At 57.1% G+C, this 57,671-nt stretch carries 38 protein-coding genes, 1 tRNA gene and 1 other RNA gene (1 of these 40 running past the window's edge); 28 read left to right on the top strand and 12 right to left on the bottom strand.

From position 1 onward, the window contains the following. Positions 1–11: the beginning of an ADP-forming succinate--CoA ligase subunit beta gene (sucC, locus tag J3U88_RS27100; protein ID WP_207862142.1), read on the bottom strand. Its footprint begins 1,156 nt before the window's first position; only the first 11 of its 1,167 coding nucleotides appear in the window; the start codon lies at positions 9–11; its stop codon lies beyond the left edge, outside the window. A 789-nt stretch (positions 12–800) separates the two neighbouring features. Here sucC and J3U88_RS27095 point away from each other — a divergent pair. Continuing rightward, positions 801–1,517: a hypothetical protein gene (locus J3U88_RS27095; protein ID WP_207862141.1), complete on the top strand. Its 717-nt coding sequence runs from the start codon at positions 801–803 to the stop codon at positions 1,515–1,517. 155 nt (positions 1,518–1,672) lie between these two features. Here the strand turns inward: J3U88_RS27095 and J3U88_RS27090 are convergent, their stop codons facing one another. Further along, positions 1,673–4,462, bottom strand: coding sequence for a serine/threonine-protein kinase (locus tag J3U88_RS27090; protein ID WP_207862140.1), 2,790 nt, complete (start codon positions 4,460–4,462; stop codon positions 1,673–1,675). Between the two features lie 449 nt (positions 4,463–4,911). Here J3U88_RS27090 and rsmA point away from each other — a divergent pair, with 449 nt between their 5' ends. From rsmA to J3U88_RS27060, 6 genes are all read left to right on the top strand, one after another. After that, positions 4,912–5,829 (top strand): 16S rRNA (adenine(1518)-N(6)/adenine(1519)-N(6))-dimethyltransferase RsmA, encoded by a 918-nt coding sequence (gene rsmA / locus J3U88_RS27085; RefSeq protein ID WP_207862139.1) that lies wholly within the window; start codon positions 4,912–4,914, stop codon positions 5,827–5,829. Continuing rightward, on the top strand, positions 5,819–7,474 hold the full coding sequence (locus J3U88_RS27080) for a ribonuclease J (RefSeq protein ID WP_207862138.1): 1,656 nt from the start codon (positions 5,819–5,821) through the stop codon (positions 7,472–7,474). Before rsmA ends, J3U88_RS27080 begins: the two co-directional genes overlap by 11 nt. Before the next feature lie 54 nt (positions 7,475–7,528). Then, positions 7,529–8,491: an AAA family ATPase gene (locus J3U88_RS27075; RefSeq protein ID WP_207862137.1), complete on the top strand. Its 963-nt coding sequence runs from the start codon at positions 7,529–7,531 to the stop codon at positions 8,489–8,491. A 391-nt stretch (positions 8,492–8,882) separates the two neighbouring features. Next, entirely contained in the window at positions 8,883–9,674 is a 792-nt protein-coding gene (uppS, locus tag J3U88_RS27070; RefSeq protein WP_207862136.1) for a polyprenyl diphosphate synthase, read from the top strand. Beyond that, entirely contained in the window at positions 9,674–10,516 is an 843-nt protein-coding gene (locus J3U88_RS27065) for a phosphatidate cytidylyltransferase (protein ID WP_207862135.1), read from the top strand. Before uppS ends, J3U88_RS27065 begins: the two co-directional genes overlap by 1 nt. A 178-nt stretch (positions 10,517–10,694) precedes the next feature. After that, positions 10,695–10,940, top strand: a complete 246-nt coding sequence (locus J3U88_RS27060; protein ID WP_207862134.1) for a type B 50S ribosomal protein L31 — start codon at positions 10,695–10,697, stop codon at positions 10,938–10,940. Between the two features lie 139 nt (positions 10,941–11,079). Here the strand turns inward: J3U88_RS27060 and J3U88_RS27055 are convergent, their stop codons facing one another. Then, entirely contained in the window at positions 11,080–12,498 is a 1,419-nt protein-coding gene (locus J3U88_RS27055) for a hypothetical protein (RefSeq protein WP_207862133.1), read from the bottom strand. Next, positions 12,495–13,961 (bottom strand): VCBS repeat-containing protein, encoded by a 1,467-nt coding sequence (locus tag J3U88_RS27050; RefSeq protein WP_207862132.1) that lies wholly within the window; start codon positions 13,959–13,961, stop codon positions 12,495–12,497. The genes J3U88_RS27055 and J3U88_RS27050 overlap by 4 nt, the downstream gene beginning before the upstream one ends. A gap of 321 nt (positions 13,962–14,282) precedes the next feature. On the opposite strand from J3U88_RS27050, the gene J3U88_RS27045 reads away from it, so the two are divergent. From J3U88_RS27045 to J3U88_RS27015, 7 genes are all read left to right on the top strand, one after another. After that, a complete protein-coding gene (locus J3U88_RS27045; protein ID WP_207862131.1) occupies positions 14,283–16,388 on the top strand; it encodes a RecQ family ATP-dependent DNA helicase in 2,106 nt (701 codons plus the stop codon). Beyond that, complete coding sequence (locus J3U88_RS27040; RefSeq protein ID WP_207862130.1) at positions 16,385–17,383, top strand: DNA-processing protein DprA; 999 nt, start codon at positions 16,385–16,387, stop codon at positions 17,381–17,383. Before J3U88_RS27045 ends, J3U88_RS27040 begins: the two co-directional genes overlap by 4 nt. A gap of 146 nt (positions 17,384–17,529) precedes the next feature. Next, positions 17,530–17,876, top strand: a transfer-messenger RNA (tmRNA) gene (ssrA, locus tag J3U88_RS27035). A 115-nt stretch (positions 17,877–17,991) separates the two neighbouring features. Beyond that, complete coding sequence (locus J3U88_RS27030; RefSeq protein WP_207862129.1) at positions 17,992–20,856, top strand: Eco57I restriction-modification methylase domain-containing protein; 2,865 nt, start codon at positions 17,992–17,994, stop codon at positions 20,854–20,856. 56 nt (positions 20,857–20,912) lie between these two features. Then, positions 20,913–21,185, top strand: coding sequence for a MoaD/ThiS family protein (locus J3U88_RS27025; protein WP_207862128.1), 273 nt, complete (start codon positions 20,913–20,915; stop codon positions 21,183–21,185). Between the two features lie 18 nt (positions 21,186–21,203). Continuing rightward, positions 21,204–22,292: a WD40/YVTN/BNR-like repeat-containing protein gene (locus tag J3U88_RS27020; RefSeq protein WP_207862127.1), complete on the top strand. Its 1,089-nt coding sequence runs from the start codon at positions 21,204–21,206 to the stop codon at positions 22,290–22,292. An 8-nt stretch (positions 22,293–22,300) separates the two neighbouring features. Continuing rightward, positions 22,301–23,458, top strand: coding sequence for a BtrH N-terminal domain-containing protein (locus J3U88_RS27015; protein WP_207862126.1), 1,158 nt, complete (start codon positions 22,301–22,303; stop codon positions 23,456–23,458). 15 nt (positions 23,459–23,473) lie between these two features. Here the strand turns inward: J3U88_RS27015 and J3U88_RS27010 are convergent, their stop codons facing one another. Genes J3U88_RS27010 through J3U88_RS27000 form a run of 3 tightly spaced genes read right to left on the bottom strand, consistent with a single transcriptional unit; the run spans position 23,474 to position 26,660 of the window. Next, complete coding sequence (locus J3U88_RS27010; RefSeq protein WP_207862125.1) at positions 23,474–24,316, bottom strand: DUF4198 domain-containing protein; 843 nt, start codon at positions 24,314–24,316, stop codon at positions 23,474–23,476. Positions 24,317–24,371: 55 nt separating this feature from the next. Continuing rightward, positions 24,372–25,136 carry a hypothetical protein gene (locus J3U88_RS27005; RefSeq protein WP_207862124.1) on the bottom strand — a complete coding sequence of 255 codons (765 nt, stop codon included), beginning with the start codon at positions 25,134–25,136 and terminating at the stop codon, positions 24,372–24,374. A gap of 9 nt (positions 25,137–25,145) precedes the next feature. Beyond that, positions 25,146–26,660: a DUF4331 domain-containing protein gene (locus tag J3U88_RS27000; protein ID WP_207862123.1), complete on the bottom strand. Its 1,515-nt coding sequence runs from the start codon at positions 26,658–26,660 to the stop codon at positions 25,146–25,148. A 475-nt stretch (positions 26,661–27,135) separates the two neighbouring features. On the opposite strand from J3U88_RS27000, the gene J3U88_RS26995 reads away from it, so the two are divergent. The 3 genes from J3U88_RS26995 to J3U88_RS26985 all read left to right on the top strand — a co-directional run bounded on the left by J3U88_RS26995 (position 27,136) and on the right by J3U88_RS26985 (position 32,476). Next, a tRNA-Met gene (locus J3U88_RS26995) sits at positions 27,136–27,209 on the top strand. A 581-nt stretch (positions 27,210–27,790) separates the two neighbouring features. Next, a complete protein-coding gene (locus J3U88_RS26990; protein ID WP_207862122.1) occupies positions 27,791–28,927 on the top strand; it encodes a Glu/Leu/Phe/Val dehydrogenase in 1,137 nt (378 codons plus the stop codon). Between the two features lie 297 nt (positions 28,928–29,224). Next, positions 29,225–32,476 (top strand): helix-turn-helix domain-containing protein, encoded by a 3,252-nt coding sequence (locus tag J3U88_RS26985; RefSeq protein WP_207862121.1) that lies wholly within the window; start codon positions 29,225–29,227, stop codon positions 32,474–32,476. A 735-nt stretch (positions 32,477–33,211) separates the two neighbouring features. On the opposite strand, the gene J3U88_RS26980 is transcribed toward J3U88_RS26985, so the two are convergent. The 5 genes from J3U88_RS26980 to J3U88_RS26960 all read right to left on the bottom strand — a co-directional run bounded on the left by J3U88_RS26980 (position 33,212) and on the right by J3U88_RS26960 (position 46,151). Further along, positions 33,212–36,517 carry a ligand-binding sensor domain-containing protein gene (locus J3U88_RS26980; protein WP_207862120.1) on the bottom strand — a complete coding sequence of 1,102 codons (3,306 nt, stop codon included), beginning with the start codon at positions 36,515–36,517 and terminating at the stop codon, positions 33,212–33,214. A 97-nt stretch (positions 36,518–36,614) separates the two neighbouring features. Beyond that, positions 36,615–37,925 (bottom strand): transporter, encoded by a 1,311-nt coding sequence (locus J3U88_RS26975; protein ID WP_207862119.1) that lies wholly within the window; start codon positions 37,923–37,925, stop codon positions 36,615–36,617. A 148-nt stretch (positions 37,926–38,073) separates the two neighbouring features. Beyond that, positions 38,074–40,749, bottom strand: a complete 2,676-nt coding sequence (locus J3U88_RS26970; protein WP_207862118.1) for a serine/threonine-protein kinase — start codon at positions 40,747–40,749, stop codon at positions 38,074–38,076. Positions 40,750–41,513: 764 nt separating this feature from the next. Continuing rightward, positions 41,514–44,888: a sensor histidine kinase gene (locus tag J3U88_RS26965; RefSeq protein WP_207862117.1), complete on the bottom strand. Its 3,375-nt coding sequence runs from the start codon at positions 44,886–44,888 to the stop codon at positions 41,514–41,516. A gap of 249 nt (positions 44,889–45,137) precedes the next feature. Continuing rightward, complete coding sequence (locus tag J3U88_RS26960; RefSeq protein WP_207862116.1) at positions 45,138–46,151, bottom strand: hypothetical protein; 1,014 nt, start codon at positions 46,149–46,151, stop codon at positions 45,138–45,140. 524 nt (positions 46,152–46,675) lie between these two features. Between J3U88_RS26960 and J3U88_RS26955 the strand changes: the two genes are divergently transcribed. From J3U88_RS26955 to fmt, 11 genes are all read left to right on the top strand, one after another. Next, positions 46,676–47,284 carry a cytochrome c maturation protein CcmE gene (locus tag J3U88_RS26955; protein WP_207862115.1) on the top strand — a complete coding sequence of 203 codons (609 nt, stop codon included), beginning with the start codon at positions 46,676–46,678 and terminating at the stop codon, positions 47,282–47,284. A 112-nt stretch (positions 47,285–47,396) separates the two neighbouring features. Then, positions 47,397–49,499: a heme lyase CcmF/NrfE family subunit gene (locus J3U88_RS26950; protein WP_207862114.1), complete on the top strand. Its 2,103-nt coding sequence runs from the start codon at positions 47,397–47,399 to the stop codon at positions 49,497–49,499. Then, positions 49,499–49,897: a hypothetical protein gene (locus tag J3U88_RS26945; protein ID WP_207862113.1), complete on the top strand. Its 399-nt coding sequence runs from the start codon at positions 49,499–49,501 to the stop codon at positions 49,895–49,897. The genes J3U88_RS26950 and J3U88_RS26945 overlap by 1 nt, the downstream gene beginning before the upstream one ends. After that, complete coding sequence (locus J3U88_RS26940) at positions 49,894–50,604, top strand: ATP-binding cassette domain-containing protein (protein ID WP_207862112.1); 711 nt, start codon at positions 49,894–49,896, stop codon at positions 50,602–50,604. The genes J3U88_RS26945 and J3U88_RS26940 overlap by 4 nt, the downstream gene beginning before the upstream one ends. Beyond that, entirely contained in the window at positions 50,601–51,275 is a 675-nt protein-coding gene (locus J3U88_RS26935) for a heme exporter protein CcmB (protein WP_207862111.1), read from the top strand. Before J3U88_RS26940 ends, J3U88_RS26935 begins: the two co-directional genes overlap by 4 nt. Before the next feature lie 3 nt (positions 51,276–51,278). Further along, complete coding sequence (gene ccsA / locus J3U88_RS26930) at positions 51,279–51,971, top strand: cytochrome c biogenesis protein CcsA (RefSeq protein WP_207862110.1); 693 nt, start codon at positions 51,279–51,281, stop codon at positions 51,969–51,971. Between the two features lie 28 nt (positions 51,972–51,999). Beyond that, positions 52,000–52,170, top strand: coding sequence for a CcmD family protein (locus J3U88_RS26925; RefSeq protein WP_207862109.1), 171 nt, complete (start codon positions 52,000–52,002; stop codon positions 52,168–52,170). Between the two features lie 371 nt (positions 52,171–52,541). Continuing rightward, entirely contained in the window at positions 52,542–53,318 is a 777-nt protein-coding gene (locus J3U88_RS26920; RefSeq protein WP_207862108.1) for an alpha/beta fold hydrolase, read from the top strand. A 480-nt stretch (positions 53,319–53,798) separates the two neighbouring features. After that, positions 53,799–55,682, top strand: a complete 1,884-nt coding sequence (locus J3U88_RS35095; RefSeq protein ID WP_207862107.1) for a cyclic nucleotide-binding domain-containing protein — start codon at positions 53,799–53,801, stop codon at positions 55,680–55,682. 15 nt (positions 55,683–55,697) lie between these two features. Continuing rightward, on the top strand, positions 55,698–56,210 hold the full coding sequence (def, locus tag J3U88_RS26910) for a peptide deformylase (protein ID WP_207862106.1): 513 nt from the start codon (positions 55,698–55,700) through the stop codon (positions 56,208–56,210). After that, on the top strand, positions 56,207–57,148 hold the full coding sequence (gene fmt / locus J3U88_RS26905) for a methionyl-tRNA formyltransferase (RefSeq protein WP_207862105.1): 942 nt from the start codon (positions 56,207–56,209) through the stop codon (positions 57,146–57,148). Before def ends, fmt begins: the two co-directional genes overlap by 4 nt. Positions 57,149–57,671: the final 523 nt, after the last annotated feature.

The raw sequence follows: 57,671 nt of genomic DNA, 5'->3' as shown, positions 1-57,671 counted from the left end.
TGTACTTTCAAAATTGCCCTCCGGAACAATTTGGTGAGACAGGTGCCGATACGCCTCGCCGCGACGGAGCGGCCATGGAGCCATGGTCATCATGGTCCGAGTTGAACGCGCGTGCTCGTGACGGGGTGCGACGATGGGTGTCGCATGAGCGTGCGCTCCGAGACGGTGGGCGTAGTGCGGCATTAAGTGCTGACGCTCCCGTTCGCCGACCGGCGGCGCGGGAATGCAGCGGATCGAAAACCAGCGGGGTTGGGATTCCGAGCCTGCTTGGTTGGGTTTGCGAAGGGGTTGGAAGACGTGGACGCGGGGCTTCCCGCCGAATCCGTTGCCAAGTGCTTTCCCTCGCGATCAACCATAAAGTTCGAATCCTCGATTCGTGCGTATTTGTGTCAGCCCAAAACGCGCTAAGTCTACCATGTCTTCTCCGCGAGGGTGGACGCAAAAGCTTGTTGCACGGGCATTTTTCCAAGGAGCGGCGAGGGGTACCCGCGCGCTTGGCGCGCCCCGGGTTTTCACGCCCGGAAAACAGGTGCGCGCTCGCCGGCGCGGTGACGGCGTGCGCCGCCCGCGTTCCTTGCCCTACTGATCGGCCACGAAGGCCGCCGACCCTTGGGTTTCGGCCAAAATCACGCCTTCGAGAATTTTTTTTTCGCAAAAAGCCCCGGATTGACGGTTAGACAGACAGTGAGTCACTCGCGACCGGCGGAACCGCCGGCCAATCTGGGGGCACGTCTCTTCTTTGAAGGGATTCGGCCGGGTTGTCCCCAGATTAACAACTCTTCTTAATGTAGGAGTTCGACATGAAAACGAACTGTACATGCTTTTATCTCATCCTTTGCTTGTTGTTCTTGGTTGGGCCGATCCTGGTACAAGCAGGTCCCGGTCGCCCTGGGCAGGCAAAGACATCAGGGAGCCGCGGGATCGCTTCGAGCGGCCCGATACTAACCGTGCAAGGCTCGCTCGTGCGGGCTTTTGAATTCGAAATGGGTGACGCTGTAGGAACGCTTTATCTCTTTGAAGGTCTCCTGGAAATTGACGGTCATGAATACCAATCCATGGCCGGCATGGGCGCTGTTTTGGTGGCCTCCCGTGGTGACTTTATTACGGGTCATCAACTGGTGACGGCGGGCGCGGATCAGCTTGTGGCCGTCAGAAGGAGACATGACGCCGTTGAGATCTTGGTTCGCAAACAAGGTCTTCTCCCATTCGACAATCCCCGAAATTGGGCGGTCTACGCTTACAACCGTGAAACCCTCTGGTTTCTAGACGAAAAACCCGCCACGGCCGCTGATCATGATGCTTTTTTTTGCGCCTTGCAGAACCTACTCTTTGGGGAACCTGTGGGGTCTGACGACGGGTGGCGACCTTTGATGCAGGGTTATGTGGCAGGGAGTTTTGGGTCTGTACCCTTTTTCGCCCCATTCTCCTCTGATGTTAAATCCTTGGCCGATACCGACCCGCCACCTGCTAATTCCGGTGGAAGTGGCAGCTCTGGGACAGACGGTTCGGGCAAGTAAACAACCCGTGGTTTCTTTGAATGAGGGCGCTTGCCGAAGGGTGGGCGCCTTTTCTTTTTGGATGTTGTGTTGGACGCCCTAGGAAGCACACGCACACCTTCCCGGAATCGGCATGGCATCTGCCGTGTTAGGATGAGAGCCTGTTTACACTAGTTTTAGCGCAGGGTTTCTAGCCGCTTTAGAAAAACCTCCGCCTGACCAGGACGACCCAGACGGTCTCTCATGGTAGAGGCGCTTTTTTTCAGGACTTTTTCAGCCTCGTCGTAGTTTCCCGCATCGGTTAATGCATTCCCTAAATACGCCCCAAACAGAGCGGTGTTAACCTCGTTACCGGGTAAGCTCTGCGAAACTTTATAAATGTCTCGGAACAGCACCAGCGCGGCGGCGAGTTCGTCCGATTGTTGCAACGCCTCGGCGAGGGTGCAGCGAACGATAAGCGTTTTGTTGTGCTTGGCGCCGAAGGTCGCCAGGCGTTTTTCTAGCGCTGTTTCAAGCAGAGGAATTGCCTCGCGCGGGCGACCGCTTTGGATCATCATATCCGCGGTGTTGTTGAGAATCGTTTGATAACCCGGGTGCTCGGTCCAGCCCCCGATTTCAAAAGCCGTTTTGTTTTCAAGGGCTATGGTGACCGCTTCTTTGGTTTTTGCTTGGGCGGCAAGAACGGCGATCAAATTATTTTTGGCAAGAATGGTATAGAGGCCGTAGGGGTTTCGATCCTGACCATGGCCCTGGATGACTTGGCGAAGTAGTTTTTCTGCTTCCTCAAAGCGATGGGTTCGGCGATAAGTTTCGGCAATCAGCGTGGTGATTGTGCGAACCCTAAGATGGTTTTCTCCCAAAACGCCGGTCAGCATAGCTTGGGTTGTTTCTAATACACTTAAGGCCTCTTTGTATTTTGCTCGGTACAGCAGTGTTTCGCCCAGGCGGTAAGCGGCCTCTAAGGTATCAGGATGTTTGATGCCGAGGTTGTTGCTGCGCCAATCGACCACCTCGCGGAACGCGGTTTCGGCGTTTTGATAATCGCCGAGGGGTAAAACCGCGACCGCGTGTTTAAAGGTGGCGTGGGCTTGGAGGGATGGGTAGGGCGCCTGGTGGGTAGGGGTGTCGGCGAGTACCGCCAGCGCCGATTCGGCTAAGGTTTTTGCCGGGGTGTATTGGCCGAGGGTTTGAAGGGTGTCCACCATGGCGAGATCCAAGCGCAGGCGAATGGGATGGTTGCGCGGGAGTTTTTGCGCTTGTTGCCGACAGCCCTCCAGCCAAACCCGCGCCTTTTTGGTTTCTCCCAAACCCAAAAGCGCCAGTGCTTTGTCAAATGCGGCGGCCAGCGTGCTTGGATCGGCGGGGCCGAGCAGGGTTTTGCGTAGCTGGTGGGCTGATGTGAATTGAGCTAGCGCGCGCTCGTAGCGGCCCAGGCCGTGAAACGCGCGCCCGAGTTTGATGCGGATGCCGGCTTCCAAGATGGGCGGCGGCGGTGTGGCGTCCAATGAGGTTGCCGCCTGTTCGAGCATGTTGGGAAGCTGGGGGTAGGCGCCCAAGGTTTCCGGGTGCGCGCCGCTGAGGAGTTCTTCGATGAGAAAAACCAGGTTCTCCAGTTGGTGTTGTGTTGCTGCCGTTTGGTTTTTTGCCTGGTGGAAGTCCGTTACCGATTGTTTTCTCCGTTTCTCGGTGTGAAGCCAACCGAAGCCGAGAAAACCGAGCAATAGCAGTATGGCAAAGCACACCATCGAAGCCTGTTGATGCCGTCTGAAAAAGGCTTGAATGATATAAAAAAAACCGCGCGGACCCCGTGAAATGGGGCGTTTCTCCAGCAGGCGGGAAATATCCTCTTCGCATTCCTTTATCGTTGCATAGCCGCCTGCTTCGAGGGGGAGGGCGGTGTGGCAAATAATACGATCTATATCGCCTAATAGAAAACGGGCCAATTTCTTTGGTGTCGTTGCGCGATGTGCCGCACTTTCTTTCGAAGGTATGTAGTTCATTGGGAAAGAAGATAAAAGCGGTTTGCTATCCGTTGTTGCGTCTAGTGGAAATTCCGGCGTGTGGCGCTGCTTTGGCGTTAAGCCACTGGTAAGCTCAAATAGTATGGTTCCCGCTGCATAAATATCATGGCGTGTATCGCGGATATTCCGCCATTGTGCCGGCGGTGCATAACTGGGCGTCCCTCGCGACGGCCGCCGCGCTTGTTCTTCGAGCTCCCAGGGTGCCAAACTGCTCAGTGAGGTGGCGATACCGAAGTCGATAATTTTGACCCTTGGCTCGCCGTCTTCTTCAATGACCATGACATTGCTGGGTTTGAGATCCTGGTGCACCAATGCTTTTCGGTGCGCATAAGCGACGCCGCGGCACAACTGTCGGAACAAATTCAAGCGCGCGTTGACGGGTAACCCAGCCTTATCGCAATAGGCAAGAATCGACCGCCCATTCAAATAAGGCATGACGTAAAAAGGGGTTCCGTCTTCCGCCGTCCCAGCATCATAAATGGGGACAATGTTGGGATGATCGAGATGGGCGAGTGCCTGGACTTCCCATTGAAACTGCTGGATGTTTTCATCGGGGTGCTTTTGGCCCATTGGCAATATTTTGACGGCGCCCTCGCGAAAGAAAGGAGTGATTTGGAAGCATCGGTAGACCTCGCCCATGCCGCCCTTGCCGATGGGGGCCAAAATTTCCCAGCGACCGATACGGGATTGCGGTGATTGACGCGTTTCCGATAACAACCAGGAACAAAGCAGCTCCAGCAGTTGGGAGTCAATGGTTTGTACGGTTGATGCTCGGAGGCTTTCGACCAAGGTGTGCCATGTTTCCTGTTGCGCTGAATTAAGGGTTTCCGGGCTGGTTATGCTTCCGTTTTCGGTGGTTAAAATTTGCGCAAAGAGTTCGGCAACCAAATCGCGTGATTTGACCGGGCTTGATTCTGTCTGATCTTCTGATTCCTGATGAGCCAAAACGGTGGTCCTTTTGAGTTAAACCTTGCCCTAAAAGCCAAGCTGCCATTCACCCTGTTCATAGCCAAAATGATTGGGCTTTTAATCGAGCCGTGAGTTATCCACTTTTTGTTCGTTGATTGTAGCCATTAATATCAGGTACGGTCAACTTAAGATACAGCGTTTTCTTAATAACAAAAGACGCCGTGAGGGGGCCTTCCTCGCGGCGGGCGCGGGACTGTTGCCGTCTCGACATTTTGCCTTCGGTCGCCGCGCTCCCATGACGGGGAAACGCCGGCGCGTGACGGAGGTTCATGGCATGATTCAGTGGTGGCCGCGGCCTCAAAAACCGCGGTGGTCATCGAAAAACGAATCGTGCTAGAGTGCGGTGAAGTCGTGGGAATTTGGCTCAAGCCGGCCCGCGGCCCATGCATAGATGTGGTGAACGTCCCCGCGTTGGTGAGGTTTTTATGTCGCGTCCTTCTTCACGTGGTGCCGCCGCCCGGCCCCACGCCAAAAAACGGTTTGGCCAGCACTTTCTCACCGACGCCAACCTGATCCGCAAGATTCTCGACCTACTCGAGGCCGATGCGGCCGATGCCTTTGTTGAAATCGGCCCTGGGCCCGCCACCCTCACCATGCCTTTTTCGCAACGGGGTTTTCCGCTTACCGTGGTGGAAACAGACGCCGATATGGTGACCTATCTGCAAGAACAGGACTTCCCCCATCCCGTCGCCATTCGCCATGAGGATTTTCTTCAAACCGATGTCGGCGCCTTGTTGCAAGACCGTTCCACCAAGGTTTTTTCCAACCTGCCCTACAACGTGAGCGTGCCGATCACCGCCCGCCTTTTGTTCCACTACCAACAGATTCCGCTGATGGTGTTTATGTATCAAAAGGAAGTGGCCGAACGGATTCGCGCCAAATCCGGCACCCGCGATTACGGACCGATTTCCGTGACCACCCAACTGCTGTACGCCTGCGATGCTCATTTTAATGTGCCGCCCGGTGCTTTTCGTCCGCCGCCCAAGGTGCAAAGCCAGGTGATTCGCTTGCGGCGCTTGGCCGAACCGCGGCTGGGTGTGGCGGATTTGGAAGGGCTCACCCTGCTGCTGCGCTTTTTGTTCGAGCGGCGCCGCAAAATGGTGAGCGGCCTGTTGCGCAAGAGCGGCGATTTGGCAGACCGGATCGGGCGGTTGTTGCCCCGTGGGAAGACGGATGGACCTTCTGTGCGCCCCGACACCTCCGACGCGCCCTTGAACGGGGCCGCTTCTCTGTTAGAATCCTATCTGTCCCTTGGTTTTGATCCCAAATTGCGCCCGGAGAACCTAACGCCGATGGATTACGCGGTTTGGTTTCGCCACATAAAGGAAAGCTATGAGCCCTGATCCTGAACCCGAGTCAGCCGCTTTGCGCGTGATTCCGCTCGGCGGTGTCGGCGAATTCGGCGCCAACGCCACCATTCTCCAAAGTGAAACCACCACCATTTTGGTGGATTTCGGGTTGATGTTTCCGCCCGACCGTCGCCAACCGGGGGTGGACTATTACGTTCACGATCCCGAACTGATTTTTGAGCAGTTCCCCGAGCTCAGCGCGGTTTTCATTACCCACGGCCACGAGGACCACATCGGTGGTTTGTCGTTTTTGCTCGGCTACCGGCAATTGCCCGTGTACGCCATGCCCTATACCCTTGGGCTCATTCGCCACGCCTTGCCCGGACCCGAGTTGGCGTCTAATTTGCGCGAGGTGGCCCTCAACGAACCGGTGCGCCACGGCGACCTTGAGGTTGAGTTTATCGGGGTGACCCACAGCATCATGCAAGCCTGCGCCTTGTTTGTGCGCGGCCCGGGTGGGACCCTGATCCACAGCGGTGATTTTAAGGTCGATCCGCTGCCGAAAGATGATTACCCCTTTCAATCCCAGCGTTTGCGGGAATTGGGTCAAGCGGGCGTTGATCTGCTGATCATGGATTCCACCAATGCCACCAAGCAGGGATTTTGCGCGGGCGAAGCCGAGATAATGCCCGGCCTCGCCGCGTTGATGACCAAGGCGCCCGGTCGCGTGTTCCTGACCACCTTTTCCTCGCACATGCCGCGCGTGCGCCATTTGGCCGCATTGGCCGAGGCCCACGGCCGTCGCATCGCCTTTTTGGGCAACAGCTTTAACAAACATTTCCGCATCGCCGGCGAACTCGATTACTTCAATGATCGCGATTGCTTCGTCTCCAACAACCAGGCGCAACGGTTGCCCGACGATGAAGTGCTTTACGTGGTCACCGGTTCCCAAGCCGAAGCACGCAGTGCTTTGATGCGCGTCGCAAGCGGCGGGTTCCTCGGCGTTTCGCTGCGCAGCACGGATACCGTGGTTTTTTCTTCCCGTGCCATTCCCGGTAACGAACGGGCCTTGGCCCTGTTGGTTTCCGACCTTGAGCGCAAAGGCGTGGTGGTGCATACCCCGCGCGACCACCACATCCACACCTCGGGCCACGCCTTTCGCGAGGATTTGGCCTATATGTTGATGTTGACCCAGCCCAAAAATGCGGCGCCGATTCACGGCGAATACCACCAATTGCTCAACCACCATCACTGGCTGCGCGACATGCTGCCGGAAGGTGAGGTGTTGTTGATTGAAGACGGCAACGAGGTGGTCATTCAAAACGGGACGGTACGGGTGATGGGTCAGTACGATTGCCGTTTGTTGCCCATTGACGGCAACCAGGAGTGGGCGCTGTCGCGAAAGGTGCTCAAAGATCGCAAAGACATGATGTACAGCGGTTTGCTGTTGGTGAACGGCAGCATCTCGGATGCCGGTGTCGCCCGTTTTGAAGTACAGGGCCACGGGGTGGCGGAGCCGGCGGTGGGCGAGATTACCGACATTTTGGAAGAAGACCTCAACCAAATGGTGTTTGATCCGAAAATGTCCCATAGTGAGTGGAGTTTGCTGGTGTACCAGCGACTCACCGCCTCGCTGAAGCCGCGTTTTAGCGGGCGACCGTTGACCAAAATCGTCATTAACGGGCGTGTTACCCGTTAGGCGGCTTGTCCGCCCATCCACCTTGGTGTCCCATTTTCCTTTATTGAGGTTTCCATGAATGATTCGCGTCCCGTGCCGGCCACGCCTTATCAACATGTGCAGCACTTGATCAGCCGCCTGGAGCAGAGTCTGCTGGGCAAACGGCGCAAGCTCGAGTTTGCCGTCGCCTGCATCCTAGCCCAGGGTCATCTGCTGATTGAAGATGTACCCGGCGTTGGCAAAACCACCTTGGCCAAAAGTTTGGCTTACGGCTTGGGCGCGGAATTTAAGCGCGTTCAGTTCACCAGTGATTTGCTGCCGTCCGATTTGATCGGCGTGACCGTGTTCCAGCAGGGGAGTGGTGACTTTGAATTCAAACGCGGCCCGATTTTTACCCACATCCTGTTGGCCGATGAAATTAACCGTGCCAACCCGAAAACCCAAAGTGCGCTGTTGGAAGCCATGCACGACGGGCAGGTCAGCCACGACGGGCAAACGATCCTTTTGCCACAGCCTTTCTTCGTGTTGGCGACCCAGAACAGCAAAGACAATTATGGGACCTTCCCCCTACCGGAATCCCAACTCGACCGCTTTCTGATGAAAATCAGCCTGGGTTATCCCACCGCGGCCCTGGAGAAACGGGTGTTAAAGGGTGACTACATTCAGCCGGAAGTTCAGAAGGCAGAGCTGAGCCTTTCGGAATTGAGCCGGATCCAGGGTTTTGTGCGCAATGTTCACGTGGCCGACGAGGTGATGGACTTTATTTACAACGTGGTGGCCGCCAGCCGCGAGCATCCCGCGGTGCAGGTCGGCGTTTCGCCCCGTGGCGGACAGGCCTTGTACCGTGCCTGCCAAGGCTTGGCCGTGGTGCGGCAGCGGGATTACGCGACCCCCGACGACGTGCGCGAACTGGCGCCTTTGGTTTGCGGTCACCGGGTAACTTTGAACCACGCCCAAGTTCTGACCAACGTGGATCCCGATGAAAATGCCCGCCAAATTTTCCGGGACATCATCATGGAAGTGGACGCCCCCCTCTAGGTAGCGCGATTTGTCGTGTTTCCTGGCCGGCCAAGGGCGAAAACCGTTCGCTAACTTCGGTGTTTTCAGGTTAGAATTTGGCGCGCGCCTCTCACGTTGGATTCCCTTTCCTTTCACCTAAGAGGCGCTGAAGCGAGGGATTTTGGCTAAAGATCTGGAGTGAAATGGCTTGGAAAAAGCGGACCGGGGTCGTGCACGACGCGCACCCGCCGGCCCGGATTATTTTTACAGGCCGTTGCAGCCCAGAGGTTTAGCTAAAATCACCACGTCAGCGCATCTTAGGTTTCACCCCGAGCGACACGGGGGAAGGGCGTGGCACATGGGTTTTGCCGCGCTTAAGGTGCCGGCCCGTCGCTTTTGCTGTGATTCATTTCATTGAAGGTAACGCATTTTGTCCCAATCGCTTGATTCAGGTTCACCCACCGACGCCCCTTACCGACCGTCTCAACTGAAGCTCACGCGCGAAGAACAGCTTCTGCACGAACGCATCGATTTCTCGCGGCTGCCCAAACACATTGCCATCATTATGGACGGCAACGGACGCTGGGCCAAAAGCCGCAATTTTTCACGGATTAAGGGGCACAAGGCCGCCATTCCCAGCGTGCGCCAAACGGTGGAGGGGTGTGTCGACCTTGGTATCCAACACCTCACCCTCTATGCTTTTAGCACCGAGAATTGGAAGCGGCCCGCCGAGGAGACCGGCACCTTGATGGCGCTGTTGCGCCAGTTTTTGCGCGTCGAACTCAAAACCGTGCGCAAACACAACCTACGGGTCAACGTGATCGGCGCGCTGCACGAATTGTCGCCGGGTATTCAGCGCGATATTGAAACCGTGTTTCGCGATTGTCGGGATCACCAGGGCATGTGTTTCAACATCGCGGTCAACTATTCCGGTCGCAATGATATTTTGGCCGCGTTTCAAGCCGCGGTTGCCGACGGGGTCGATCCCGCCGACTTAAACGAAGCACGTTTCCACAACTACCTTTCCACCAGCGGTCAACCCGATCCCGATTTGGTGATTCGCACCAGCGGCGAGATGCGCATTTCCAATTTCTTGTTGTGGCAGATCGCCTATTCGGAAATTTATGTCACCCCGACCTTGTGGCCCGATTTCGGCAGGGCTGACCTGTACCGCGCGGTTTTGGAATACCAGACGCGGCACCGCCGCTTTGGGGGCATTTAATGGCGTTGAACATGCAAACGCTTGGGCGTCGGGCCGCAACCGCGTTTGTGGCGATTGCCGTCCTGGTGGTGTTTGTTTTCTACCTGCCCAAGGTTTTTTTTCACGTGCTCTTGGTGGGGATGGCGATTCTCGGTGTGCAGGAATTTGAGCGCATCGCCGAGGGCTTCGGCTTTCGCCTGTTCAAGTTACCTGTTTTCTTCGCCGTGTTTGCCGGCATTGCCAACATCTACTTCCCATTTTTTATGTTGGAATGGATCCCTTACGCGGTCGTGGCCATGGCCACGCTCACCTCATTGATCCCGCCGCGCGACATGAAGGCCACCCTCCCGCAAGTCGGCATCTGCTTGATGGGTGCCGCCTATTTGGGGCTGGCCCTGGTTTCTATGGCCCACATCTTCCAAATCAGCAATGCCGAGGGCGGTTGGATCGGCCGCATGCTGTTGGTCTTTTTCATCATGCAGGTTTGGTTCGGCGATTCCTTTGCCTACATCGGCGGCTCCTTGTTTGGCAAAAACAAAGTTGCGCCGGTTATCTCGCCAGGAAAAACGATCGAGGGCACCGCGGCCAACCTGATCGGCTGTTTTGTGGCGGGTTTGATCGGCATGCACTGGTTTTTACCCGAGCTTTCTTACAAGGATGTTACCTACCTGACCTTAATCGTGGGCGGCCTGGGTTTCTTTGGTGATTTGATTGAATCCACCTGGAAACGCGGCAGTGAAATCAAAGACTCCGGCAGTCTGTTTCCCGGTCACGGCGGTATTTTGGACCGTGTTGATTCCGTGTTTCTGACCGCACCGGTCTACTTCTACTACATGCGTTACGTGGTGTTGCACCTGGACTGATGGGGACGCGCGTAACGCCGCGGCGGCGAGGTTGGCTAAATCACCAAAAAATCATTTTTTTGATGACTTTTGGATTTGATGTTGGCATAATCGAGCGGTTCGCGTCTCGGTAGGCCCAGCCTACAACCCCTGACAATCGGTTTACGCGAGAACACTACACCTTACATTGGGGTTTTTGATGAAACCAGACGTTCATCCTGAGTACCATCCCGTCGTTTTCGTCGATTCTAGTACTGGTGCCGAATTCATCACCGGTTCTACCATGAAATCAGACATTGAGCGGGACATTGACGGCGTGAAGCACTACGAAATCCGCCTTGAGATTACCTCCGACAGCCATCCTTTCTGGACTGGTAACCAGAAACTGGTTGATACCGAGGGTCGCGTTGAGCGCTTCCGTCGTAAGTACGGCCGCAAGAAATAAGTTTCTTTTTTCAGGCAGTACCACATACCGCGCCGCCACGTTTTGTGAGGCGCCGAAAAAAAAGACCCGGTTTTACCCGGGTCTTTTTTTCGTTAATGGTAAGGGCGATCTCGCGGGGGAGATCGCCGACGATTGCTGTTTATTGGCGGTAACCCTTGAGAAGCCAAGGGCCTTGCTCACTACGCTGAAGCCGCCACAACCATAAATCACCCGCTGAATCGCCCATATAAGCCGGTTTGAGCCGGGTAATGGACAAGGGGGAGCCGAGCCCACCCGCGGCTGAGCGTTCCTCGAATTCCGCCTCAATCGTCACCCCAACATCAACCCGCCCGCGGCTGGGCTGGTTGGCTAAGGTACGGCGTTGGTCTTTGTTAAAAGGTTTGGCACCGCTCTGGCGGAAAAAGACATGAACGCCTTCCTCGTCCTGGAGCAGGAGGTCGGGGCGGCCGTCCTTGTTGAGGTCGTAGTCGAGTTTGATGAAACTTCGGTCGGCGTCGGGAAGGGTGAAGCGGGTGACCACCGGCTTGGGTTCGATGTAACCGGCCTCGTTCCAACGGTAGGTGTCCGCGCGGAAGATCGAGCGCAGGATGCCCTTGTAGTAGTAAAGGCGTAGGCCGTCGCGGTCCATTTCTATCGGGCCCGTTTGCCAAAAGTTCTGTTTGCTTTTGAATTGCTGGGAGGCGTTGCGTTCCCAGCCGCCCTCGCCGTCGCCGAGGTAGATCAGAATCGAGAGTTCGCCGAACAGCGACATTTTTTTGGACGGCATCGCCAGAATGACCAGGTCCACCGCGCCGTCGCCGTTGAGGTCGCCGACTTTGTGGCGCATCGGCTTGAGATCGTTGGGGAACAGCAGGTGTTGGTGATCGGTGCGCCAGGATGTGCCCGCTTTAACCGCGTTCCAGGTGCGGATTTCGCCTGACTGGGCCAAGGCGATGGGGCGCGCCGTAAGGCGGTCGGCGTCCGCGGTGGCTTGCGGTACCGGGTAGGTGAGCGTCATGGTTTTTTGGCTGATGTCGACCGTGGGCGGCGCCTCCAGTTCGTGGCGCACGCAGCCGTTGTTGAGGACCAGGTACCCGTTACCCGTGGGCAGCAACCAATCGCCGCCGAGCGCGACCAGTCCGATCCCTGGCCGCACCATATCGGTCTGGTTAAAATCGTGGCCGACCTGCCAGCCGTTTTCTCGCTGGTAGGACCAAAGGACGCCGTGGTGGTAGGCGGCGGCGGTCAAGCGGCCGTCGATCCAGCGTGGGAAGATTTGGGCGGGAAAGGGTTCAAAGCGAAGTTCGTGCAGCCGGTCGGGTTGGCCGGCAAGCATCGCCCACAAACGGTTCTTTTCGGCGCGACGGTGGTGGTCGACGACCCACAAGTCCAACTGTCCGTCGCCGTCGAGGTCTTGCCAAGTGGCGTGGGGATCGAGAATTTCAGCCTGCAAGGTAATCGTGCGTTCTGAGACGGCGTCGACCGCCGCCGCGGGCTGCGCGGTCAAAAGCACCAAAAACAGGCCGGTTAGGAGGGTGACCATACGAGCGGCCGCGGCTGGGTGGTTTGCGGAAATCATGGTTGGTGCTCCCAGGTATTGAGGATGGTGTGGTTGCGGCCGAGTTTCAGGACCACGATGTCGTCGCGTTGGTCGTTGTCGAGGTCGCGGGCGAAGATTTGATCCGGTTCGTGCATGTTCTTGGGGAGTTTGACCTTCCAGGTTCGGGCGAGATCGATGGCGCCGTTGTGGATCGGGGTAACCGCGATGTGGTCTTTTTTGGGAACCATCAGATCCGTCCAGCCGTTGCCGTCTAGATCACCCGTGACCTGGGCAAAATCGGGCAACCGCAGTTTGCGGATGTTGATGCGCCAGGAGAATTCGAAGGGGCTGCCGCTGAGTTCGCGAAAGCTGCCGTCTTCCTGTTGGGTCGAGAGGTGGAGCAGAAACTTGATGCGAATGCGGCCCAAGGTGGCGACCTTGGCGAGTTGCCAGAAATTGAGGCGCATGGCGATGCCCGCCATGTCGAGGCGGCCGTCGTGATTGAGATCGATAAAGGGTTCCGGGAGGATAATGCCCTCGTCGTCCTGGGAAATGACCCAGCCCGGCGTCCACTGATCGGCGATGGGTTCGTCGCCGAACTGCAGGTGATCGGTGCCGGGTTTAATTTGCACGCGGCTCTGTACTTTTTTGAGGTCCTTGAGGCCGTCCACATCGGTTTCTTCGATGACCTCGAGCTTGTCAATCAGGCCGTCGTTGTTGAAATCGGCGAACTTGCCGTCGCCGACGTAGGTCCAGACCGTTGCCGTGTCGTCGATGGGGAAGGCGGCGGCGCCCTGTTCGCTTTCAAACAAAAGTTCGGGGACGTCGTCGCCGTTGATGTCGGCAAAGCGGGGCAGGGCGATTTTAACGTGGTGTTGGTTGCCGCCCTGAAGACGGCTGCGGCGGGAGACGCCGGGGTATTCGAGGAAATCGTGGTGAAAGTTGTTGTCGGCGTTGAGCAGGTGCAGGCCGTTGAGGTCGGGCACGATCCAAAACGAACCGCGCGGGGTGGGGTGCCAAAAGTCGAAACTGCTGCCGGCGATGAGTTGCTCGGCGAGGAAACCGGGCGTGGCCTGCTCCGTGTCTTTTTGCCAGGATGCGTTTTCCCAGTGGTAGAGCTGCAGGATTTTTTGGCGCCAGAGCACGAGGCGGGGTTGGGCGCGGGCTTCAACCGCGATACCCAGCACCGTCTCTTTGCCGAGTTCGATCTTCTCGCCGGCTTGAAACCCGTTGTCGGTATTGAGGTAGGTGGCCAGGAATTTTTCTTTGGAGGTTTCCTCCTGGTAGAAGCCGCGGATGCCGCCCGCCTCGTAACTGGTATCGAAGGTGCCTTCGACCTGGGTGCGAATCATCAGCGCGACCAGGTCGAGCCGTTGATCGCCGTTGAGATCGAGCCATTCAATCTGGAGGGGCAGGCCCTCGAGGCGCAGGGGATCGGCGTGGAGTCCGCCGGCGAGGGCGAGACAAACCACAAGTGAGGAACGCAAAAAGGCGCGGTGCATGATGGGGAAACTCCTGAAGGGGGGTAAAGGTGTCCGCTGGTCCAACGTCCAGGGTGTGGCTGGGGTTTAGCCTTTTGTTTTGGGGGAGATCGTTTCTTGAGGATGGACGAAGTTCGCGAACACCCGTGTGTGGGGTGGGGCCCAATAAAACCTTCGGAGGCAATCCTTGATTGCGGCTAAAGCGTCCGAAACCAGGCTCTGTGAAAAATTAGTCGTGCCTCGTTTACTCGGGTGATTCTCGGTTTCTAAGCTTCCATTTTCTAGTTCAAGTAGAATACAAGTGGAAGTGCACATGATGAATGGTGAAAGCGGGATTTTTCGATGAACGAAAGGGAGCAAGCAGAATCTTATTTGAAAATGGCGTTGGGTGATCCGGCTGCATCTTTTCGTGACGGACAGTGGGAAAGCATCGAACAACTCCTGTTGCGCAACCGCGTACTTGTGGTTCAGAGAACCGGCTGGGGCAAAAGTATGGTGTATTTCCTCGCCACAAAGCTTTTGCGTATGCAAGGCGCCGGTCCGACACTCCTTGTCTCGCCTTTGCTGTCCCTTATGCGGAACCAGTTAGAGGCCGCACGACGGATCGGTGTGTTCGCGCGAATGATGAACAGTGCGAACGATGAAGAATGGAACGCCATTCAAGAAGAGCTGGTCGAAAATCAGGTTGATGTGCTGTTGATCTCACCAGAACGCTTGGGCAATGACCATTTTCGGCAGAATGTCTTGGCGAAAATTGCAGGGAAGATTGGCCTGTTTGTGGTGGATGAGGCCCATTGTATTTCAGACTGGGGTCATGATTTCCGGCCTGATTACCGTCGAATCGTGCGTGTGCTGCAGGCAATGCCCGAAAATGTTCCGGTTTTGGCCACGACTGCCACGGCGAACAATCGCGTTGTTGCGGATGTTCAGGCTCAAATTGGTCAAACCATGAGGGTTCAACGAGGTTCGCTGGTCCGACGAAGTCTCAAACTACAAAACATGATCATGCCGAACCCCGCGGTTCGTTTGGCTTGGTTGGCAAAAACGATTCCCGAGCTTCTGGGAAGTGGCATTGTGTATACCTTGACACAACGCGACGCGGAACGGGTAACACAATGGCTTCGACTCAGGGGCATTCAGGCCGAGGCCTATCATGCTGGCCTTTCCGATGCTTCAGCTAGAGAAGAATTGGAGCGAAAGCTCATTCGAAATGAACTCAAGGTTTTGGTAGCGACCGTTGCACTTGGAATGGGGTTTGACAAACCCGATCTGGGGTTTGTTATTCACTATCAGCGGCCGGCTTCCGTGGTTCATTACTACCAGCAAGTTGGGCGCGCGGGGCGATCTGTCGACGACGCATTCGGCGTTTTGCTTTGGGGCGAAGAGGACGATCCCATTGCCGCGTTTTTCATAAAAAATGCTTTTCCACCGCAACAGCACATTGCCAAGATTTTAGAAGTGCTGGATCTTTCGGACGAGGGGTTGTCGGTTCCAGAGCTGCAAAGAGCGTTGAACCTAAGCAAAATCGAAATCGAGAAAACGCTGAAGTTCCTGAGCCTTGATTCACCTTCGCCTATTACCAAGGTGAAATCCAAATGGTTGATTACCCCCGCTGCCGTGCATTATCAGGTTGACCAGGAAAAAATTGCTTTCATTACGCGTATTCGTAGGGAAGAGCAGCTGCAAATGCAAGCCTACATGGCGCATTCTGGTTGTTTGATGGCGTTTTTGCAGGCGGCATTAGACGATCCAAATCCCTCGGATTGTGGCCGCTGTTGTGCTTGTAATCCCACGCCGCTGCTCGACGAAGCGGTTGGCGACGATTTGGTAAACCATGCCACCCTATTTTTACGACGAAGTTACCAACGTATTCTGCCGCGAAAGCAATGGCCCGCAAAAGATATGTTTGTTCATTCCCCTTTGGGTGGGTTTCGAATTCCCGATGAGTGGCGGGCGGAAGAAGGACGTGCTTTATGTCTTTGGCGGGATGCAGGTTGGGGCCGACTGGTTGCGAAAGGGAAATACGAGGCGCAACGTTTTTCAGATGAACTGGTGGTCGCGTGTGTTCAAATGTTGGAGGTTTGGGCGCCCAGCCCGCGACCGCAATGGGTTGCCTGTATTCCTTCCTTGAATCAATCTGAATTAGTGCCTGACTTTGCTGCACGGCTGGCGAGCGCGCTTGGGCTTCCTTTTATTCGCTGCGTCCTCAAAACCCGAGGCAACCTCCCGCGGAAAAAGATGAAGAACAGCTACCAGCAAGTTGCTAATCTGGATGGTGTCTTTTCCATTCAGCTTGAGTCTGGGGAATATGGGCCATGTTTGTTGGTGGACGATATGATCGATTCCGGTTGGACGATGACCGTGGTATCGGCGCTTTTAAGGGAACGAGGGTGTTCCTCGGTTTATCCTTTGGCGCTTGCCTTGAACTCGCCGCGGAGGGATTCATGAATACCAATGTGTTAACAGAAGATACCAAGGCGATTCTTTTGCTCTGTGGTGTTTTTGGCAACGATCGTACCTATAAGCCCCTGTCACTGACCGAATATGGCAAGTTGGTTCGTTGGCTTGTGGACGCCAAAATGAGGCCGCGTCATTTATTGCGGGCCGAATCATTTTCCCAAGCCGGCGTGGGGGCCGGCATCAACCCTGAGCGTTTAAAAGGCCTCCTCAGCCGGGGCGTACTGTTGGGATTCGCTTTGGAAGCGTGGCAACGCGATGGGATTTGGGTCATCAGCCGCGGCGATGTTCAATATCCCGCGCGCTTCAAAAAGCGGCTTAAACACAAGGCGCCCCCCTTGTTGTTTGGTATCGGGAATCCAGGCCTTCTTGTTGGGGGCGGGCTGGGGATCGTTGGTTCGCGAAATGTGGATGGGGAAGGTGACCTCTTTGCGCGACACATTGCCGGCCTTGGGGCTTCCAACGGAATGCCTGTTGTTTCCGGCGGTGCGCGCGGTGTGGATCAAAGCGCCATGAACGCGGCACTTGAAGCGGGAGGCGTTTCCATCGGCGTGCTTGCCGACAGTTTGTTAAAGCGAAGTTTGGAGCGCGCCAATCGCCGGGCGCTTGCCGAGGGACGTTTGTTGCTGCTTTCTCCCTATCATCCCCAGGCACGCTTTTCCGTTGGCGGCGCCATGGGTCGAAACAAGTTGATTTACGCATTGGCGGACTTTGGCGTGGTTGTCAGTGCCGATTACCAAAAAGGTGGGACCTGGGCCGGCGCGGAAGAGGAACTGAAGCGGGAAAACCCGGTACCGGTATTTGTGCGGGTAGGTGACCGCATGCCGGAGGGAAATCGCCGTTTGGTGGACCTCGGTGCAATCCCTTGGCCCAAGTCGCCGGCACCTGGCCGGCTTGCGCATCAGCTTGGTGATCTCAGTGCGCGTCACCAACAGCCCCGACCTGAAAAAAACCGCGGCCTTTTTGATGCCGTGGCGCTTGATTGAGAAGTTCCTTCAGAAATCCGTTGAATAGGCCGGCGTTCCTTGCTGTTGAGAGCGTCCGAGTGTTGACAGCGGGGCGTGGCAAATTTACAATGGACTTTCGCGCCCGCGTCGGCTCTGCGCCGCTTGGTCGCGAATCTAACATCCAGGGGGACGACAGGTTTCGACGGGAATACAAGAACCATGAGTCACGTGTCGAGCTGTGGTACTCGTTAAAAGCCACACCTTCTAGTTGGCAACAACTACGCTTTAGCTGCTTAATTAAACAGTAGCCGATCATGATGCGAGGCCTACAGCGCTGAATTGATTGTCATACCTAGTAGGCTGGCAAACCGCTCTGGACCAGGGGGGCGGGGCGTGAGATTTACTTGGTAGGGGTGAAGAAGTTTTGGCCTCGGTTAACCTTGTTCATCCGACACTTTAAACTGAGGAAACGCACGTAAACGCTGATGGGGAAGGTTCTCGGACCCGGGTTCAAGTCCCGGCGTCTCCACTCCCAACCTGATCTCCTTGCCGCACCAAGGCCGGGGATCGGGTTTTTTCTTTTTTGGGCCGCTTTTCTGCCGATACACCTCGGTATTGGGCGTTGATCGTTGGAGGGGGAAGCGGACATGGACATGATGCACGCCGAAACGCTCGTGCAACACCTGCTCATAAACCCCTTTAACCGGGATCGTTACCAGGCTTTTTTGGCGCGCCTTTTTGGTGAGCCGGCCGCGCCGGCCGTCCCGCCCAGGGCTTCCCTTGACCCACCCATCGTGGCTTACGCGCCCATGGGTGTCTATACCGATCCCCACGGGACAAACATCGGGCTTTTTTGGGTTGAAGTCGAAACCCTTGCCGCGTTATCTCAGTCCCGGGCCGAATTGCGTCGCTCCGTCGCTCTGCTTTTGGCCGACGACCGCGCCGTGCGCCACGCCTTGGTCGCTGTTTCCGCGCGGGAGGACGGCGGTGCCGCTTGGCAACTCTCTTGGTTTGCCGCGATCACCGATTCGGCAGTTACCGACACCACAACGGCACCGCTTCGACGCGTTTCCTTTCCCGCCGGACCGGCTGAGGTGGTCCGATTCGGTTTGAATCAGCTAGGTGGTTTGTGTTGCGGCGATGTTGGCAAACCCTCCCTGCTTGCGCTTGACAACGCTTTTCGAACCAGGGATCTGGCCGAAGCCTTTTCCGGCGAATACCAAAGGTTTTATCGCGTGATTAAGGCGCGGATGGAGTCCCCTGTTTCCGAGCCCGGCTTCGACGAGTCCGCGGCCGCCAAAAAGTGTTTGGCTCGGTTGGTTTTTCGCTATTTCCTCCAACGCACCGGCCGTGCCGCGGAATCCCTCGCCGATGAGGTTCCCAGGCTACCCGAGTCCTTTTTCAGCAACGAGCGAATCACGGCCGAGGGCGAGCGCGGGTCCGGCTTCTTTGACGTGTTGGCGCGTTTTCCTTTTTCGCCCCAAGAAGACCGGCCTTTTGATGAAACCGTGGCCGTCAATCCCGAAATGCTGGGCAACCTATTTGAGCAGATGTTGGGTTCCCATGAACGAACATCCAAGGGGACTTTTTATACCCCGCGGGAAACCGTGCAATTCATGTGTCGCGAAGCCTTGATCCATTATTTGAACCAGATGCTAAGCAAGGATCCCGCCCATGGGGTCTCCGAGGAAATGGTGCGGGCGTTCGTCTACCGTGACCAAGAATCGCACCCTTGCTTGGATGAGGCTGCCTTGGTGAGCTTGGCGCCGTTCCTCGACCAACAACTCGCCGATGTTCGGGTCTGTGATCCCGCCGTCGGGTCTGGCGCGTTTTTGCTCGGCATGTTGCACGAATTGGTGCAAACGCGCCGGCTTTTGAGGGGTTATCTGCCCGAGACACAACGCCGTTCGGTGTGCCGCCTCAAAGAACACGCGATACGATGCTGCCTCCATGGCGTTGATATCGATGCCGGCGCGATTGACATCGCCGCGCTCCGCCTTGAATTAGCCCTGGCCGTGGATGCGGACTCAGCCGAAACGGCAACCTTTCCCCGCGCGAACGGCCTGCTCAAAACCGGCAATGCCTTGCTGGATCACGATCCCGAGGGCGCCGCCTTTGCTTGGCGCCGCGATTTTGCCGAGGTGTTCGCGGCAGGCGGCTTCGACATCCTCATCGGCAATCCTCCCTACCTTGATTCCGAAAATATGGCGCGTATGAACATGAACGCCATGCGGGCGCGCATCAAAAAAGCGATGAACTTCACGCGCGGCAACTGGGATCTGTACATCGCTTTTTTTGAGCGTGGCTTATCCCTCATCGCCGACCACGGCGTTCTGTGTCTGATCACGCCCGACAAATGGTTGTCCAAACCCTTCGGGACCGCCTTACGCGAACATATTCACGATAAGTTGGTTTTTTTGGTGGAGGTCGGTCGCGATGTGTTCGAAACGGCCAAGGTCGACGCCGTTATCACCGCTTTACAACCCAAACCCCGCGAGCGCTTTACCTTGGGTCGTTTGCACGCCGGGCGCCATGAACCGATCCGCCAATATCGCGGCGCGTCCCTCACGGCCCCCTACGCCTTCGACTTCCTGTTCAGCCCCCATCTGGATGCGTTGTGCCGGCTTGAACAACTTGACGGGCGTCTCGGCGATGTCGCCACCTGTGAAAACGCCTGTGCCACCGCGGACGCCTACCAACTCAAAACCATCCTCAAAGACGCCGGCGCCAAAGGCGCGCTACCCGACGGTGCCCTCAAAGTAGTGAACACCGGGACCGCCGGGAAGTTCGCCAACCGCTGGGGCAAAACCCCGATGACCTATCTCAAAGACCGCTACCAGCGGCCCTATGTCACCCGCGCCACCTTTTGCCAAACCTTCAGTGGCGCCTACCAAAAGCGTGCACTGACACCCAAGCTCATCATCAAAGGCCTCACGCTTCTGGATGCGAGCATTGATGAAACCGGTGGACTGGTTCCCGGAAAATCCACGCTGGTGATTCACGCGCCCTACCTGCACTTTTTGCATTTGGTCGTTAACGCGGAACTGACCTTTTTCTATATAAAAGAGAAGTACCGCGGATCGAGCTACAACCAGGGCGTCAACTTCACCAAACACATGTTGAACAACTTGCCGCTGCCGCGGGAATCGCGACTGGCTGCTTCACCCTACGCCAAAATCTTGTCCGACTACCTGGTCATCCTTCATCAAGAAACCCGGCTTGCCGATGCCGTGCGCGCGTTTTTTGTCGGCTTGGTGAATGGGTTGATTTACGAGCTCTACGTCCCGCGCGCTTGCGAAGCGGCGGGCATCAAACTCTACGATCATTTGGGCGCGCTTCCCAGCTTTGGACCGGATACCCCGCGAGGCGAACGAATCGCGATGCTCCAACAGGTTTACCACCGCTTTCAAAACCCGGATCATCCCCTGTTCAACGGACTCAAACGACTCAATACCATCGCGTTGGTTCGGGTTGTCCGGGGTGCGTTGGGGCGTTCCTTCGTGGCCTTTTGAGGATGAAAAACCATTTTTCAGTGCCCATCGGCGTTCTTATGCGCTAAGCTCGCACCATGGCTCAGGTAGCATTCACACGCAATTTACAACGGTTTTTTCCCGACTTGGAAGAGACAGAGGTCCCCGCGCAAACGGTCGCGGCGCTGATCCAGGCGCTCGATCAACGCTGGCCCAAACTGTCTTCTTATTTGGTCGACGATCAGGGACGCTTGCGGCGCCACGTCAACATCTTCGTTGACGAGGTCATCATCCGCGACCGCGAGACCCTGAGCGACACCCTGCACGCCGACGCCAAGGTGTTTATCGTGCAAGCGCTTTCCGGGGGATAAACCACGGGGGAGGGACCCATGGCCGGAAGACACCTTTTGGTAGGAACCCGCAAGGGTTTGCTGCAATTCATCTTACGGGACGGCGCTTGGTATTTTGATTGGCTTGCTTTTGAAGGCATTCAGGTGCCTTACGCATGTTTTGACGCGCGCTCACAAACCATTTGGGCCTCGGTTGATCACGGCCATTGGGGCCAAAAACTCCACCGCTCCAAGGATTTCGGGAAAACCTGGCAGGAAATCGAGGTGCCTAAATACCCGGAGGACGCCCGTCTCAAGGAAGACAAACCGGCCGCGCTTGATCTGATCTGGGTGATCGAACCCGGTGGGGTAGACGAACCGGAACGGCTTTACCTGGGTACCAATCCCGGGGGGTTGTTTGTCAGCGACGACGGGGGCGATACCTTCACCATGAATGCGCCCTTGTGGAACGACCCCAGTCGAGAGCCCTTCTGGTTTGGCGCGGGCAAAGACAGTCCCGGCATTTGTAGTATCCTGGTTAACCCGAAAAACGCGAAACATTTAACGATTGCGGTGTCCGTCGGTGGCGTGTACGCCAGTTTCGACGGGGGGCTGTCCTGGGAAGGACGCAACCGCGGGATTAGCTCTGAGTTCTTGCCCGATCCCAACTCGGAATTCGGTCATGATCCCCACTTCATGACCCATTGCCCCGCCCAACCCGAGGTCCTTTGGCAGCAAAACCATGTTGGCATCTACCGTTCAACCGATGCCGGAAAAAATTGGCAGGACATCTCCGAAAAAGAAGGGCCGGCCCGTTTTGGGTGGCCGATTTGTGCCTGTGAAACCAATCCCGAGGTCGCCTGGGTCGTGCCGGCTCAGAGTGATATGTCGCGCGTTGCCGTCGGTGGTGCGCTTTGTGTCTCGCGCACCGAGGATGGCGGCAAAAGTTGGCAACACTTTCGCCAGGGCTTACCGCAAACCCACTGCTACGACATTGTTTACCGCCATGCCTTCGACAACGATGTCGAACACCTGGCTTTCGGTTCAACCACCGGTAACCTTTTTGCTTCCGGTGATGGTGGCGAGTGCTGGTCCACGCTTGGCAATTATTTTCCGCCGGTATATTCGGTACGCTTTTACCAAACCTGAGGTGAACCATGCCTGTTTTTGACGGTTACCCCGCGTTGCCTGGTGTTTCCGATTCTTTTCGCGGTTTCACCAATCTTGCCGCCGCGAGCGGTTTGGTTGATCCCCGCACGCGCAAACCCCTGAGTGAGGCGATGGTGCTCGGTATCTCCGGCGGGCTTGGTTGCGGCTATATCTTGTGGGAATTCAAGGCTTACCAGTCGGCGATCCTCACCTTGGGTTTTTCGTATCGCTGGAACTACGGCAAAGAGGTGTTGCTCCAGACCGCCGAGCGGATCGGCATGGTACCAGGCGTTCATGAAACCGGCGGCAAAAAATCGGCGGCGAACAAACTGGCCGAGCTTGCCGGCCAGGGCATCCCGGCCCTGGCTTTTGTCGACCCTTACTTTATGCCCCATCGTGGCGTGCCCGATCACCGCGAGGGCTGCGGCGGCGTGCGCATTGTGATTTGCGGCCGAGAAGGGGATGATTGGCTGGTTCAAGACGGCGGGATTTTTCGCGTGTCCGATCAGGCGTTGGTGGATGCCCGCGCCCGTGTCGGCAGTTACAAACATTTTTTGATGTGGTTTCCGGCCGCCGGGGAACCCTTCGATTTGCGTGACGCCGTGCTGGCGGGTATTCACGATCACCTCACCTATCTCAAGGCGCCCTCCACATCTTTTGGGATCCCGGCACTGGTTAAGTGGGCCAAATTGATGACGGGGACCAAGGACAAAAAAAGTTGGCGCACCGTGTTTCGCGATGGAAACGGTTTATACAGCGCGCTAACTTCCTTGTACAGCGGGGTTGAGGGTGAAACGGGCGGCGCCTTGCGCGGTCTGTACGCCGATTTTCTAACCGAGGCGGCCGAAACCGAACCGGCCTTGGCATCCGCCGCGGCCCGGTACCGCGAAGCGCAAACCTGCTGGCGCCGATTGGCCGAACATGCGGTTGCGGCCTTGCCCGAGACAGGTCGCGCGGTGGATCAGCGCTTTGCAGCCCTGGCCGCGGCCGATCACGATGCCTTGGCGGAAGCGAATCGTGTGGTGGAAGACCTGCGCCGCCGTTTTGACCCCGATTTCAGAGAACCGGCCGGCTTGTTTGAACAGCTCCAACAGGATTTGCAAGCGGTTGTTGCCGCGGAAATCACGGCACGCGATCACCTCTCCCACATCATCGAGACCCTGTAAGCGCCTTTTGCCCGCTTATTTCGACGCGGTGGTCGCGGACGGCGCCGCGCCCGCGGCATTGGAAAAGGTGGTCGAAGCCCAGTAACTGCGCCACTCGGCTTCTTTCGGATTTTTATGGGGGACCATGTGGACCGCCTTCAACATCCACGCACCCTGGTGGTCAACCGTGACCGTGATGCGACCCCGTTCGTCGGTGTGCATGATGAGCGGTTCGCGTTCCGGGGTGCGGCGATAAAGCACAATGCGCTGATTGGGTAGGGGGCGTCCTTCGAAGGTCAACTTAAAATCCAGCCGCTCGCCGAGTTGGGCCTGAAATGGATTGCTTTGCGGGGTGATTTCCAGCGGGTGCCCGGCCACCATCTGTTGGATTGAGACGGCATCCACCGCGCCAACCGCCACAAGGGCTTTGGCACAACGCGAGAAGAATTCGCGGCCAGGTTTGTTTTGGGTCGCCTGTTCGCGTCGGTGGTCGCGGATTGCGGTTAAATGTTCTTCCTCCAAATAGGTTTCAAACTTGGTCGCGGGTAGCTGCAGAAATTTAGCTTTGCCCGCGTAGGCGATTAAGCAGGGGCCGGTTGCTTCCACGCGGCCGACGGCGGCCAAGCCCAACATCCCCGCCGCCTTGACCGGTCGTAGACCTTTTTCGTCGCGTAACCAGAATTGATCTACTAGTTTAGGCGATGGGATGATGGCCTCGCCGCGAAAGTGATCGCCGAGAAAGGCTTGGATTTTGACCGGGCCGGGTTGGTTGAGGGTCGCCTCGTGCGGGCTTAGCCAAAAGTCGTGGCCGAGAAGTGACGAAAAGGTGGCGAGTGTCCAGCAGCTGAACAGCAGGGAAAAGAGACGGGTGCGAAACATGGGAAATCCTTGAAAAAGATAGCGGGCCGTCCGGCGACCGGCCCGCGGCTGGGGGTTAAGGTGAGAGGTTAAAACCCGTGGTGGGAATGCCTGAAGTGACGGTGCCGTTAAAAGCCAAACCTTGAACAACCACCGGGGTGCTGCACAAGGCGTTGATCGAGCCCAGCTCACTGTTTAAGGTGGTCGCGTACCCGGGGAACAGCGTGTCGACCACGCCGAGCCATTTGGCGTGGGCCGGGATCGAGGCCGTGGTGGTTCCGAGCTGGGTGCCGTCGTTGCCAACCAGCGTGAAGGTACATTCGCAGCTTTGGCCTGGGTCGGTGTTGGTGATGCCGAAACCACGCGGCTCCGATGCCGGGGTGTTGACTTTGAAGATCCTGGCCGGGGCGGAGAGGGCCACGCCGACCTTGGAGACGGCCGTGCCTGCTTCAAATCGGGTGAAGCTCGCTTCGACCGCCAAGAGCGTTGTTTCCTCGTTGCTTTGGTTCAGCGCGTCGACGCGGGCTTGAACGCTGCGATTATCGCCGCCGGTCACGCTTTGCAACTGAACCAGGGCCGCCGTTTGCGGGGCCAGGGTCACTTCCCAGCGCCGCACCGCATTTTGTTGACCGGCCGCATCCGTCAGGGTCACCGCCGCTTCACCGCCGTCTGAGGCGAAGAAGTTAAGGGTGACGGACAGTGTTTCGTCGAAGGAATCGTTGCGAACCAGAATGTCGGATTTGAAATCGTCGTTTGCCGAGAGGTGGGCGATCCATTGGGGTGCGGCCGAAAGCGACACACACCCGGCCGCCAAACACAGTAGGCTAAACAGTATTTTCACGGGGTCCTCCTAAAAATCAGAACCGTTAACAGGTGGGTTGAGGTAGGGGAAACGGTCCTGGAACATGGTGGCGTCAATGGCGGCGCCGTCGGTAAACGGCAGGCTGCCGGTTGGCGCAACCTCGGCATCCAGCAACACGCCCATCACCACGCGCAGTGCGGCGTCGACCACATCGTCACCGGGTCGGCGTCCGTTGGGGAACCCGGCATTGTCGCCGGCCAAAACGCCCAAGGTGTTTTGTTCGGCGCGCGGGGTTGGTGCTATGCCCGTGTTGAGTCGCAGCATTTCGGCGGCGGTGCCGTTGGCCGGCTGGTTGAGGCCGGGAATGCCGGTTAGGAATACCTGGATCAGATCCTCGCGGGGGAAGAGGTTGGGGGCGACCGCGCCGGCGTCGGAAAACAGTACCTCGATGAGCTCGGGGAACACCGGATTGGTTACGTAACCCGCGAATTGACCGTCGTCCTTGGGTTCGCTGAAGTTGAACTTGTTTTTGTCGGGTAGCCCGATGACCACCTCATTCACCAAAGGCATGCCCAGGCGCGAAACTTGATGCCAGGCACCAAATTCAACGTCGGGGTTGTCGAATGAGGTCGTGCCTTCGCTGCTGTTGCGTTCGAATGGGTTGGTCACCGGGACCGCCTCGGCCAACAACACCCGGTTTTGGCGTTTGCTCGCGGTGGTCCAGGCGCCGATCACCGGCTCGCCTTGCTGGGTCAGAAAGGAGATGGGGATTTCCAGGCACAGCGAGGTGATGTTGACCTGTTGCAGCGCTGAGGAGGCCGCGTCGACAGCACCGAGCGGGTTGAGGTTGAGCAGGTCAAAACCTTTGCCGATGTTGAACACGAACCCTTCCTGGCGCTGGCCGACGAACACCCGGCCGCTGTCGCCGTTGGGCAGGGTGATGGTGTGGATGTGGCTGTCCGCGTAACCCGCGTAATCGGGAATCGACTTAACCCCGAAGTTGTCGGCCGGTTTGCTGAAGGTCGTCGCCCCGTCCGCGTTAGTTATCGCGGTGCGGGTGCCGGTGCGGCGGTCGCCGCTGATGAGGTCCAGCGTATAGGATTCCTGAACCTGAAGGACGCCGCTGTTGGGATTATTCGCCGCGCTGAGTGCGCCGATTTGTACCAAGGGAATCGCCATATTCATGACGTTTTCACCGTCGCCGACCGGGAGCGTGAAGTTTTCGGCGAGGTTGTTGGCGAAGTTGAACTGGAAGGTGAGGTCCTCGATGCCGTCGCCGTTGGTATCGATGTGAATTTCGTAAACGGCGTCCTCGTCGAGTAAGAAGTAGTTGGGACCGCCGTAGGGTAGTTGGAGCGGATTGTAGTTGGCGATGAGGGTGATGGTGTCCTCGCGGCCGGACTCATAGCTTCGGAACATATAAAAGTCGGTGCCGTCGGTTTTGGGGATTTCAAGGGTGTGTGGGGCTTCGCGGTGGCTGGAAGCAGAAAGGATGGGCAAGAGCAGTAGGAATCCGGTCAGGGTCCACGTGGACACAGCGATCCCTTTTCTTGGGAATGACATAACGTCTCCTTCAAGACAAAGATGGGTCGGGTTCGGTACACGCGTTTAGCGAACCCGCGATTTGATAGGGTTAAGTGAAGCTTCAATATCCCTTTCGTCCAGGACGAAAAAAGAGATGCGAGAAATTGAATCTAGAATTGTTTGATCCGGTGAAGATGTATGTAAATTGCTTTGAAAATTAAATTTAGGGAAGTTGAGTTTTTGTGGGCAGCCCGTGTTTGGTGATGTTGATCACCTGGGCTGCGTGGTGGATCGGCGTTCGATTTGGTCAGTCACGCGATGGGGTGCGGCCTTGCTGAACCGGATGCGCGACGAGCGCCGCGGCGCGGGAACAAAACCCTCCGAAACGGCCGGTTTGGGGTGGAAAAAACGGTGGTTTTTGAAGTCAAGTGGTTGGGGACAATGAGGTTGATTGGTGTTTGTGAAAAAAGTGCTTGACCTTTGCGAGAGATCGGTTAGTATAGGCAAGCCTTTTGGCGATGTAGCTCAGATGGTTAGAGCACACGGCTCATATCCGTGGTGTCGGGGGTTCGATTCCCTCCATCGCCATCTGAAAAAGCCCGAAACGTTTTACAGCGTTTCGGGCTTTTTCTATTTCCAGGATGCGGGATGGGTTGTGGCTGTCCCGCTGCATATCGAGGCCGGGTGCAGCCTTTGATCGCGAGGGCGTAATTGGGCGGTTTGCCCGCGACGGCGCTCCATCGCGACGCCGTGGTTCCGTGCCGGGAAACCCCGACCATTTCCCGCGTGGGAAGCGGGGATCGAGGGCCGGCCAACCCATGCGCTTCCGCGCCTGAATTTTCTGGTGATCCTTGCCGCGCGGTGCCTTGCTTTTTGGGGCCGGCTGTGACACCTTGGGGGTCGGCAAAATCCCATCGTTTCGATGGAATTCCGCATATGCACTGTTTTTGAGCCGGCACCAACGGTCTCAGGCGCGACACCTGTTAGACCGCATCACGTACCAGGGATTTCCGCGTAGCGGCAGAACGCCTGGAGAGATGTGTCGGCGAGACCCGAGCAGAGATGGGATTTGCGATGCCACATTGTTTTGTTTCCAAAGGACGCACGAATAAGGGGAGCGCCGTGTTCGGCGGTTGATGTTTGTGTGTCTCCGCTGGGAAGGAGTACTCATGTTTGATGAAACGAAAGTCAACCGACTAAGCATCCCGCAATGGGAGGCTGTTTACCGCGCCGAAATCCGGCCGGGCGTGGTTTCCATTATTGCTGTGCACGATACCTCGCGTGGCTGGGCCCTGGGGGGTTGCCGCATGGCTTGGTACGACAACGAGGCGACGGCTTTAACCGACGCCTTGCGCTTGAGTCGCGGCATGACCTTTAAAAACGCCGTGGCTGAACTGCCGCTCGGTGGGGGGAAATCCGTGATCATCTGCGATCCCAAGGTCGCCGGCGAGGAACGCCAAACGATTTTGCAGGAGTTCGGGAAATTCGTTGCCTGGGTTAACCGCGAACGCGATGTGTACTACACGGCCGAGGACATGAACACCACCGTGCCCGACATGCACATTGTTCACGCGCACACCAAAAACATCTTCGGGATCGTTGTGGATCCTTCACCTTGGACCGCCTGGGGCGTGTTCAGCAGCATCGAATTCGCCGTCGATTACTTTGCCCACGACCTTTTCGAAGGGAAGCGGGGGCTTGAGGGCAAGAAGGTCTTGGTTCAAGGGTTGGGCAAAGTGGGCACCTCTTTGTTGGGTTACCTCAATGGTGCCGGTGCATCCTTGGTGATTTGCGACATCCGCCGGGAAAACATCGAACGTGCCTTGGCCAAATACCCCGAGGCCGAGGTGGTTGATCCCAATAACTGGCGCGACGCCAAAGTGGATGTGTTTGCGCCTTGCGCCGGCGGTGAAGTGGTGACCAAGGGCGAATTGGACAACATCAACTACAAAATCATCTGCGGTGCCGCCAACAACCAGTTGCAAAACTCCAAGGTTGGCAAAGCCCTGCACCGCCGCGGCGTGGTTTATTGCCCGGACTACATCACCAACATGGGTGGTGTTTGTTCCATCCAGTACCTCGAAATCGAAAAACTGTCCGAGGAGCAGACCCGAGCCAAGATCGCGCGTACCGTGCGCAAAATGATGGGCCTGACCTTCCGCACCGCGTTCCGCAACAACTTGTCGTTCAACAAAGCGGTTGACCATGCGGTCAAAAAAATCATTTGGGGACCACAGGAAACCAATCTGGACTTCTCAAACCGAGAACTGTTCCCGCTGACCTTCTCCACCGAGCCGCTTGACTAGATGCGGCATTGAGGCGCGTGGGCGGTCTCGTTCGCGCGCCTTTTGTAATCTTTGTTTGTATTGTAAGTAGCTGATAATAAGTGTTTTTGTTGTCTTGTGTAAAAACTTGATATCTGCTGAAAAACGTTCTTGAATCGCGGTATAATGCAGAGCGTCGACCACCTATGCCATGGTTTTTAACCGCCTCACGGCAAGCCTTGATCGGGTTTGGGTTGGTTCGCGACGACCGGTTGACCCTCGACCGACCGGCGAAACCCCCAACCATTATTCACCGATCCAGGGTCCACGATGGCGCGTTTGTTTTTTACCCACCTTTTCAAGACGTTGCTCCTCTTTTTTGCCGTTGGCGGCGCGGGCGGGATCGGTCAGGCCCAGCGCATGGAGACGCCGGCGCCCCTCGCCGAGGTGGCGATTCGTGATCTCCATGAAGACCGTTACGGGTTTTGGTGGTTGGCGACGCCCGACGGCTTGCAACGGTTCGAAGGGTACCGGCGGGTGTCCGTGGCGGGTGCGCTCGGTCCGCGCCGGTTCGCGGCGCTGGGTGATGATGATTTTCTGTTGGTCGGCCAAGGCGGGGCTTGGGTTTTTTCTCAGGCCGGCCAAGCGCTCCAAACGGTGAACCAAAACGACGGGGGCGAGGACAAACTACCCGCGGACATTGGGGTTTGCCTGGGTGACGGTCGCGGGCGGGTGTGGTTCGCCGGCGCCGATAGTGATCGGTTAATTCAATACGACCACCCGCGTGGAACCCTGCGGTTCTTTAAGGTACAAGGTGACGATTCGGCGACAGTTTCTTGGCGAAGCGTTTACGCGATGACCCTGCATGGCGAAGCCGGCTTGTGGCTGGGCACGGATCGCGGGCTCTTTTACCTTTCTTTCGCCACGGATCGTTTGGTCGCCGTGAAACCGGGGGTTTCCCTGCCGCACGGCTACCAGGCCGTCCTCAAAATTACCGCGGGAAGGCCCGTTTCCCATCTTCGTTTTCTGCCTGAAGGCGGCCTTTTGGCGGCCACCTCGGAACAGTTACTTTTGGTGAGCCCCGGCATGGAATCGCCGGTTATCCTTGCCAATGCGAGCGATTTCCACCAGGATCGGGACGCGTTGGAGCCCGAATCATCGCCTGAGCGCGTCCTTTTCGTGCGCGATACCATGGTGGACGAACAACAACGTCTGTGGCTTGCCGGTGATCGTGGTCTGTGGATGCTGCCCTCGTTGGTACCCGAACCCGGTTTGTCGTTGCCGCCGAAACGGTGGCGTTCCGGGCCTTTCCGATCCTTTTTCGAGGATCGGCTCGGGACACGTTGGGTGGTCGGCGCGGAACGCGGCGTGCTGCGTATCACGGATCGCCAAGAACTCGGTAAGGTCGCCCCACCGGTGTTGGTCACCGCGCTTCAGCTTAACTACCAACCGGTTGCGGTAGCGCCGGATCGGCCGGAGGCCTTGTTGCGACAGCCACCTTTTCGACAGACCGAGATCAGCGTGCCCTATGACCAAAACCATGTGGGGCTCAGTTTTACCGGCCTCGATTTCTCTCGCCTGCAAGACATCCGTTACCGCTTTAAAATGGAAGGGCTAACCCCGGACTGGGTGGAACTGGAAGCGGGGCGGCGTCAGTTGCTGTTCGCCGATCTGGCGCCGGGCGCATACCGGTTGCGTTTGCAGGCGGCCGATGCGGCGGGTCGCTGGATGGACGGCGGCCACGCATTCGAAGTTCAGGTGAACCAACCTTGGTTTGCCTCGCCTTGGGCGGTGGTTGGTTATGCCGGTAGCGGCTTGATGTTGCTGCTGGTTTTTTCGGTGTTGTTTTACCGTCGCGACCGGCGCCTGCGGCAAGACGCCCGCCATGATCGCGGCGAACTGCAAAAACAAAAACAGAGTATGGAAAAAGAACGCAAGGCATTGCGTGCGTTGGAGCACCGTGTCAAAGATTTGCAACAGCGCTTGGAAAAGAAGCAGGACGAGCTGCAGGAGACCCGTCGCCGCGAACAAGCGGCCGAGGCCCGTGGCGAGCAGTTCCTGCTCCAGGTGAACCACCAACTGCGCGACGCTTTCGCCATGACCCTCGACGGCCTGGCCCAAATCCGCCGCGGCGGGGTTGATCTCCCCCAACAACTGGAGCCTGCATTTACCGATGTGGAGCAAGGGGTCGCCGAGGCTTGGCGCCGTGTCGACTTGTTGTTGGACCGCGGTGGTCAGACGCCGTTACCGCCCGCGATTCACGAACCCTTCGATTTGGGGCGTTTGCTCGACGATTTTAGGCGTGTTTTTCGTGCCCGTTGTGAACGGCTCGGCATTCAGTTTTCCGCCGCCTTGCCGCGGGATCGGCAGGTCGTGGTTGGTGATGCCGAATTGCTGCGGCGTGTGCTGCACCAATTACTCGACTTTGCCACGCGACATGAACAAACCGCCGCCGTTGATTTGGAGGCCGAGGGCGCGCCGCTCCGGCTGCAAATCGCCGTGTCTTTACCGGATGGTGATGGGACCGCTGATGTCTTCGATGCGTTGCTACGCGACCGTGTCGAAACCTTGTGCGACGCCCTCGCCGCGCGGATCACCTGGTTTGAGGGGGAGCAGGGGCCGGTGGCCACGATAGACCTCGCTTTCGAGGCGGCCGAGGCGGGCACCTTGCCCCGTGTGCCGCGCGAGCCGGCGGTACCTCCCGAGCCGACCGCTGTTGCGGGCGCGGCCTCGGACGACGCGGATGCGGCTGAATATGCCGATGATGCGCGACCCTCCGTGCTGGTGGTTGCCGGCAGTCGCGGTTTCCGTCGCTACCTCGCTCACAAGATTAAAGACAGCTACCGCGTGATTGAAGCCGCCGACTACCGCGATGCCTTGGTGGAGATGCGCCGGGTCGTGCCCGACCTGATCCTGTGCGATGCAGGCATGATCTCACTGGGGGGGGACGAGGATTTGGTTGCCCTCAAAAATGCCGATCCGGCCTTGAGCCACATCGCGGTGGTGATGCTTACCGCCACCGCCGGCGAGGCGCACCAAATTAACCAACGGGAGCAAGGCGGGGTAACCTGCCTGATTAAGCCGTTTCAAACGCAAGAATTACTCGATTTGTTGGCCCGTCACTTGGATGCGCGCCGCGAGGCCGTCAAGGCACACCAGCAACAGCTCGGTTTAGGTGGGGATGATGGCGCCGATACGGCCGGCCGAGCCGCATGGCGCGAGGAAGACGCCCGTTTATTGGCGGATATGACCGATTTGATCCACGGGGTGGACGATGAAAATCGACCGTTTCCCGCCGAGGTGATTGCCGAGGCCTTGGATTTAACCCTTGTCCAGTTGGAACGCAAGGTTGAAGCACTGCTCGGCCTGGACCTGCACCTGCTGATTCGCGACGCGCGCTTGAAGTTGGCGTGTGAACTGTTGGCCGAGGACGAGCCGATTATGAACCAGATCGCCTTTCGTTGTGGTTACCGCTCGCTGCGTGACTTTGCCATGGCGTTCCGCGAGGTTTACGGGATGACGCCCACCGAGTTCCTCAATCAAAACCGCTTAGCGGCCGACCGCATGGAAACCGGGGCCCGCGCCGATTAATCGCCGGTGATCGTGGGGAGACCCCTTTTGCCGGCACTTTCAGCGCCTGCATTTTGGGAACCCCAAAAGCATCCTTTTGCCGGCACCTTCAGCGCCTGCATTTTGGGAACCGCGGTGACCCAGGGTAGGCCCCTTTTTCAAAGGGTCCGACCCTTCGCTGCCATAGTTAGTTCTTACAGGACAGCGGGTTGTGGTCCGCCGCCGGCGAACATTCAAAAAAATGGTGGGCCCCGCATGGGGGTGTGTTCGTCCCTTCTGGACGAACCGGAGCAAACCCCGGCCCGTCTTCACCCGCGGTTCCCGCAACCTTCACCCGCAATTGATCCCTGTCTCTGCCCACGGCCCCACCGCGATCTTCATCGGGGGACAGATCCGGCGTGTGCTGAAAGTACACGCACACCGCCATGCGGGGACCATACTTCATTTAAACGTGAGGCGGAGCCGAGCCACTTCCAGCTACCCCAACGGGGTTACCTATGACAGCCTGGGGTAAAGGCGCAGAGCGCCTGCCACCCTAGGACGCCCCGATTCACCGAACCCCAAGTCCTGAAAGGACTGGCGCTGGAACCACACCCAAATCGGAACCGCACCCAAACTCAAAACCACATCCAAATCGGAACCACACCCAAACTCAAAGCCACACCCAAATCGGAACCACACCCAAACTCAAAACCGCACCCAAACCACACCCAAATCGGAACCCCATCCAAACCCAAACCACACCCAAACCCACAACTAAAACGGCAGGATCAGCGTCACCTTGGTGCCGCGGTTTTTGCCGGGGCTTTCGATGGTTAACTCGCCGTGCATCTCGCGCATCGCGTTTACCGATTCGTGTAAACCAAACCCGTGGCGGTCCGTTTTGGTGGTCCAACCGGCGGTGAACACGCGTTCCAGGTTCTCCTGTTCAATGCCGCAGCCGTTGTCCTCTAGGGTAATGCGCAAGGTATCTTCCGTGGCCTGATCAATGGCGATGCGCATTCGCAAAATAGCCGCATCGCCGACTTCCAGGGCGTCAAGGCTGTTGCGGATGACCTGGGACAGCACGTGGAGCAGCTTGATTTTGGGTAAACGCACTTCCGAACGCACGTCAAAATTTTTGTGAATCTCTACGCCCAAACTGCTGACCCGCGCCGATTCGAGGCGCAACGCGTCTTCCACAAGCGCCACCAGGTTCACGTCTTGATGATAGAGGGGTTTGGTGGCGTATTGGTGTTGGACCGCGATGGTGTCCTTCATGCCTTCGACTTTTTCAATCAGCCGTTGAACCGCATGAGCGACCTCGATCCTGTTGTTCTGCAAGCGGGTTTGGAATTGGTGGATGTTGTCGACCAGCTGTTCCGGCGGGGTGGTGTGGGTTTCGCCGTTGGCGATATGGCGACTCTCCCCGGCGAGAAACCCGATTTCGGCGATGTTGTCTTTCATGTTGGCGGTTTGAATGGTTTTGATTTCGTTTTTAACGCTTTCGAGTTGGCCTTTAATCTGGCGCAAAACGCCGGTGGCGATTTCGAAAATACCAGCCTGGTGCGCGGTTTCCAGTAACTTTTGTTTGGCTTGTTCCAGTTCAAAGGTTTTGGTTTCCACCAGATCTTGCAAGCGGTCGTTGCGTTTGTTCATGGTGCTTACCCAATAGCGCTGGGACCCAATCGCGGCCACAACCAGAAGTACGATGATGAGGGTGAGGAACCAGGTAGTGCGCCAGAAGGGGGGGGTGACGGTGAGTTGAAGGCTCAGGCCGGCTTCGTTCCATTTTCCGTGGTTGTTGGCGCCTTTGATGCGCAGGCGGTAGGTGCCGCCGTCGAGGTTGCTGTAGGCGGCATAGTTGCGCGAGCCGCTGTAGATCCACTCACTGTCAAAACCTTCCAGCATATAGGCGTATTGGTTTTTGCGGGGGGCGCTGTAGTCCAAGGCGGCGAATTCAAAGGACAGCATGTTTTGTTTGTAACTCAGTTTGTAGGCGTCCAAGTAGGCCACGTCGCCGGGGATGGGCGCGGGTTCGTCGAAGATGCGGAACGAGGTCAGCACCACGGGCGGTTCGTACTCGTTGTAGCGCAGGTTGGCGGGGTGGAAGACGTTCACACCGTTAATCCCGCCGAAGTAGAGGTTGCCGCCGGGATCCTTGAGCACCGCGCCGCGAAAGAAGTCATTGCTTTGTAAACCGTCGGAGACGTCGAAATGGCGGGTTTCGTGGGCGCCGCTCTCCGGGACGTAGCGGAAGATACCCTGGTTGGTGCTCAGCCAAAGGGCCTTGCTTTCGCCCTCGATGATGGCGTAAACGGTGCCGGAGGGGAGACCCTCGGTGTTGCCGGCGGTGGTAAATAGGGAAGAACCGGGTTCAAAGCGGGTGAGACCGGCGTTGGTTCCGAGCCAAATCACGCCCGCGCCGTCCTCGTAAACGGCGTTGACGACATCGGAATGCAAGGTGTTGGGATTGTGAAGGTTTTGGCGAAAGCGGGTGAAATCACCGCCACGCGGGCTATAGCGAATGAGGCCCGCGCCGTCGGTGCCGAGCCACAGGGTGCCGTCCTTGGTTTCGTGAATGGTGATCACCGCCCGTTGGCGGCGGCTGATCTGTTCCCCGTCTGGGATGGTCCAATGCCAGAAATCGTCGCTTGATGCTTGGTAGCGGCTGAGGCCCTCGCGGGTTCCCAGCCATAGGTCGCCGCCCTTATCGAGCATCAGGCACAGCACAATGTCACTGGCCAAACTTGTGGAGTTCTTCGGGTTGTGGCGGTAGTGTTTGAAGCGATCATAACCCAGGTAACGGTTGAGACCGCCGCTGTAGGTACCCGCCCAAATGCGCCCCTGAAGATCGGCTTGAATGGAGAGGACTTGGTTTTCCGAAAGGCTGTTCGCGCGCTTGGGGTCGTGGTAGTGGAGTTCGGTGCGTTGCTCCCGTTGGTTGTGCTCGATCAAGCCGTACTGGGTGCCGACCCAAAGGGTTTCGTCGCGGCCCAAGTACATCGCCTGGACTTCTTTGGCTTCAATGCTGTTGTCGGTCAGTTCGATCTTGCGAATTTGGGTTGCCTTGAGATCGAGTTTTGAAACGCCCGCGCTGTAGGTGCCAATCCACAGCATGCGGGCACGGTCAATAAACAACGAGATGATGTTGTTGCCGGCAATGGTGTTTTCAAGGCCGGGTGTGCGGCTGTAGTGGGTAAAGTCGCCGGTTGACGAATCGTAGAGGTGGAGGCCGCCGTCTTTGGTGCCGATCCACAGGCCGCTCTCCCGATCAGCCACAATGACATTGATCCAGTCGTCGTGTAAGCTGTTGTTATCATTGGGCTTTTCGTAGAAGTGCAGCCAGGATTGGGTTTCGGGATTAAAGCGGTTGAGGCCGTTGCTGGTGCCGGCCCAGATGAAGCCTTCGCTGTCCTCGGCCAAGGCGCGCACTTGATTGTGGGACAGGCCGCCCGGTCCCGCCGGATAGCGAATAAAGGCCTGGCGTTCGGGATCAAATTGAGCCAAACCGCCGAAGGTGGCCACCCACAGTCGTTTCTGCCGGTCGAACAAAATGCCGCGAACCTCGTTGTGGTTGAGGCTCATGGGATCCTGGGGATCGTGGCGGAACCGTTGGAAGCGGCCGGGTTGGTCGAAGCGCATACGGTTGAGCCCTTCGCGTGTGCCAATCCACAGGCTGTCGTCGCTTTTTGCCAAACACACCGTGTAGTTGTAGCTCAGGGAATCGGGTTCGCCCTGTTGGTTTCGGTAGGTCTCGAAACGGTTTTGTTTGGGGATGTAACGGCTTAGGCCGTTGGCGGTGGCCATCCAAAAATCGTCGTCATTGCCCAGGCATAAATCGCGTATTTGGTTGTCGGCGAGGCTGTTGGGGTTGTTGGGGTCGTGTTTAAAGACCTTGAACGTATGGCCGTCGTAGCGGTTAAGCCCCTCCGTTGTTGCGATCCAGACAAAACCGAGATCGTCCTGAAGTGAGGCCCAGACCGTACTTTGGGAAAGGCCGTCGTTGGAGCCGAGATTGGTGAAAATCGGCGTCGTGTCTGGGTTGAGCAACAGCAGCGTAAGCAGCCAAAGCGGCGTCATGAAGGGTCCTTTGACCCTGGCCCGTTACATCGGAACCATGCCGGAATCCAAGCGTGCGGCGGTGGCTCCGATCACGGGTAGGGTCGGCGCGAGAGGGTTAGAAGTTGTAGCCGAAGCCGGCCGTGGCAACAACGTTCGAGCGCAGGCCCGCGTCGTTAAGCGGTATGAGCAGATTCCCCAGGAGAATCAGTTTGTCGGTGGGTGCCCAGCGTAGGCCGAGAGATGCGTTGAGCGTGTGGTCGTCGCTGCGGTCGGGAATGTTGGACAAACGGACCTGGCGTGGGTTCAGCGCATCGCCGGAGCGGTCGACGATTTCCACGCTGTCGTTGAGCAGGTTAATGGCCTCTAGATCGTTGAGGTCGTAGTCGCCCATGAGTTCCACGGCCCAGGCAAAGCCGTTTCCGACCTCGTAGTTAAAACCGAGCAGCAGTTCGATTTCGTCACTATCCAGGTCGCCCGGGCGTTTTTCGAAGGCGAGGTTAATCAGGTACTGGTAATTGTCGTCACCGCCCGAGAGGACTTGGGCCACGCGGAATTCGTTGGAGCCGGTGCCGAGAAAATCGCTTTCATCGCCGTTGTCAAAGCGGTAGTCAAAAAAGAAACCCAACTGGAAGCGGTCGGCGTTGAATGCGTTGTACTTGGCGCGAACCGAGACATCACCCAAGCCGGCCGCGCTTTCGGAATAGGGGACCTGGCTCTCGAGAATGGGGCGGGTCGGGTCGTCGCCGAAGTGGTGGTTGGCCATGCCCACCGCGGCCAAGGTAAAGCTGTCGACCCTTGCTACCGCCGTGCCGTCCAGGCTGATGTCGATATAGGGTGCCGAAACGCTGATATCCAGGCGGTCGGTTAATCCGTAGCTCGCGTAGAAGGCCAAGATGGTGGCGTCGACATCCATGCCGAGGGCGACGTCAATGGTATCGCTTTCGCTCGGGTTTTCGCCAAGGGTGCCGTCGTTGGTGACATCCACGTGGGTAAAGGTAAAGGTCAAATCTCGGGTATCCAAACCGCGGAATCGATCCATCGTCAGGCGGCTGGTGTTCATCCCCAGGTTGAGGCGTTTTTTGCCCAAGGTGGTGGCGGATTCACCAAAAACCGGGCCGATGGCGCGGCGAATTTTCTCCGGTGCCCCGGACTCGAAACTAAAGGTTACCCCGATGGAGGTATTGCTGTTGGGGAACGAGGACACGTTGTTGGTGATGGCGGTGTTCAGCGAAGGCGTCAGTTGGGAGTTGGCGACAAAGGCGGCTTCTCGGAAGTGGTCGCCGTGTTGGCCGGGGCTTAATTGAAGCCGATTAACCAGAATTTCTTCAAAAACTTGGTCGAAAACGGTGCCGAGCTGTGCGAAAGCGGGCGAAACCCCGAGCAGTGCGGTGACCAACAGCCGGAGCATGGGTTTAAAAGCAATCATGAAACACCTCATCCATAAAAAAAGAACCAATGCGGTGCGGGCCGGGGCCCGCCGGATTAGGGCCGGCAAAACCGAGATTGGGAGAACGGCCCGTCGCCGGGTCAAGCACGTACAACCGAGCAGCGTGGAGATCCGCGTGTCGCCTCGGCTACTTAACCCGTTTCCAGGAACCGCTCTTTTGGCTGAGGCGGTAGGTAAACGGAAATTCGCGTTCTTCGGACTTGCGGCTTGCTTTGTTGTAGTAGGAGAGCTTGAGCTTTAGCTTAACATCCGCGGTGGTTCCGCGTAAATCGATGTCGCGATCAAGAATGTCCAGTTGAATTCGTTCGGCGGTTTCAAAGAACCGGCCCCAGTTGGATCGCTCGCTTTTACTGAAATTCATATGACTGGAAAGGTTGGAGATATCCCCGCTTTCAAAGAGGTTGTGGTAGGTCTCGATAAAAGCGACCACTTGTTCTTCGGGGTTGACCTTGGGTTGGGACGGCTCCGGGGTCGGGGTCGGCGGGGTAACGGGCTTGCTTGATGCGGCCTGGGTTTGGGCGAGCGCCTCAAAAACGGCGGTAGCTTCCTCGTAGACCTTAATGGCGCGTGAGAATTTGCCTTGTTTTTCCGCGTCACGGGCCAGGTTGGCAAGGTTTTGGGCTTTGGTGAAATCCTCGCTGCGACGGGAGGCCGCGTTCATTTTAAAACGGGCGTCCTGCATGGCTTTCCGTGCCGCCGCGGTGCGTTCGTTGAGCACGCGGTACATGTCACTTTGGGCCTCGTTAAACTTGCGTTCCGCTGCCTGGAGCGCGTCGGTTGCCTGCTTCAATTGGCCGCGTTGGAACGATTGAATCCCTTGTTTCTCGAGAATCTCGGCTTCACGGTAATTGGCCAAGCCGCCGCGGTCGGCCTCGGTGCCGGCCACTTGGCCGCGCGCGCGTTCCACTTGCTTGATAAGGTTTTCGACCGCCGAGGCTTGTTTTTGTTGGGCTTCCGTGGCGGTACGTGCCGCGGTGCGATAGGCGCCGAGGGCTTGGTTAAGGGTCCGTTGCGCCTTTTCCAGTTCGTTTTTGGTATTTTTTGCGGCGTAATCGCGACCGCGTTTTTCCAAGGCGGTCGCGTTGCGAAAGGCTTTGGTTTCCTTGGCGCCGTCCACGGCCTGGGTCCGTGCTTTTTGCAAAACAATTTGGCGCAGTAATTTTTCATTATCGCTGATCAAGCGGGCGAGTTCTTTGGGGTCGTCAGCCTGCTTGGCCGGGGTTGTTTCTGCTGTTGCCGCGGGTGGGTTTTCGGGTTCCTCGGTTGCGCCGGCCGCGGCAATGCTGTTCGCGGGGGCGCTGTTCGCGGGATCGCTGTTCGCGGGGGCGCTGTTCGCGGGATCGCCGGGTGTCGTTGTGTCGGCAGGGGTTTCATTATGCGCGGCCGTGGTTTCGCTGATGTCGCTTTCCGGTGGTGGGGTGGTTTCGGACGACGCCGCCGCGGTGTTGGTCGGATCGGCCACCTGCTCGCTGTTGGCGAACAGATCGTCTTCCGGTGGTGCCGGTGATTGCAACAGGACATAGGCCCCGCCGATGATGGCCGCGGCCAGGCCGATTGCGATGAAGGCGTATTTACCTTTGCTGGGACGTTTGATCGAGGTGGTGGTTTTATGGGCTTTGGAGGTCAAGGATGCCAGTCTGTTTTGCAGCTTGTCCAGCTTTTGGAGGGCTTCCTCGTTTTTTGGATCGATGTCGAGCACCTTGTGGTAGGTGTCTAGCGCGCGATCAAAGTCGTTGCGAATCGAATGGGTGTCCGCTTCACTGAGCAGTTCTTGGATCTTTTTGCGATGCTGGGTGCGGTCTTCAAGGCCTTGCAATTCTTCCTTGGCTTCCAGGAGTTCTGGATCCAGCTCAAGGGCGTAGGCAAAGGCTTGCCGTGCTTTTTCGAAATCGGCCTCGTCGATCATCTTGCGCCCGCGGCTGATAATCGTTTGGACCGAATGTTCCTTGAGGTTCTCCAAGAACACGCGGTCGGTGATGCGGTTGGAGACCATCAGCTCGCGGATCTCTTTGAGGTCTTGGATGATCTCGGTGCAGGATTGGTAGCGGTCGCTGACATTTTTCTTCATGCACTTGTTCAACAACTGTTGCAAGGGTTCGAGGAACTGCTGGTCGTCTTCGCTCAGATTCAGCTTGTGGGGCGCGTACAGGAGAATTTGGTAGGCGAGGGTGGTGGTTGAGTCGCCGGTAAAAGGTTTGCGGTAACTGAGTAATTCAAAAAACACCACCCCGAAGGAAAAGATATCGGAGCGCGGGTCCAGCTTTTTACCGGTAATTTGTTCGGGCGACATGTAGGCCGGGGTACCCATCACCATGCCGGTCTCGGTGAGGTCGCTGGTTTTGGGACGGGCGATACCGAAGTCCATGATTTTGACATGGTTGCCGTCGATGATGCGGATGTTGTCCGGCTTGATGTCGCGGTGGGTAATTTCTTTGCTATGGGCGAACTCAAGCCCGGCGAGCATTTCAAGGCCGATATCGATTTTTTGGATGAGGGTGAGGGCCTCGCGTCGGTGGATCAGCGTTTTGAGATCCTGGCCGGTGAGGTATTCGAGCACGATGTAGGGGCGTTCTTCGTGTTCGCCCACATCGTAGACAACCGTGATATTGGGGTGCGACAAGCCGCCCGCCCACTTGGCTTCTCGAAAGAAGCGTTCTTTGAGTTCCTGGTCGTCGCGGATTTCGTCTTTGATTATTTTGATCGCGACTTGACGGCCGATGACGGTGTCTTCGCCTTCGTAGACGGTGCCCATGCCGCCTTTGCCCAACTCACGAACGATCCGATATTTACCGATTTGTTCCATAGATAGCGCTCTGACTCCGCCAGTCCTGTGATGTCCCCAAACACTCTGAATCAGCCGAGGCCAAGCCTGACTGCTTGATTGCCTCGGTTGCGAAACCATCAGAATGTTAACCGGTGGACGATACTGCCACTCATTATATTCGCAATGCAAATGTTAAGCGAGCAAACCTTTATTTAGGAGGAGGCGGGGAAGTGGGTGTTGGATTCGAGAGATGGCTTGGGGTTGGAACATTTTCTGAATAAATGGGGGGTGCGTTTGGGCGATGTTGGGTTGGCTGCTTTGGCTGCTTTGGCTGCTTGATTTCGTCTTGGAGGAGGGCTTTATTGCCTAGGATGAGATGGTGGATCGAGGATGCGGCTGTACTGGATCCTGTTCAAGGACTTCCCGACGCGGATGAAGCCGTCACTTCGAGATCATTATTTCTTAGGATGAGATGATGGATAGAGGATGCGGCTGTACTGGAGATCCCTCTTCAAGGACTTCCCGACGCGGATGAAGCCGTCACTTCGAAATGAATTCTGATTGCGTGTGGTCTCGTGGTGAAAGGGCGCGCAGCGGGCTAAACGTAACCCGCGAAGCAAAAGCAACCAGAGAGGGACTGCCGACTGAGGAAAAGCCATGTATATCGCTCTTTGCGCTAATTATCAAAGGCGGAACAAGGCTGCGCATGGGTTCCAACCTCAATCGCCCTATCTTCTAATCATCATCCCATCCTGAGAAATAAAAGAATCGACCGTCCCCTCGGCGGGATCACGATCCCTAAACTATCCCAACCGAGAGGTAATGGGCACCGTGAGCGCGATGGTTGTACCTTGGTCGACCCCTTCGCTGTGGATGCTGATATCGCCGCCCATCTCTTTCATTGTGGCGCGACACGAATGCAAACCAAAACCGTGGCCGTTGGTTTTGGTTGTGAACCCAAACTCGAACATGCGCGCCAAATTGCTTTTGCTGATGCCACACCCGTTGTCGACGATTTGGATCTCGTTGAACTCGCCGTTTAACGGCCGCACTCTGAGTTTGATCCAGCGGCCCTCCGCGCTCGGTCCCTTTTGGCTCAAGGCGTCGGCCGCGTTGTTGATGATATTGGTTACCACGTGGACCAGTTTCACCGTTTCCAAGTTACACGGCGGTGTGGTTTCGTAACTGCGAATGATCTGGATGTTGCGTTTTTTGAGGGACGATTCCAGCATGGAGAGTGCGTTGTCCATCAACTCGGTCAAGTCCACCTGTTCCTTGCGATCAAAGCTGCTGACGTAACTCTGCTCCATCGACACCGCTTGCGCCATCAAGGCGACTTTGTCCAACAGCTTGTCGGTTTCATGGGTGATCTTTTGGCTTTCCCGTTCGAATTGGCGCGCTACCTTGGTTAAAAACTCGGGGATCAGTTTTCCCTTGGGGTCCTCCTGGAGGAAGTCGGGGATGCGACCGCGTTGGTCCGCCAGCATTTTGTTAACCATCGCGAATTGCTCCATTTTGGAGCGGGACAACACCGAGCGCAGCTCACTGGTTGAGGTTGAAACCGTCGTGAGAATGTTGCCGATATTGTGTAGCACCCCGGTCGTCATCTCGGCAATGCCCGCCTTGCGCACTTCTTCCGCGAGTTTCTGGTGCGCCCCGCGCAGCGCATCCGTGTGGCGGTCCGCCTCACCCGCCAGCCGTTTTTGTTGGTGCTTCAGGTCGCGCATCCGATAGCGGTAAGCCACCACCGCCAAAATGACGGCCAGCACCACCAGGACACCGAGGACACTGTCGCGTGCCCACCACGGGGGGACGATGCGCACCGGAATGACCACCCCTTCCTCGTTCCAAACCCCGTCGTTGTTGGAGGCCTTGACCCGGAAGCGGTAATCGCCACTGGGTAAGTTGGTGTAGGATGCATAGCGGCGGCCCGAATTTTGGTTCCAGCGGTCGTCAAAGCCCTCTAATTTAAAGGCGTACCGGTTTTTGAGGGGCGCGGTGAAATCCAGCGCCGAAAAGTTGAAGGAAAAGAAGTTGTCGCCGTGGGGAATGAGCAGCCGTTGCTCCTCGTCCATCAGGCGGTTCATGGGAATTTCGCGGTCGAAGATGCGGAAGCTGGTAATGGCCACGTTGGGGATATGGGGATTGATTAGCATTTCACGGGGGAAAAAGCTGTTGTAACCCATCACGCCCCCGATCAACAGTTCCCCGCGCGTACCGCGGAAATGGGCGCCCGGTAGGAACTCTTTCCCTTGCAGACCGTCCAACTGATCGTAGACGCGTACGCCGCGGGGTGGGGTGAACATCAGCAATCCCGCGTTGGTCGTAATCCACAACTCACCGGGACGACCCTGGAGGATCCCGTTAATCCAACGGTTGTCCAGGCCGCCGACCGTGATGGTGGTAAAGGTTTGGCTCCAGGGATCAAAACGCGACAGGCCGTTGTTGGTGCCGACCCAAACAATGCCTTCCTCATCTTGCAGAATCGCAGAAATCGAATCGTGTTTCAGCGAGGACGGGTCGTTGGGATCGTGGCGGAACCGACGGAACTCGCCCCGTTCCGGGACGTATTTACAAAAACCACCGTTGGTACCGACCCACAGCACCCCCTCGGGACCGGGACTGATCACCGAGATGCGGTTCTCCTGCGGATAGGCCACGCTGTCGGGAAACGGCCACTCGGTCAGGCGGTTCGTATCCATGTCGAAGGCTTGTAAGCCGGCGCGGCTGCCGACCCATAGTTTCCCCGTTGCCTGGTCGAAGTACAGGCAGTTTACCGTGCCCGCGCCGGTGGCCCCGTTGTTGTCGGCGGGTACCTTCACCCGTTGGAACCGATCCTGGTTGGGTAGGTAGCGATTGAGGCCGCCGCCGTAAGTACCCACCCAAATTTCGTTATTTCGGCCGCCGCTGATCGACAGCACCGAATTGTCCGAAAGGCTGTTGGGATTTTTGGGGTCGTGGTGGTAGTGGCGGATCTCGTCCGTGTCTCGGTTATGCACGATCAAGCCGTCGAGGTTGCCCAGCCATAACTGGTTGGGTTCCTGTAAATAAATGGCGGCGATGCTTTCTTTGGTCTGATCCGGTGTTTGGTGGACGCGAAACCCACGAAATTTTTGGGTTTTGAGGTCGAGTTTGACCAGGCCCGCTTTGTAGGTGCCGATCCACAGCAAACCTTTTTTGGACAGCATCAACGAGACGATGTTGTTGCTCGGCAAACCGCCTTGGTTCAGGGCCGTGGAAAAAAACTCCACCTCTCCGGTTTTGGGGTTGATCAGGCTGACGCCGCCGGAGCGGGTGCCGACCCACAGGCGGCCCGCCTCGTCGCCGGTAATGACGTTGACCCAATTGTCGTTGATGAAACGGGTCTCGGGGTCGTCGGCGAAGAACCAGCGGATGCGACCGCCGTTTTCCAATTGATTCAAACCGTTCGAGGTGCCGATCCACAAACCGTCGTTGGGGGTTAAGTGTAGTGATCTTACTTGGTTGTGGCTTAGGCGCTGTCCCATTTCGCCACGGGTGTGGTAGTGGCGACCGTCGCCGCTGCGCGGGTCGTAATGGATCAAGCCGCGGTCCGTACCGACCCACAGGGTGCCGTCTTTATTGCGCAGCATACAGCGAATGCGTTCTTCCGTGATGATGCGGGCGATGCTCGGGCTTGTTTTGGGGGGATGGAAGGTTTCGCTGAGGTGATCAAAAAGGCTTAAACCGCGGTCGGTTCCCACCATAATCGAACCGTCGGGCAGGCGCACCAGGCAATTAATGAAGTCGCGATGCGTTTGGTGCGGGCTGCTTTTGGGTTGCCGATAATGTTTGGCTTGGCCGGAGGCCGTATCGAATAAAGCCAACCCCGAGGCGGTACCGACCCACATGCGGTTATCTTTTTCCGGCAGGACGTAGCGAATGAAGTTGTCGGGTAGGGAGTTGACCGAAAGGGTGCGGCGGAACACTTTGAATTCGTAGCCGTCGTAACGGTTTAGCCCGCCCGAGGTGGCTACCCACAGGAACCCTTTGCGGTCCATGGCGACCGACCACACCGTGCCGTGGGACAAACCCTGTTCGGTGGTGAGCACCTTGAGTGGAAAAACCTCGATTTGCGCCGAAATCGGCAGGGCGACGATCTGAAGCATTAGCAACAGCAGCAGGCGAGTCCCGCGCGTTAATCGCGGTAGCTGGTTCATGAACGCTCTCCCAATACCGGATGCCGGTGGATCCGGTATGCCCGTTCACGGCGATTCGTGAGCGGTTCGCAAGCATTGACCCGTGACGAACCGCGGTAGGGCGTTGGGGCGCCGAAAGCCGCGTTCAGCCGACGTGTCTTGTTTATGCGATTGTGATAAGCGCCATCATAGCATTTTCATTGAATTGGGCGGCATCCAACATCGGTTGTGATCGAGGATTTCACCCCAAAACCTTTTTTGTGCGTGGCCCTATCGGCGCATCAATCCGACACAGGCGAAAACCGCCAAAAGGCCCAAAATCGAACCGACGATTAACACGCGGTCATGGCTCAGTTGGTTGGGCAGCCGCTTAAAGGTGCGTTTCTCTCCCGGCTCACGCTGGGTTTCAGCCGTTTGGTTGTTGCCCGCCGCGGTGGGGTCCGGCTCCGCTTTTCCGGTTAAGTTCAACTCAAGCACGTCCTGGTTTTCCAAGCGTTTCCACTCGTAAAGGCGCAAGTCGTTGACCTTGTCTACCTCCACGAAGGTCAGCCCGTCGCCGCTTAATTCCAAGCTGGCGGGCATGACCAAGATGTGCATTGCTTTTTGGTCTTCCAGCAGGGGGAGGCGGTAGATGTTGGTGGCGTCGCTGGGGTTATAAGCGTGGTTGCTGCGCGCCATAATTTGGGTTCGGCCGGGACGCAAGGGGTAACTCAGGCCCGCTTTGTCCCCTTCAAACAGCGGGGACTGTTTCAGCGGCATTTTGCCGCGCCGCGTGCTGACTTCCAAACCGCGGTAACCGGGAATCAGCGGCCATTGGAAGGTGGCGCCCTCGCGGACCAGGGTAACCGGGGGTTTGTTGATGTTGTCCACATTGATAAACATGCCGACGTCCAGGTTTTGATGCTGCACGTACAAGGCCAGTGAGCCGATGGCCGCGCGCGTGTCGGCCGTTTCGGCGTTGTCAAACACCGTGATCACCAATTCGTTTTGAATGTCGGTGAGGCTTTCCGTGTAAACCGTTTGTCCCTTGCGTGCTTGAACCAGAAATTGGCCCGCGGCGAAACTGCCGTCGAATGTAAGCGATACCGTGCCCGAGGCTTCGCTCTCCGCCGCGACCGGGGTCATGCCTTGTTGCAACTGGATCAGTTGAAGCGTATCGGCTTGGCCGGGCCCGCCGTTGGTCCCGTCCTCCAAACGGACCGTAACCGTAAATTCGGCCATGGCCCAGGTGCCGAGCACCAGAAGAAAAGGGATTGTCAAAACCAATCGATGGAACACGCGCATGTTACCTCCAACAAAAACCACCCCATCATACCCGAGTCGCCCCAAAACGGGGACACAACTTGCGTGGACCCTGATTTCCCGTGCTCGCCTACTTTAATATAATAGGACCGCCAAAAAATTCCTTGGGCGCGGAGGGCCGCGAGCGCGGGCGTCATGGTGTGGGACGCCCTTACCCAATCCACGTTCGTCCGCGGGGAATCGGCCGAACCTACCGTGGTTTGTGTGGCCTTGCCGTTCCGGCGCCCTCGGCTTGGGTCCGATCATTCCTCCTGGACAAACGAAAAAGGTGCGCTTCCATCGGCCATTTGGGTGTCCTGTCGCGTGTTAGCCTACGAGGGCTTGGGTAAAAGCCGTCCCTATAGGCTTTTTCTCGCGTTTTGCGCGTCGCCACGACGACCCGATGACCAAGGAGCCCCATCACCCCTCCCGGTTTCCCTTGCCGGATTTCGTTGACCCCCCATGATTTACACTGTAGATTGTGCAGGGATGGAGCCACTGTTGGAACCGGTGGTTGGAGTACGATCATGCAAGCAAAAATTTTTATACCCCTTCTTCTGATCTTCGGTGCAATCGGTTGGTTGCTGACAACCAACATCCAAAATGCCAATTACTTCTATAAAGTCAATGAACTGGAAGGACTCGGCGACCGTGTTTACAACATGAACCTGCGTGTCAAAGGCCGCATCGTCGAGGGCAGCATAAAAAGCAAAATTAACGAACGCCCCGTAATTTTTACCATTCATGAAGAGGAAGCCGAGCTGGTCGTTCACTACATGGGTGAAGCGCCGCTGCCCGACATGTTCAAAGACCGGGCCGAGGCCGTGGTTGACGGTACCATGGGGCGCGACGGCATTTTTGTCGCGAACCACCTGCAAGCCAAATGTGCCTCCAAGTACGAGGCCGGTTTGGATGAGTCCATGGTTGACGGTTCCGGGGCCTACCCGCAAGGCGAAAAACCCGCGGGTTACGGCGATCCCGCCCAACCGGTCGCCCAGGGACAACCCGCCGGCTATGCCGCGCCGAACCAAACCGTTGCCGATCAACCTGCCGCTGATCAAGCGAAAACCGTGCAACAGGCCGCGGTGCCACCGACCGACAGCGAGCAAACCGTCGGGGCCAACGACGACCAATAAAATCCAGAGTGCAATCTCCGGCACCTTGTCGGAACCTTTTCTTGCATCCGCGCGTTGCGGTCCGCTCGGCACCTTCTGTTTGTCCCGACCGCCCTAGGGGAGACACCACCACATGATTCATTTCATCCTTTCCGCCCTAACCGCGGCCACCGGTACGGACGAACCCTCACAGATTCGTCTCGCGGGTGACCACGTCATGGCCGATTTTGGGAACTACGCACTTATGGTCGGCCTCGCGCTGGCCATCTTCGGCACCCTTACCGCCCTTATCGCGGCACTCACCGCTCGCGAACGTTTCCGCAAAGCAACCGTGCGCGCCTTCTTGGCGATGACCCTGATGATTTTTTGCGCGGTTTTTGCCCTGGGCTACCTGCTGCAACACGACGCCTTCCAAGTGGTTTACGTTCAGAGCCACTCTAACCGTCACCTTCCTTGGATATACAAACTCACCGCCATCTGGGGCGGCAGCCAAGGTTCCCTGCTTTGGTGGACCACGATTCTTGCCGTTTACAACCTGTTCTTTTTGTTCTTCATCCGCAAAGCGCCTCGCTTGATGACCGCCTGGGCCTTGTTTTTTGTCGGCATTTGTTTGACCTTCTTTCTCGTCATCAACAACATCGTTTCCAACCCCTTCCAAATTTGGGGTGAGGACATTGCCGGCATGTGGAAAGCCGTGGATCCCCGTGACGGCGCCGGCTTGAACCCACAACTCCAGCATTGGGCCATGATCATTCACCCGCCCATGCTTTACCTGGGTTACATCGGCTTTTTGTTCCCTTTCGCCCTCACCATGGGCGCCTTAATCACCCGCCTCGACGGCCGCGATTGGCTGCCGATGATCCGCAATTGGACCCTGGTGGCTTGGCTGATTCTCGGCGTGGGCATCGTGCTCGGCGGCGCCTGGGCCTACATGGAACTGGGCTGGGGTGGTTACTGGGCATGGGATCCCGTCGAAAACGCTTCTTTCATGCCGTGGCTGTTGGCCACCGCCTTCCTCCACTCCATCATGGCTCAGGAAAAACGCGGCATGTTCAAAATGTGGAACGTGTTGCTGCTCGTCAGCTCCTTCCTGATGTGCATGTTCGGCACCTTTATCACCCGGTCCGGCTTGATCTCCTCCGTTCACGCCTTTGCTGAAAGCGATATCGGCAACTACTTCATCGGTTACATCGTCCTCAACGCCGTACTCAGCGGCATTGTCGTGATCGCCCGTCGCGACCAGTTGGCCGACGACAACCAGTACGAGTCCATGACCAGCCGCGAAGTCAGCCTGCTGTTTAACAACGTACTCTTCGCCGCCTTGTGTCTGCTCACCTTGCTCGGCACCGTTTGGCCCATGATCACCGAGGCGCTGATTCAACAGAAACAAGAACTGCGCCACGGTTATTACAACCAAGTCATGCTCCCGATTTTTATCGGCTTGATGTTGCTGATGGCGATCGGCCCCATTTTGACCTGGAAAAAAACCACCGGCCGCCAAGCGCGCGAACGCTTCATGTTGCCGTCAATTGCGATGGTTGTCGTTTTTGTCCTTTGTCTCGCCCTAAGCTCCGGCCCGCTAATATCCTCCATTTCCTTCGCGGTCCTGGCCTTTCTTTTGGTCACCATCGTTGAAGAGTTTTGGATTGCCGGCCGCCGTCGCGCCAAACGCGCCGGTGAAAATATGGCCGTTGCCATTTACAACTTGATCGCCATGAACCGGCGCCGTTACGGCGGCTACATCACCCACTTCTCCGTCCTGCTGATGGGGCTCGGTATTACCGGTGCCGCTTTCAACCACCAGGACAAAATGGAGTTGGGCATTGGTGAAACCATGGAAGTCGGCGGCTTTCTGTTTCAGGTAGAGAACATCCGCACCGAGGACAACGTCAACTACGTGGCCTACATCGCCGATGTGAACCTGATGAAAAACGGCCGGCCGGTTGAACGATTCGCCCCGGAACAACGCTTTTACAAAGCTTCTCAATCCCAGGCCAGCGAGGTCGATATCCACGTAGGCTGGCTGCGCGATTACTACGTGGTTGTGGCCGGTCCCGCGCCCCAACACACCGACGAACACCCCATCGGCGTGTTCCATATCTACGTGAACCCGTTGGTCATTTGGATTTGGATCGGCACCATCTTAATGGTTGTCGGTACCATGGTGGCGCTGCTCCCGCAACGATCCCGGCGCAAGGTCAAAGCCGCCGTGCCCGCCAACATGGAGGCCGCGTAATGACCATCTTTCTGATTATTTTCCTGACCCTGTTCATTCTCGGCTGGGTCGGTTTCCCACTGGTGCAAGCCGGTCAGGGACGCAGGCTCGACCACGAGCTCTGGGTCGAGCGACGCCGCTCCCTGATGAATTCGCTCGATGCGCTCTATCACAAAAAAGAGACCGGCGAGATTGAGGAAGACGACTTCGTCAACATCGAGGCCGGCATCCTCAAGAACCTGGCCGCCTGCTACCAAAAGCTGGGTGAAGATCCTACCCAAAGCGACGGACCGGCCTGTCACGCGTGTGGTGCTCCCCTCAAGGCAAGTTATCAACACTGTGTCGCTTGTGGTACGCGGGTCGTGCAGGAAACAAGCGCCGAGGCACCCGTCCCGCAACCCGCGGAATCGCTGTCGTGAGTCTTTCGATCCGATTCAGCGAGCTCAGCAAACAATTCGGTGAAACCATTGCCCTGTGGCGGGTGAGTGAACAGCTCCATCCCGGTGACCGTGTTTCGATTCTGGGCCATAACGGGGCCGGTAAATCAACCTTGCTCCACATTCTGGCGACGCTGAGCCGGCCAAGCTCGGGCGATATTTCCTTCTCCTTGGACGGGGAAACCTGCGACAACCCCAAAAAGCTGCGCAACCACCTGACCTTCTTATCCCACGAACCCATGCTTTACCCGGACCTGACCGCCATGGAGAATTTGCGCTTCATCAACCGGCTTTACCAGCGCAATCTATCCGATGCGCAACTGGGTGAATTGCTCGAGCGCGTCGGCATGGCCGATTTTGCGGAACGGCTGTTTCGCACCTGCTCGCGCGGTATGCAGCAACGGCTCAGCTTGGCGCGCGCCCTGTTGCCGCAACCCAAACTCTTGCTGTTGGACGAACCTTTTTCCGGTCTGGACCGCGGCGGCGTCGAACGCATGAAACACCTGTTTTCCAACACCGAAATGAGTTGGATCTTGGTGACCCACCACTTGCGCCTCGGTTACGAATTGGCCAACCGTTTTTGGATTTTGCACCGCGGTCGCATGCTGCACAGCCTGCACAAACGCGATTTGAGTTACGAGGCGTACCTCCGCTTTTGCGAAGGTTCCAGCATGGAGGAAGGCGCGTGAGCGACAACGTCTTCCACGTATTTTCCGCTGTCTTGCGCAAGGACCTGCGTCGTGAGTTGCGCTCCCGGGAAATCTTCATTTCGTCTTTTCTGTTCTCCGTGATTCTGCTCGTCATCATTTTCTACGCTTCCAAAACCAGCGGCGTCCAATTGGAAGCCATGAGTTCGGGCGCCTTGTGGCTGTGTATTCTGTTTTCCGGCACCATCGGCCTGAACCGCAGCCATCAGTCGGAAACCGCCAACGGCTGTTACCGTGCCTTAATCCTCGCACCCGTCGAAGGGGGCTGGTTGTATTTGGCCAAGGTGTGTAGCAATGCCTTGCTGTTGATTGTGATGGAGCTCCTGCTTTTGCCGCTTTTGGTCTTGTTCTACCACACGGATATCAGCAAGAATTTAGGCATGTTGGTGACGTCGCTGGCATTGGGAACCATTGCTTTTACCGCCGTTGGGAACCTGGTAGTGGTGATTACCGCCAATACCCGCATGAAAGATGTGTTGTTCCCCGTCGTGCAGTTGCCGCTGATGGTGCCGACTTTGATTGCCGCCGTCAACGCCACCGAACTGGCGCTTCAGGGGAAAACACCGTCTAATTGGCTCCAGGTCTTGGTGGCGGTGAACGTCGTCTTCCTTTCCGCCGGTTTTCTTCTCTACGATTTTTTGCTCGAGGAATAACATATGAGCCTCAAAGACAAGCTTCTGTTTGCACTCATGTTTGTGGTAATGCAGCTCGCCCTGGTATGGGCTCTGGCGATTGCGCCGCCCGACAAATTACAGGGCGATGTTCAGCGCATTTTCTACTTCCACCTCGGCAGTATCTGGCCAGGGTTTCTGGCGTTTTTTTATGTGCTTTACGGATCGATTCGTTACCTCGTGAGCCGCGATTTGATTTGGGACCGCAAGTCCCTGGTGAGCGGCGAGATCGGCCTGGTATTTTGTTCCATCGTCCTCACCACCGGCCCCGTTTGGGCCAAGCCGACCTGGGGTGTTTATTGGGCTTGGGACGCCCGCCTTACCAGTACCTTGGTGCTTTGGCTCGTCTTTTTCTTCTACGTCAACCTGCGCAACTACATCGACGACGAATCAAAGCGCCCGCGCGTCAGTGCCGTGTTGGGTATTGTCGGCGCCCTGATGGTGCCCTTTGTGTACATGTCGACCCGCATTTTCGAAACCCAACACCCGAAACCCGTCATCATGGGCGACGCCGACAGCGGCATTCGCGATCCCAATATGAACATCGCTTTGTACCTGTCCCTTGCCGCCTTTACCTTGCTTTATATCTACCTGTGGCGTTTGGGCGTCCAACAAATGCTGACCAAAGACCGTCTCAAGAAGTTACGCGGCCGTTTGCTGCGCCTTGAAGGTTTTTAACCACCACGCTTACCAAGGAGTTGTTCCCATGGAATCATCGAGCAATCACATGTTCTACCTCGTTGCCGCTTACACGCTGGTTTGGATCATGGTGAGCGCTTATGTGCTCATTCTGTCCAAAAGAAACCAGGAACTCAAAGACCAGGTCAAAGATTTCGAAACCCGGCTGCGCAAGCAAGGCGTGTCCATCGAGGATTAGCGCCCTTGCTTGGCAAACCGGCCGCTTCTCCCATCTCTTCGTCGTGGAAGCAAAGATTGCAATGTAGGTGGCCGCTTCTAAAGCGAAGTGACAGCTTATCCGCGGACGGGAACCGGAAAAAGCGGGCGTGGCGGCCAATCCGCATCCTCCATTTAGGGTACTTCCCACCATAGCCAAAACATCCCCTTTCCTTAAACGAAGTGACAGCTTATCCGCGGACGGGAAAGGGCAAAAAAGGGTGTGGCGGCCAATCCGTATCTACCCTTCATCCTGCATTCCTAAGAAATAATGAAACCAAACCCAAGCCGCGCCAAAACCGGCGTTACCTACAAACCCATAAAATCCAAAACATCCAGCAACAGGAGGGGGCTTTGACGGCACCGACCATCCATTACGAAGTACACGGCGAAGGGGATCGCGACATCCTGATTTGCAACGGGTTAAGTCAGACTTGTGCCAATTGGCGCGGCATCGCCCGCCGTTTTACCGCCTACCGCTGGATTCTATTTGACGCGCGTGGAACCGGTCGTTCGCCCATGGGCCCCAAGCCGTACCACATCGATGATCATGTCGCCGACTTAACCACCGTTTTGGATCGCAGCGGTGCCGATCAACCCGTGCTGATGGGGTTTTCTCACGGCGGGCGCATTGCCTTGCGCGCCGCCGCCGAGATCGGCGATCGTTTTTCCGGTCTGGTACTGGTCAGTACCGGCGCCAAACAAACCGTCTTGCGCCGTGCTTATGTTCGCTCTTGGTACGAGTCCCTCAAACGCGGCGGCATTAGCGCCATGGCGTGGACCAGCATGCCGACCATCGTGGGTCGCAAGATCCTGGAACGTTTCGAGGATTGGGAGCTGATTGTTAAAGGGACCGTTTCACGGAACAGCGAGGAAGGTTTGAAGGCCCTGTTCGAGGGCATGTTGCGTTACCCGCCCTCCGAGGAAGACGCCGTTCGTATTGATCTTCCCGCCCTCGTGCTGCGCGGTGATGAAGACCCCTTGGTTCGGCGCTCCGATCACCACGACCTGGTTTCCTGGCTACCCGGCTCAAGTGAAGCCTCCGTGCCCGAGACCGGACATACCTTGCCGCTCGAGGAACCCGAACAATTCGTGGAACTTATTGACCGTTTCGTGGCCACGCTAGCTTAAACCTAAAGTGTGCGATTCGGGTGGATGCAATTGTGCAAGTATCGGCGCAGGACGCGCCGAGGGTTGGCGCGAAAGGTGTTGTAAAAAGCGGACCGGGGTCGCGCACGACGCGTACCTGGAAGGTACGTCGCGCATTTTTACTGCACCTGCAGCCCAACGCTTGGCGCAGGACGCGCCGAACCTTGTGCAAGTGCGCCGCCAAGAATCGCTCAATTTAGGTTAAATTACCTCAATCTAATTCCGCCCGTGAGCCGGTTTGCGCGCGGCTTCTAAAAAAATATGGGTACCCGAAACATCAGAACCAAGGCTTTTGCTGGGTCGTAATTACGGGTTGTGGTTAAATGTCTGTTGTTATCCGAGGGGACAGCCCCTTGACGTGGCCGGGCTTCCGTGACTTTGTGATCGAACACGTTGCAGCACGGATTTGGAATGATTTAGAATCCCGATTTGTTTTAGTTTTGGCCTTGATTAGGAGGCGGCGTGGCATTCTGGAAATTATTTGGTAAAAAGAAAACACCGCAGGAATTATTGGTGGCCGGTGATCTCAAGGGTGCCCTCAAAGGTTTCAAGGCGCTGATTAAAGACAAGAAGCAAACCGACCCCGCCTTGTTGATGCAACTCGCCAATGTGCAAACGAAAATGGGGAAGCTGGAAGACGCCAAAGCTACTTATATCCGCGTGGGCGAACACTATGGTGATGCCGGTTTTTTTAATAAAAGTGTGGCCGCCTTCAAGAAAGCGCTTAATTTATTCCCCGACGACCAGGTCATTCTCGACAAACTGGCCTCCTATAATGACAAAGTCCCCAAGTTCATGATTGACGAGCGTTTTTTGCGCAAAATCAACCGCTGGGAAGAAGAAGCCGCCAGTGGTGCCGTTGATCCCGAAACCGTTGAGGCCGCGCGTCGGGCCTACGAAGCGGGGTTGGCCGAGGATGCCGGCGACGCTCGCATCGATACCCCTGATTTGGGGGACGCTTTACCCGGCGAAACCGACCTGCAGGGTGGTTCCGATAGCGCGCTCGACGTTTCCGGCAGCGCCGATCAGGTGGACATCGATATGAGCTTTTTGGATAGCGAGGCCGATGCTTCCTTCGATCCCGCGGCCGACGATGTCGATGTTCCCGCTTTTGAGGAACCCAATCTGTCACTGGACTTTGCGCCGGCTGAAGCCGACGGGGCCTCTGACGGCCCCCCCGAGCGCTTGACCGGCCCCGTGATTCCCGAAATGGACGAATACGAGGATCCTTACGGCTTTACCCGCGACGACGACGAGGACGATCCCCAAGCCGAAGCGCTCGCCGCCCAACAGCCCGACTTTTCTCTCGACGATCAAACGCCGGCAGCGACGGCCGCCGAATCCGAGGCCGCCGTAAGCAGCGAAGTGCCGCCCGACGAGAAAGCGCGCACCATGGCCGGGGTCGAAGCCTTTAAAGCGGCACTGGCCGACAAGGACGCCGATACCGGGCAGCTTCATGCCGCTCGTGCCGCATACGAACCCACCGACATCGATGACTCCGGTAACCGCATGGTCTTTAAAGCCGCCATTGAGGAGACGCCCGTGGCCAAAAAGGTCGACTCCTCTTTTGAATCCGTCGACGACGCCTTGGATTCGTTGTTTGGGGGCGATGATGGTGATGATGACGGTGGTTTGTTTGGGAACCTGGGCCCCGCCGCCTCGCCGGAACCCGCGCCCGAGCCGGAACCCGCGCCTGAACCCGAACCCGCGGCTGCCGCGCCCGCGCCTGAACCCGAACCGGTTGCGGCCACCCCGGCGCCTGAACCCGAACCGGTTGCGGCCACCCCGGCGCCTGAACCGAAACCACTCGCGGGTGAAGACGATGCAACCGACCTCAGTATGACCAGCGAAATTCATTTCCTCGACGATGACGACGAGGATTTTGTCAACCCGTTCGACAGTGCCTCGGAAGAGGAGAACCAACGACACTGGGCTTTGTTCCGCACCATGCCGAAAGAAGTTTTTACCGCTTTTGTCATTGCCCTGGACATGCGCGACTACGAGCCTGGTGAATTCCTGATGCGTCAAGGTGATCCCGGCGGGGAGATGTTCCTGCTTTCCGAGGGGCGCGTGGCCGTCGAAATCGAACAAGACGGCGATTTGGTCAAAGTAGCCGAACTCGGCGAAGGCGACTTTGTCGGCGAGGCTTCGCTGCTGACCGGCGCCCCGCGCAACGCTTCCGTGCGTGCCGACGAACCGACCACTTGCTTGATTCTCTCCGACGCGGATTTGAAGCAACTCACCAAGGATCATCCCTCGGTTATGGAATCGATCAAGTCAATTTACTATACTAGGGTGAGTCAAAACGCCTCGCGTTTCAGCCGTCAGGAACAAACGCAAGCGTAATCGGAGGACAAAAACATGGCGGAAATTGTCGTTTACGGCGACCCCGTATTAGAGAAGGTAGCAGAGCCGGTTACCGTTTTTGATGAAGAACTGGCGCGTTTTGTGGCCGACATGCACCAAACCATGATCAAGGCCCACGGCGTCGGTTTGGCCGCGCCCCAAGTAGGCGTCAGCAAACAGGTCTGCATTATCGACCTCTCTGTCGGTGAAAATCCCGACGATCTCTTTGTCTTGATCAACCCCGAAATTCTCGAGGTGGACGGGTCCCAAAAGGGGGAGGAAGGTTGCCTCAGTTTCCCCGACATCATTACCGTGGTCGAACGCCCCAATTCCGTGAAGGTTCGCGCGCAAAACATTGCGGGCACCACGGTTGAGCTCGAAGCCGAGGGCTTCCTGGCCCGTGCCTTCCTGCACGAAATCGACCACCTGAATGGGGTTCTTTTCACGGAACGCGTTTCCAACTTGAAACGCAACATGATCAAGAAAAAAGTCAGCAAACGCGTCAAGGCTGGTACCTGGAATTCATGAAAATTGTTTACATGGGAACCCCGGATTTCGCGGTTCCCGCTTTACGCGCGCTCGCCGACCGTTATGGGGTGAGCGCTGTTTTTTGTCAGCCCGACCGACCCAAGGCCCGTTCCCGCAAACCCGTCGCTTGTCCCGTCAAGCAGGCCGCGTTGGAACTGGGGATTGAGGTCCATCAACCCAAACGCATTCGCGCCAAAAAATGGGTCCAGTTGCTGCGGGATTTGGCGCCCGATTTAATTGTGGTCGCCGCCTTTGGGCAGATTTTACCCCAATCCATCCTGGACATACCCACCATCGACTGCGTCAACATTCACGCTTCCTTGTTGCCCCGTTGGCGCGGCGCCTCGCCCATTCACCACGCGCTCCTTTACGGGGATCCGCGCACCGGCGTCGGCATCATGCGCATGGAGGCCGGCTTGGATACCGGCCCCGTTTACCGCGAAGCCGCGATGGACATCGACGACACCATCACCCGCGAAGCCTTGGAACAGGCGTTGGCAACCATGGGCGCCGATGTGTTGCTCGAAACTGTGCCTGATCTCAAAGGTATGGAGCCGACCCCGCAGGACGACGCCGCGAGTTGTTACGCGCCGATCATTACCAAAGATATGGGCTGGGTCGACCTGAGCCGACAAAACGCCGAAACCGTGTGGCGAACCGTGCGTGCCTTCCGGGGTTGGCCCGATGTGTACGTCCAGTGGCAGGATCACCCACTCAAGTTGTGCAGTGTGCAACCCGTCACCGATGGGGATGTGACCGGTGAACCCGGTACCTTGGCCCAGGTGACCAAAAAACGGATGCTCGTCGCCTGTGCCGACAACACCTTATTGAATGTGTTGGAGGTGCAGCCTGCCGGCAAAAAGGTGATGCCCATTCATGCTTTCATCAACGGCTACAAACCAACCGTGGGTGAAACCTTGGCAAAAATGCAGCATTAGCCGCCGCTCCTGCGCGAATCAGCGCGCTCCTGCGCGAATCAGCGCCTTGTGCAACCCCGCCTCGCGTGTTCCACGCGGCGCGGGTTTTTTGTTTAATGGATCAAAACGCTTGGATTACGCCCTTTACGGAAAAAAGCGCGTGTTCGCCGATGGTGGAGATCATCATGTGCAGGGGTGCACGCCTTAAGGCCTTCTATTCGCTCCATTCGTTTCGTGCGCGTTTCGATTCGCGATTTGCCGGCATGTGATATCATCGCTAAGTTTGTTATTTGCTCATCTGAATCCTTGACATCAAACACTTTATCCCGTTTTTACCTATTCACCCTTTTTTTCTTTTTACTTATTTCACAACAGCAAGCTGGAGTTTTTCATGCCTCGCCTTGCCCTTTTTCTCTTTTTGTCTGTGCCCATGTTGTTTACTTTCGCGCAGGAAGCCATTTCCCTAGATTTGCAGCCCTATGACCGCTATCAAGCGACGCCGACCGCAACCTTGGCCGGTACCCTGTCACCCGCCGATTCGGTG

It is taken from the genome of Acanthopleuribacter pedis (assembly GCF_017377855.1).
Lineage (GTDB): Bacteria > Acidobacteriota > Holophagae > Acanthopleuribacterales > Acanthopleuribacteraceae > Acanthopleuribacter > Acanthopleuribacter pedis.
The sequence above is the reverse complement of the archived record's forward strand: the minus strand, read 5'-3'. Positions and strand labels throughout refer to the sequence as shown.

Bases quoted from the DNA above. Each gene is read 5' to 3' on its own strand.
- fmt (WP_207862105.1), top strand. From the start codon at position 56,207: ATGAAAATTGTTTACATGGGAACCCCGGATTTCGCGGTTCCCGCTTTA.
- J3U88_RS26945 (WP_207862113.1), top strand. From the start codon at position 49,499: ATGACCATCTTTCTGATTATTTTCCTGACCCTGTTCATTCTCGGCTGG.
- J3U88_RS27075 (WP_207862137.1), top strand. From the start codon at position 7,529: ATGAATGATTCGCGTCCCGTGCCGGCCACGCCTTATCAACATGTGCAG.
- J3U88_RS26965 (WP_207862117.1), bottom strand. From the start codon at position 44,888: ATGAACCAGCTACCGCGATTAACGCGCGGGACTCGCCTGCTGCTGTTG.
- ccsA (WP_207862110.1), top strand. From the start codon at position 51,279: ATGAGCCTCAAAGACAAGCTTCTGTTTGCACTCATGTTTGTGGTAATG.
- J3U88_RS27010 (WP_207862125.1), bottom strand. From the start codon at position 24,316: ATGTTTCGCACCCGTCTCTTTTCCCTGCTGTTCAGCTGCTGGACACTC.
- J3U88_RS27045 (WP_207862131.1), top strand. From the start codon at position 14,283: ATGAACGAAAGGGAGCAAGCAGAATCTTATTTGAAAATGGCGTTGGGT.
- J3U88_RS27055 (WP_207862133.1), bottom strand. From the start codon at position 12,498: ATGATTTCCGCAAACCACCCAGCCGCGGCCGCTCGTATGGTCACCCTC.
- J3U88_RS27000 (WP_207862123.1), bottom strand. From the start codon at position 26,660: ATGTCATTCCCAAGAAAAGGGATCGCTGTGTCCACGTGGACCCTGACC.
- J3U88_RS27060 (WP_207862134.1), top strand. From the start codon at position 10,695: ATGAAACCAGACGTTCATCCTGAGTACCATCCCGTCGTTTTCGTCGAT.
- def (WP_207862106.1), top strand. From the start codon at position 55,698: ATGGCGGAAATTGTCGTTTACGGCGACCCCGTATTAGAGAAGGTAGCA.
- J3U88_RS27095 (WP_207862141.1), top strand. From the start codon at position 801: ATGAAAACGAACTGTACATGCTTTTATCTCATCCTTTGCTTGTTGTTC.
- J3U88_RS26925 (WP_207862109.1), top strand. From the start codon at position 52,000: ATGGAATCATCGAGCAATCACATGTTCTACCTCGTTGCCGCTTACACG.
- J3U88_RS26950 (WP_207862114.1), top strand. From the start codon at position 47,397: ATGATTCATTTCATCCTTTCCGCCCTAACCGCGGCCACCGGTACGGAC.
- J3U88_RS26970 (WP_207862118.1), bottom strand. From the start codon at position 40,749: ATGGAACAAATCGGTAAATATCGGATCGTTCGTGAGTTGGGCAAAGGC.
- J3U88_RS27015 (WP_207862126.1), top strand. From the start codon at position 22,301: ATGCCTGTTTTTGACGGTTACCCCGCGTTGCCTGGTGTTTCCGATTCT.
- J3U88_RS27020 (WP_207862127.1), top strand. From the start codon at position 21,204: ATGGCCGGAAGACACCTTTTGGTAGGAACCCGCAAGGGTTTGCTGCAA.
- J3U88_RS27065 (WP_207862135.1), top strand. From the start codon at position 9,674: ATGGCGTTGAACATGCAAACGCTTGGGCGTCGGGCCGCAACCGCGTTT.
- J3U88_RS26975 (WP_207862119.1), bottom strand. From the start codon at position 37,925: ATGATTGCTTTTAAACCCATGCTCCGGCTGTTGGTCACCGCACTGCTC.
- J3U88_RS27080 (WP_207862138.1), top strand. From the start codon at position 5,819: ATGAGCCCTGATCCTGAACCCGAGTCAGCCGCTTTGCGCGTGATTCCG.
- J3U88_RS26955 (WP_207862115.1), top strand. From the start codon at position 46,676: ATGCAAGCAAAAATTTTTATACCCCTTCTTCTGATCTTCGGTGCAATC.
- J3U88_RS27050 (WP_207862132.1), bottom strand. From the start codon at position 13,961: ATGCACCGCGCCTTTTTGCGTTCCTCACTTGTGGTTTGTCTCGCCCTC.
- rsmA (WP_207862139.1), top strand. From the start codon at position 4,912: ATGTCGCGTCCTTCTTCACGTGGTGCCGCCGCCCGGCCCCACGCCAAA.
- J3U88_RS27030 (WP_207862129.1), top strand. From the start codon at position 17,992: ATGGACATGATGCACGCCGAAACGCTCGTGCAACACCTGCTCATAAAC.
- J3U88_RS26960 (WP_207862116.1), bottom strand. From the start codon at position 46,151: ATGCGCGTGTTCCATCGATTGGTTTTGACAATCCCTTTTCTTCTGGTG.
- J3U88_RS26990 (WP_207862122.1), top strand. From the start codon at position 27,791: ATGTTTGATGAAACGAAAGTCAACCGACTAAGCATCCCGCAATGGGAG.
- J3U88_RS26980 (WP_207862120.1), bottom strand. From the start codon at position 36,517: ATGACGCCGCTTTGGCTGCTTACGCTGCTGTTGCTCAACCCAGACACG.
- J3U88_RS27025 (WP_207862128.1), top strand. From the start codon at position 20,913: ATGGCTCAGGTAGCATTCACACGCAATTTACAACGGTTTTTTCCCGAC.
- J3U88_RS27040 (WP_207862130.1), top strand. From the start codon at position 16,385: ATGAATACCAATGTGTTAACAGAAGATACCAAGGCGATTCTTTTGCTC.